Annotated in this window: 58 protein-coding genes (2 of these 58 running past the window's edge); 23 read left to right on the top strand and 35 right to left on the bottom strand. The window is 60.1% G+C overall.

Going from position 1 to position 55157, the window contains the following annotated elements; all coding sequences use genetic code 11:
• The 7 genes from GKKCFE_RS19790 to GKKCFE_RS19760 all read right to left on the bottom strand — a co-directional run.
• On the bottom strand, positions 1 to 560 hold the 5' portion of the coding sequence (locus GKKCFE_RS19790) for an amino acid ABC transporter permease (RefSeq protein ID WP_047227035.1). The gene continues 112 nt to the left of window position 1, outside the view; only the first 560 of its 672 coding nucleotides appear in the window; it begins with the start codon at positions 558 to 560; its stop codon lies beyond the left edge, outside the window.
• On the bottom strand, positions 560 to 1306 hold the full coding sequence (locus GKKCFE_RS19785; RefSeq protein ID WP_047227034.1) for an amino acid ABC transporter permease: 747 nt from the start codon (positions 1304 to 1306) through the stop codon (positions 560 to 562). The genes GKKCFE_RS19790 and GKKCFE_RS19785 overlap by 1 nt, the downstream gene beginning before the upstream one ends.
• 193 nt (positions 1307 to 1499) lie before the next feature.
• The gene (locus GKKCFE_RS19780) at positions 1500 to 2414 is read right to left on the bottom strand and encodes a glutamate/aspartate ABC transporter substrate-binding protein (protein WP_047227033.1); all 915 of its coding nucleotides are present in this window, start codon (positions 2412 to 2414) and stop codon (positions 1500 to 1502) included.
• Between the two features lie 448 nt (positions 2415 to 2862).
• A complete protein-coding gene (gene glpD / locus GKKCFE_RS19775) occupies positions 2863 to 4401 on the bottom strand; it encodes a glycerol-3-phosphate dehydrogenase (protein ID WP_445577002.1) in 1539 nt (512 codons plus the stop codon).
• A gap of 329 nt (positions 4402 to 4730) precedes the next feature.
• Positions 4731 to 5486: a DeoR/GlpR family transcriptional regulator gene (locus GKKCFE_RS19770; protein WP_047227030.1), complete on the bottom strand. Its 756-nt coding sequence runs from the start codon at positions 5484 to 5486 to the stop codon at positions 4731 to 4733.
• A gap of 96 nt (positions 5487 to 5582) precedes the next feature.
• Positions 5583 to 7088 carry a glycerol kinase GlpK gene (gene glpK, locus GKKCFE_RS19765; protein ID WP_047227029.1) on the bottom strand — a complete coding sequence of 502 codons (1506 nt, stop codon included), beginning with the start codon at positions 7086 to 7088 and terminating at the stop codon, positions 5583 to 5585.
• Positions 7089 to 7163: 75 nt separating this feature from the next.
• Positions 7164 to 8015: an MIP/aquaporin family protein gene (locus GKKCFE_RS19760; protein ID WP_047227028.1), complete on the bottom strand. Its 852-nt coding sequence runs from the start codon at positions 8013 to 8015 to the stop codon at positions 7164 to 7166.
• Between the two features lie 320 nt (positions 8016 to 8335).
• Between GKKCFE_RS19760 and ybaK the strand changes: the two genes are divergently transcribed.
• The gene (gene ybaK / locus GKKCFE_RS19755) at positions 8336 to 8806 is read left to right on the top strand and encodes a Cys-tRNA(Pro) deacylase (protein ID WP_076383708.1); all 471 of its coding nucleotides are present in this window, start codon (positions 8336 to 8338) and stop codon (positions 8804 to 8806) included.
• Positions 8807 to 8977: 171 nt separating this feature from the next.
• Entirely contained in the window at positions 8978 to 9787 is an 810-nt protein-coding gene (locus tag GKKCFE_RS19750) for a PhzF family phenazine biosynthesis protein (protein ID WP_047227026.1), read from the top strand.
• Positions 9788 to 9892: 105 nt separating this feature from the next.
• Here the strand turns inward: GKKCFE_RS19750 and GKKCFE_RS19745 are convergent, their stop codons facing one another.
• Both GKKCFE_RS19745 and argF read right to left on the bottom strand, forming a co-directional pair.
• The gene (locus tag GKKCFE_RS19745; RefSeq protein WP_305466634.1) at positions 9893 to 11002 is read right to left on the bottom strand and encodes an ABC transporter ATP-binding protein; all 1110 of its coding nucleotides are present in this window, start codon (positions 11000 to 11002) and stop codon (positions 9893 to 9895) included.
• Complete coding sequence (gene argF, locus GKKCFE_RS19740; RefSeq protein WP_047227024.1) at positions 10999 to 11919, bottom strand: ornithine carbamoyltransferase; 921 nt, start codon at positions 11917 to 11919, stop codon at positions 10999 to 11001. Before argF ends, GKKCFE_RS19745 begins: the two co-directional genes overlap by 4 nt.
• 194 nt (positions 11920 to 12113) lie before the next feature.
• Between argF and GKKCFE_RS19735 the strand changes: the two genes are divergently transcribed.
• The 4 genes from GKKCFE_RS19735 (at position 12114) to grxD (ending at position 15255) form a co-directional block, all read left to right on the top strand.
• Positions 12114 to 12239: a hypothetical protein gene (locus GKKCFE_RS19735; protein ID WP_257220644.1), complete on the top strand. Its 126-nt coding sequence runs from the start codon at positions 12114 to 12116 to the stop codon at positions 12237 to 12239.
• A 47-nt stretch (positions 12240 to 12286) separates the two neighbouring features.
• On the top strand, positions 12287 to 12574 hold the full coding sequence (locus GKKCFE_RS19730) for a hypothetical protein (RefSeq protein WP_047227023.1): 288 nt from the start codon (positions 12287 to 12289) through the stop codon (positions 12572 to 12574).
• A gap of 131 nt (positions 12575 to 12705) precedes the next feature.
• Positions 12706 to 14814, top strand: a complete 2109-nt coding sequence (locus GKKCFE_RS19725; RefSeq protein WP_445577001.1) for a molybdopterin oxidoreductase family protein — start codon at positions 12706 to 12708, stop codon at positions 14812 to 14814.
• A 99-nt stretch (positions 14815 to 14913) separates the two neighbouring features.
• Entirely contained in the window at positions 14914 to 15255 is a 342-nt protein-coding gene (grxD, locus tag GKKCFE_RS19720) for a Grx4 family monothiol glutaredoxin (RefSeq protein WP_047227021.1), read from the top strand.
• Positions 15256 to 15451: 196 nt separating this feature from the next.
• Here grxD and bfr read toward each other — a convergent pair whose 3' ends face one another.
• Both bfr and GKKCFE_RS19710 read right to left on the bottom strand, forming a co-directional pair.
• Positions 15452 to 15925 carry a bacterioferritin gene (gene bfr / locus GKKCFE_RS19715; RefSeq protein WP_047227020.1) on the bottom strand — a complete coding sequence of 158 codons (474 nt, stop codon included), beginning with the start codon at positions 15923 to 15925 and terminating at the stop codon, positions 15452 to 15454.
• A 199-nt stretch (positions 15926 to 16124) separates the two neighbouring features.
• On the bottom strand, positions 16125 to 16343 hold the full coding sequence (locus GKKCFE_RS19710; protein ID WP_047227019.1) for a bacterioferritin-associated ferredoxin: 219 nt from the start codon (positions 16341 to 16343) through the stop codon (positions 16125 to 16127).
• A gap of 303 nt (positions 16344 to 16646) precedes the next feature.
• Between GKKCFE_RS19710 and GKKCFE_RS19705 the strand changes: the two genes are divergently transcribed.
• The gene (locus tag GKKCFE_RS19705) at positions 16647 to 17249 is read left to right on the top strand and encodes a peroxiredoxin (protein WP_047227018.1); all 603 of its coding nucleotides are present in this window, start codon (positions 16647 to 16649) and stop codon (positions 17247 to 17249) included.
• A gap of 202 nt (positions 17250 to 17451) precedes the next feature.
• Here GKKCFE_RS19705 and rnt read toward each other — a convergent pair whose 3' ends face one another.
• Positions 17452 to 18129 (bottom strand): ribonuclease T, encoded by a 678-nt coding sequence (rnt, locus tag GKKCFE_RS19700; protein ID WP_047227017.1) that lies wholly within the window; start codon positions 18127 to 18129, stop codon positions 17452 to 17454.
• Positions 18126 to 19172 (bottom strand): dihydroorotase, encoded by a 1047-nt coding sequence (gene pyrC / locus GKKCFE_RS19695; RefSeq protein WP_445577000.1) that lies wholly within the window; start codon positions 19170 to 19172, stop codon positions 18126 to 18128. The genes rnt and pyrC overlap by 4 nt, the downstream gene beginning before the upstream one ends.
• Before the next feature lie 191 nt (positions 19173 to 19363).
• On the opposite strand from pyrC, the gene GKKCFE_RS19690 reads away from it, so the two are divergent.
• Entirely contained in the window at positions 19364 to 20326 is a 963-nt protein-coding gene (locus GKKCFE_RS19690) for a flagellar protein MotY (protein WP_047227015.1), read from the top strand.
• 127 nt (positions 20327 to 20453) lie between these two features.
• On the top strand, positions 20454 to 21671 hold the full coding sequence (locus GKKCFE_RS19685) for an argininosuccinate synthase (RefSeq protein WP_024779511.1): 1218 nt from the start codon (positions 20454 to 20456) through the stop codon (positions 21669 to 21671).
• Here GKKCFE_RS19685 and GKKCFE_RS19680 read toward each other — a convergent pair.
• Entirely contained in the window at positions 21619 to 22173 is a 555-nt protein-coding gene (locus GKKCFE_RS19680; RefSeq protein ID WP_240539595.1) for a hypothetical protein, read from the bottom strand. The two genes, GKKCFE_RS19685 and GKKCFE_RS19680, sit on opposite strands and share 53 nt — an antisense overlap.
• Positions 22174 to 22642: 469 nt before the next feature.
• Here GKKCFE_RS19680 and GKKCFE_RS19675 point away from each other — a divergent pair, with 469 nt between their 5' ends.
• The gene (locus tag GKKCFE_RS19675; protein ID WP_047227014.1) at positions 22643 to 23269 is read left to right on the top strand and encodes a response regulator transcription factor; all 627 of its coding nucleotides are present in this window, start codon (positions 22643 to 22645) and stop codon (positions 23267 to 23269) included.
• A gap of 56 nt (positions 23270 to 23325) precedes the next feature.
• On the opposite strand, the gene GKKCFE_RS19670 is transcribed toward GKKCFE_RS19675, so the two are convergent.
• The 8 genes from GKKCFE_RS19670 to metG all read right to left on the bottom strand — a co-directional run bounded on the left by GKKCFE_RS19670 (position 23326) and on the right by metG (position 30109).
• Entirely contained in the window at positions 23326 to 23508 is a 183-nt protein-coding gene (locus GKKCFE_RS19670) for a PA3496 family putative envelope integrity protein (protein ID WP_047227013.1), read from the bottom strand.
• Between the two features lie 107 nt (positions 23509 to 23615).
• The gene (gene nth, locus GKKCFE_RS19665) at positions 23616 to 24254 is read right to left on the bottom strand and encodes an endonuclease III (RefSeq protein ID WP_139049309.1); all 639 of its coding nucleotides are present in this window, start codon (positions 24252 to 24254) and stop codon (positions 23616 to 23618) included.
• Entirely contained in the window at positions 24251 to 24784 is a 534-nt protein-coding gene (locus tag GKKCFE_RS19660) for an Rnf-Nqr domain containing protein (RefSeq protein WP_445576999.1), read from the bottom strand. The genes nth and GKKCFE_RS19660 overlap by 4 nt, the downstream gene beginning before the upstream one ends.
• The gene (locus GKKCFE_RS19655) at positions 24777 to 25388 is read right to left on the bottom strand and encodes an RnfABCDGE type electron transport complex subunit G (protein ID WP_160893230.1); all 612 of its coding nucleotides are present in this window, start codon (positions 25386 to 25388) and stop codon (positions 24777 to 24779) included. Before GKKCFE_RS19655 ends, GKKCFE_RS19660 begins: the two co-directional genes overlap by 8 nt.
• Entirely contained in the window at positions 25385 to 26371 is a 987-nt protein-coding gene (locus GKKCFE_RS19650) for an RnfABCDGE type electron transport complex subunit D (RefSeq protein ID WP_047227009.1), read from the bottom strand. The genes GKKCFE_RS19655 and GKKCFE_RS19650 overlap by 4 nt, the downstream gene beginning before the upstream one ends.
• Positions 26358 to 27365, bottom strand: a complete 1008-nt coding sequence (gene rsxB / locus GKKCFE_RS19645; protein WP_310663017.1) for an electron transport complex subunit RsxB — start codon at positions 27363 to 27365, stop codon at positions 26358 to 26360. Before rsxB ends, GKKCFE_RS19650 begins: the two co-directional genes overlap by 14 nt.
• Positions 27362 to 27934 (bottom strand): Rnf-Nqr domain containing protein, encoded by a 573-nt coding sequence (locus GKKCFE_RS19640; protein WP_139049319.1) that lies wholly within the window; start codon positions 27932 to 27934, stop codon positions 27362 to 27364. The genes rsxB and GKKCFE_RS19640 overlap by 4 nt, the downstream gene beginning before the upstream one ends.
• Positions 27935 to 28063: 129 nt before the next feature.
• Positions 28064 to 30109: a methionine--tRNA ligase gene (gene metG, locus GKKCFE_RS19635; RefSeq protein ID WP_445576998.1), complete on the bottom strand. Its 2046-nt coding sequence runs from the start codon at positions 30107 to 30109 to the stop codon at positions 28064 to 28066.
• A gap of 329 nt (positions 30110 to 30438) precedes the next feature.
• Between metG and apbC the strand changes: the two genes are divergently transcribed.
• Entirely contained in the window at positions 30439 to 31533 is a 1095-nt protein-coding gene (gene apbC / locus GKKCFE_RS19630; protein ID WP_439125193.1) for an iron-sulfur cluster carrier protein ApbC, read from the top strand.
• Between the two features lie 128 nt (positions 31534 to 31661).
• Here apbC and GKKCFE_RS19625 read toward each other — a convergent pair whose 3' ends face one another.
• On the bottom strand, positions 31662 to 32420 hold the full coding sequence (locus tag GKKCFE_RS19625; RefSeq protein ID WP_047227004.1) for an SDR family oxidoreductase: 759 nt from the start codon (positions 32418 to 32420) through the stop codon (positions 31662 to 31664).
• A 163-nt stretch (positions 32421 to 32583) separates the two neighbouring features.
• On the opposite strand from GKKCFE_RS19625, the gene GKKCFE_RS19620 reads away from it, so the two are divergent.
• From GKKCFE_RS19620 to groL, 4 genes are all read left to right on the top strand, one after another.
• Positions 32584 to 33315 carry a HugZ family pyridoxamine 5'-phosphate oxidase gene (locus GKKCFE_RS19620; RefSeq protein WP_076383714.1) on the top strand — a complete coding sequence of 244 codons (732 nt, stop codon included), beginning with the start codon at positions 32584 to 32586 and terminating at the stop codon, positions 33313 to 33315.
• A 66-nt stretch (positions 33316 to 33381) separates the two neighbouring features.
• Positions 33382 to 33858, top strand: coding sequence for an FxsA family protein (locus GKKCFE_RS19615; RefSeq protein ID WP_047227002.1), 477 nt, complete (start codon positions 33382 to 33384; stop codon positions 33856 to 33858).
• Positions 33859 to 34102: 244 nt separating this feature from the next.
• Positions 34103 to 34396, top strand: a complete 294-nt coding sequence (locus GKKCFE_RS19610; protein ID WP_047227001.1) for a co-chaperone GroES — start codon at positions 34103 to 34105, stop codon at positions 34394 to 34396.
• Between the two features lie 50 nt (positions 34397 to 34446).
• Positions 34447 to 36090, top strand: a complete 1644-nt coding sequence (groL, locus tag GKKCFE_RS19605) for a chaperonin GroEL (protein WP_047227000.1) — start codon at positions 34447 to 34449, stop codon at positions 36088 to 36090.
• A gap of 201 nt (positions 36091 to 36291) precedes the next feature.
• Here the strand turns inward: groL and GKKCFE_RS19600 are convergent, their stop codons facing one another.
• Positions 36292 to 37032, bottom strand: a complete 741-nt coding sequence (locus GKKCFE_RS19600; protein WP_445576997.1) for a phosphatase PAP2 family protein — start codon at positions 37030 to 37032, stop codon at positions 36292 to 36294.
• A gap of 239 nt (positions 37033 to 37271) precedes the next feature.
• Between GKKCFE_RS19600 and colR the strand changes: the two genes are divergently transcribed.
• From colR to GKKCFE_RS19575, 5 genes are all read left to right on the top strand, one after another.
• Positions 37272 to 37955, top strand: coding sequence for a two-component system response regulator ColR (colR, locus tag GKKCFE_RS19595; protein ID WP_047226998.1), 684 nt, complete (start codon positions 37272 to 37274; stop codon positions 37953 to 37955).
• Positions 37945 to 39222: a sensor histidine kinase gene (locus GKKCFE_RS19590; protein ID WP_139049325.1), complete on the top strand. Its 1278-nt coding sequence runs from the start codon at positions 37945 to 37947 to the stop codon at positions 39220 to 39222. The genes colR and GKKCFE_RS19590 overlap by 11 nt, the downstream gene beginning before the upstream one ends.
• Positions 39223 to 39363: 141 nt before the next feature.
• Entirely contained in the window at positions 39364 to 40032 is a 669-nt protein-coding gene (locus GKKCFE_RS19585; RefSeq protein ID WP_139049326.1) for a class I SAM-dependent methyltransferase, read from the top strand.
• A 4-nt stretch (positions 40033 to 40036) separates the two neighbouring features.
• Positions 40037 to 40741 carry a lipopolysaccharide kinase InaA family protein gene (locus GKKCFE_RS19580; RefSeq protein WP_188251993.1) on the top strand — a complete coding sequence of 235 codons (705 nt, stop codon included), beginning with the start codon at positions 40037 to 40039 and terminating at the stop codon, positions 40739 to 40741.
• A 2-nt stretch (positions 40742 to 40743) separates the two neighbouring features.
• Entirely contained in the window at positions 40744 to 40971 is a 228-nt protein-coding gene (locus GKKCFE_RS19575; RefSeq protein WP_076383717.1) for a hypothetical protein, read from the top strand.
• Positions 40972 to 41067: 96 nt separating this feature from the next.
• On the opposite strand, the gene GKKCFE_RS19570 is transcribed toward GKKCFE_RS19575, so the two are convergent.
• The 11 genes from GKKCFE_RS19570 to GKKCFE_RS19520 form a co-directional block, all read right to left on the bottom strand.
• Entirely contained in the window at positions 41068 to 44094 is a 3027-nt protein-coding gene (locus GKKCFE_RS19570; RefSeq protein ID WP_445576996.1) for a multidrug efflux RND transporter permease subunit, read from the bottom strand.
• A gap of 13 nt (positions 44095 to 44107) precedes the next feature.
• Entirely contained in the window at positions 44108 to 45256 is a 1149-nt protein-coding gene (locus GKKCFE_RS19565) for an efflux RND transporter periplasmic adaptor subunit (RefSeq protein ID WP_047226992.1), read from the bottom strand.
• A gap of 132 nt (positions 45257 to 45388) precedes the next feature.
• Positions 45389 to 46486, bottom strand: coding sequence for a DUF1513 domain-containing protein (locus GKKCFE_RS19560; RefSeq protein ID WP_445576995.1), 1098 nt, complete (start codon positions 46484 to 46486; stop codon positions 45389 to 45391).
• 2 nt (positions 46487 to 46488) lie between these two features.
• Positions 46489 to 47553: an imelysin family protein gene (locus GKKCFE_RS19555; protein WP_047226990.1), complete on the bottom strand. Its 1065-nt coding sequence runs from the start codon at positions 47551 to 47553 to the stop codon at positions 46489 to 46491.
• Positions 47554 to 47582: 29 nt separating this feature from the next.
• Entirely contained in the window at positions 47583 to 49010 is a 1428-nt protein-coding gene (locus GKKCFE_RS19550; protein ID WP_139049329.1) for a di-heme oxidoreductase family protein, read from the bottom strand.
• 202 nt (positions 49011 to 49212) lie between these two features.
• Positions 49213 to 50553 carry an ATP-binding protein gene (locus tag GKKCFE_RS19545; RefSeq protein WP_445576994.1) on the bottom strand — a complete coding sequence of 447 codons (1341 nt, stop codon included), beginning with the start codon at positions 50551 to 50553 and terminating at the stop codon, positions 49213 to 49215.
• Positions 50554 to 50619: 66 nt separating this feature from the next.
• Positions 50620 to 51066, bottom strand: coding sequence for a Spy/CpxP family protein refolding chaperone (locus GKKCFE_RS19540; protein WP_047226986.1), 447 nt, complete (start codon positions 51064 to 51066; stop codon positions 50620 to 50622).
• A gap of 253 nt (positions 51067 to 51319) precedes the next feature.
• Complete coding sequence (locus GKKCFE_RS19535) at positions 51320 to 51997, bottom strand: response regulator transcription factor (protein WP_047226985.1); 678 nt, start codon at positions 51995 to 51997, stop codon at positions 51320 to 51322.
• Positions 51998 to 52004: 7 nt separating this feature from the next.
• Positions 52005 to 52415 carry a translation initiation factor 2 gene (locus GKKCFE_RS19530; protein WP_047226984.1) on the bottom strand — a complete coding sequence of 137 codons (411 nt, stop codon included), beginning with the start codon at positions 52413 to 52415 and terminating at the stop codon, positions 52005 to 52007.
• Between the two features lie 107 nt (positions 52416 to 52522).
• Positions 52523 to 52822, bottom strand: a complete 300-nt coding sequence (locus GKKCFE_RS19525) for a YciI family protein (protein WP_092393095.1) — start codon at positions 52820 to 52822, stop codon at positions 52523 to 52525.
• A 1-nt stretch (position 52823) separates the two neighbouring features.
• Entirely contained in the window at positions 52824 to 53420 is a 597-nt protein-coding gene (locus tag GKKCFE_RS19520) for a septation protein A (RefSeq protein ID WP_047227122.1), read from the bottom strand.
• An 87-nt stretch (positions 53421 to 53507) separates the two neighbouring features.
• Here GKKCFE_RS19520 and GKKCFE_RS19515 point away from each other — a divergent pair, with 87 nt between their 5' ends.
• The 3 genes from GKKCFE_RS19515 to GKKCFE_RS19505 all read left to right on the top strand — a co-directional run.
• Positions 53508 to 54371, top strand: a complete 864-nt coding sequence (locus GKKCFE_RS19515; RefSeq protein ID WP_139049332.1) for a PHP domain-containing protein — start codon at positions 53508 to 53510, stop codon at positions 54369 to 54371.
• Between the two features lie 13 nt (positions 54372 to 54384).
• Complete coding sequence (locus tag GKKCFE_RS19510; RefSeq protein WP_047226981.1) at positions 54385 to 55014, top strand: L-threonylcarbamoyladenylate synthase; 630 nt, start codon at positions 54385 to 54387, stop codon at positions 55012 to 55014.
• 132 nt (positions 55015 to 55146) lie between these two features.
• Positions 55147 to 55157: the 5' portion of a segregation and condensation protein A gene (locus GKKCFE_RS19505; protein WP_160893268.1), read on the top strand. It continues 688 nt past the right edge of the window; the window shows 11 of its 699 coding nt (coding positions 1-11); it begins with the start codon at positions 55147 to 55149; its stop codon lies off the right edge, out of view.

Genomic DNA, 55157 nt, shown 5'->3' with positions numbered 1-55157 from the left:
TCGCCATTGGCCCGCGAAGCATTGAGGAAATCCACCAGACCGACGGTGTAGACCAGCGAGGTGTCCTGAAACAGGATGATGCTTTGTTGCAACAACAGCGGGGTCATCTTGCGAAACGCCTGGGGCAGGATGATCAGACGCATGGTCTGGCCATAATTCATGCCCAGCGCCTGGGCGGCGCCCATCTGACCCTTGGGGATCGACTGCACGCCGGCCCGCACGATTTCGCAGAAGTAGGCCGCCTCGAACATCATGAACGCCACGACGCAGGAGCCAAACGCACCGATAGGGGTGTCTTCGCCGGTGATCCAGCGCAGTACGAACGGCACCGCCAGGTAGAACCAGGTGATGACCAGCAGCAGCGGGATCGAGCGGAAATAGTTGACGTAGGCCCCGGCAATGCTGGAGATCAGCTTGTTGTGGGACAGGCGCATCAGCGCCAGGATGGTTCCCAGGATGATCCCGCCGACGACGCCCAGGGCCATCAGCTTGAGCGTCATCACCATGCCGTTCCACAAACCGGGAATGGCCGGGATGATGCCAGTGAAGTCGAGTTCCATTATTTACCCCCCACGGAAATCAGGCCGGGCACCGCGACTTTCTTCTCGACCATGCGCATGAGCAGCATCAGGCTCATGTTCAGGGTGAAGTAGATCAGTGTCGCCAGGGTGAAGGCTTCGAACAGGTTGGCGGAGAACTCGGCGGTCTGTTTGGTCTGTGCAAGCAATTCCATCAGGCCGATCAGCGAGGCCACGGAGGAGTTCTTGAAGACGTTCAAGAATTCCGAGGTAAGCGGCGGAATGATGATCCGGTAGGCCTGGGGCAGCAGCACGTTCCAGTAGATTTGCGGCAGCTTGAAGCCCATGGCCCGGGCGGCGGATTCCTGGCCGCGCGGCAGCGCCTGAATACCAGTGCGAACCTGTTCGCAGACCCGCGCGGCGGTAAACAGGCCCAGGCACACGACGACGCTCAGGTAGGCCGAGGTTGTGGGGTTCAGGTCCTGCTTGTACCACTCCTGCAGGTCCGCAGGCAGCAAGTCGGGCACCAGGAAGTACCAGATGAATAGCTGAACCAGCAGCGGTACGTTACGAAAGAGCTCCACGTAGCCGGTGGCGATACCCGACACCAGCCGGTTCGGCACGGTGCGCATCACGCCCAGGACCGAACCCAGCAGTAGGGCGATGATCCAGGCCGCGACGGCGATGGCGATGGTCCAGCCCAGGCCGGCCACGTACCAGTCGAGATAAATCTCGCTGCCGATGCCGGTGGACTTGAAGAACACGCCCCAGTCCCAGTTGTAATTCATTAGGGTCTCCCCTCAGATCGATCGATATGCAAATACCCGCCTGGGGAAGCTCCATTCCCACCTGACCCTTGAAGGGCAGGCACACACGATCGGCTCGACAGCCACCGGTTCGAGTGTTTCCAGATATGCCAGCAGGGAGTGACCATCCCCTGAAAGCGCAAAAGCACTTCCAGGGGACAAGGTTAGTCAGGAATCAGGATTTCTTTTCGTCGGCCGCTTTGTCGGTCGGTTCGGCGATCAGTTTCTTGAGCTCTTCGCTCATCGGGAAGTTCAGGTTCAGGCCTTTTGGCGGAATTGGCTGCATGAACCATTTTTCGTAAATCTTGTTGATTTCGCCAGAAGCGTAGGTGGCCTTGATGGCGTCATCGACGGCTTTTTTGAACGGCTCGTCGCCCTTGCGCATCATGCAACCGTAGATTTCGAAGGACTGCGGGGTGCCGGTCACGGCCCAGTCGCCTGGTTTCTTGGCCTTGGCCATTTCACCGGCCAGCAAGGCGTCGTCCATCATGAAGGCAACGGCACGGCCGCCTTCGAGCATGTTGAACGATTCGCCGTGGTCCTTGGCCGAGATCACGTTCATGCCCATTTGCTTGTCGGCGTTCATGGACTTGAGGATGCGCTCGGACGTGGTGCCGGCGGTGGTCACGACGTTCTTGCCCTTGAGGTCGTCGAAGTCCTTGTACTTGGAGTCCTTCTTGGACAGCAGCTTGGTGCCGATCTCGAAGATGCCAACGGAGAAATCAACCTGCTGTTGACGCTCGACGTTGTTGGTGGTGGAGCCGCATTCCAGGTCGACGGTGCCGTTTTGCACCAGTGGGATACGGGTTTGCGAGGTCACCAGGTTGTACTTGACCTGCAGGTTCGGCACGTCCAGTTCTTTTTTCAGGGCTTCGACGACTTTCAGCTGAATGTCGTGGGAATAGCCAACCGGTTTGCCGGAGGCGTCCGCGATATAGGAAAACGGAATGGAAGCGTCGCGATGCCCGAGCGTGATGACGCCGGACTCTTTGATCTTTTTCAGCGTACCGGTCAGTTCGGCAGCGAAAACCGGGGTGCTGATCAGAGCGGCAGCAATGGCTGCGCCCAGGAGATGGGGAACGATGCGCATCGATATTTCCTCGACATTGTTTTTCTTATTCAGCCGGTTCGTCGGCCCTGAGTGCTTCGAAGTACCTGGCAGCTCCTGTTGTGTTGGCATGCAGGCATTCGTCTCGAAGGAGTGTAGAGCATGAGTCGTGCCAGACCAGTCGGCTAACATTAACTGTTTGTTTTTAAACGTAATTAATCTTTTTTCTGATTTCTTTCACAGGCTGTTTATCCGGTTGGCCGAATTGACTGGTGAGTCTTGTTCGGAAAACCGAATGCACTTCGGCCTCTCCATGTCTCTTGAGAGAGCGAGCCTGCTCGCGATAGCGGTCTGCCTGGCGAGACTTATGTTGAAGTTGATGGCCTCATCGCGAGCAGGCTCGCTCCCACAGAGGGCGGCGGTGTATGCCAGATAGCAAAAAGCCCCTGAATCGCCAGATTCAGGGGCTTTCGTATAAGCGGTTAACCGATCAGGCCGCTTCGATCTTGCGACGGTTGTGCTCCACCTTGTCCAGGTATTGCTGCAGCTTCTGCTGTTCGGCCGCGGTGGTGAACAAGCCAAGTTTGCTGCGGCGCCACAGGATGTCGTGGGCATCGATGGCCCATTCATCGCTGCACAGGTAGTCGACTTCCCGGGTGTAGAGGCCCGCGCCGATGTATTCGCCCATGTCACCGAGGTTGTGCACGCCTTCAAGCATGCGCCAGGTGCGGCTGCCATAGGTGGTGGCCCAGCGACGGGCAAGCTCGGTCGGCACCCAGTCGAATTTGTCGCGAATCGCCGAGCACAGCGCTTGCGGGGTGGTCATGTTTTCGCCGCCGGGAAGGGTGGCTACGGCAGTCCAGCTAGGGCGCATCTGGGTAAAATACGGGGCCAACTGCGCCATGGCCGATTCGGCCAGTTTGCGGTAGGTGGTCAGCTTGCCGCCGAACACCGACAGCAGCGGGGCTTCGTCAACACTGCCCGACAGCGCCAGGGTGTAGTCCCGGGTGACGGCCGACGGGTTGTCGGATTCATCGTTGCACAACGGCCGAACACCGGAATAACTGTGCAGGATATCGTCGCGGCTGATCTGCTTCTTGAAGTGCGCGTTGACCACTTTGAGCAAATAATCGGTTTCGCCCTCGGTGATCGCCACTTTGGCCGGGTCGCCGGTGTATTCGCGGTCGGTCGTGCCGATCAAGGTGAACCGGTTCAGATACGGAATGGTGAAGACGATGCGCTGGTCTTCGTTCTGAAGAATGTGCGCGTGCTCGCCTTCGTAGAGTTTCGGCACGATCAGGTGGCTGCCCTGGATCAGACGAATGCCGTAAGGCGACTCCAGCTTCAGGTCGTCGCGAATGAACTTGGCAACCCAAGGACCGGCCGCGTTGACCAGCGCCTTGGCGCGGATCGAAAACAGGCTGCCGTCGGCGCGTTCCAGATGCAAATGCCACAAACCTTTACTGCGACGGGCGTTCACGCAACGTGTGCGAGTGTGGACATGGGCGCCTTTTTCCCGGGCGGTCATGGCGTTGAGTACCACCAGGCGCGCATCGTCGACCCAGCAGTCGGAGTATTCAAAGCCTTTGGTGATCTCGCTTTTCAGCGCGCTGTCGACGCCGAATTTCAGGCTTTTGGAACCGGCAAGTTGTTCGCGCTTGCCCAGGTGATCGTAGAGGAACAGGCCGGCGCGAATCATCCAGGCGGGGCGCAAGTGCGGGCGGTGGGGCAAGACGAAGCGCATCTGCTTGACGATGTGCGGAGCCTTGGTCAACAGCACTTCGCGCTCGGCCAGCGCTTCGCGCACCAGACGGAATTCGTAATGTTCGAGGTAGCGCAGGCCGCCATGGATCAGCTTGCTGCTGGCCGAGGAGGTGTGGCTGGCCAGGTCGTCCTTTTCGCAAAGGAACACCGAGAGGCCGCGACCCGCTGCGTCTGCGGCAATCCCCACGCCGTTGATCCCGCCGCCAATGACGGCGACATCGTAAACCTCAGCGAGAGGGGGCGTAGGCAAGGTAGAAGTGGGCATCGGCTGGCCTCGGGCTCTTTTTCGAAATATTTGAATTCGAACATTAATGTTCATTTGCGAAAATACTAGCCCATAAACTCGGCAACAGCCAGCAGACTTCGATTGAAAATACTGATCAAAGGAAGCTGAAAGGAAAATTTTCGAACATGAAGCGGGTCGCTGATATGGTCGGAGATGCTTTTGTGGCGAGGGGATTTATCCCCGCAGGGCTGCGCAGCAGCCCTAAACCAGGCGACTCGGTATATGAGGCAAATTGAGATGACTGTATTGGGGCTGCTGCGCAGCCCAAGCGGGGATAAATCCCCTCGCCACAGGGTTTCGGGGGGAGCTCAGACCACTTCCAACCGAATCTTGTGCTGGCTCAGCAATTGCGCCAGGGCCGGCACGGGTTGCTGATCGGTCACCAGGCAATCGATCAGGCTGATCGGTCCCAGCCTGACCATGGCATTGCGCCCGAATTTGCTGGAGTCCGCCGCCAGCAGCACCTGCCGGGCGTTAGCGATGATCGCCTGGGAGACCCGCACTTCCTGGTAGTCAAAATCCAGCAGGCTGCCGTCTTCATCGATCCCGCTGATGCCCACCAGGGCGAAGTCGACCTTGAACTGGTTGATGAAGTCGACGCTGGCCTGGCCTACCACGCCTCCGTCGCGTCTGACATTTCCACCTGCGATCAGGACTTCGAAGTCGTCCTTGGCGCTGAGGATCGAAGCTACGTGCAGATTGTTGGTGATGACCTTCAGGTGGTTGTGATTGAGCAGCGCCCGGGCGATGGATTCGGTGGTGGTGCCGATGTTGATGAACAGCGAGGCATGGTCAGGGATCTGGGCGGCAATGGCTTCGGCGATGCGTTGCTTCTCGTCGCGCATCTGATCGGCGCGCATGGCGTAGGCGGTGTTCTCAACGCTCGAATCATAGGCCGCGCCGCCGTGGTAGCGACGCAGCAGGTTCAGTTCCGCCAATTGATTGATGTCGCGGCGGATGGTCTGCGGGGTGACAACGAATAGCTGCGCCATTTCCTCGATGCTGACGTAGCCGCGTTCGCGGACCAGTTCGAGGATTTGCTGCTGACGGGGAGGCAGATTCATGGGGCTTCCTTTGGGCTGCCATACAAAATTTGCCCATGATGCCGCAGGAATCCCCTCCCGACCAGTTTCACGACCCTCGTCGTACCCAGCTTCGGCTTATTCAGCGTCTTCGTGAGGTTCCCAGTCGCGGGTGCGGCTGACCGCTTTCTGCCAGCCGGCGTAGAGTTTTTCCTTGGCCTGCTCGTCCAGTTGCGGTTCGAATTCGCGCTCGATCACGGCCTTGCCGCGCAGTTCTTCCAGGCTGCCCCAGAAACCACACGCCAGGCCGGCCAGATAGGCGGCGCCCAAAGCCGTGGTTTCCCGCATTTTAGGACGTTCGACCCGGGTGCCGAGAATGTCCGCCTGGAACTGCATCAGGAAGTTGTTCGCTACCGCGCCGCCGTCCACGCGCAGGGCCTTGAGGCGTTCGCCCGAATCCTGTTGCATGGCGTCGAGTACGTCGCGGGTCTGGTAGGCAATCGACTCCAGCGCTGCACGAATGATGTGGTCGACCCGCACGCCGCGGGTCAGGCCGAACAGCGCGCCACGGGCATAGGGGTCCCAGTAGGGGGCGCCCAGGCCGGTGAAGGCCGGTACCAGGTACACGCCGTTGCTGTCCTTGACCTTGTTGGCGAAGTATTCGGTGTCGAGGGCGTCATTGATGATTTTCAACTCATCGCGCAGCCACTGCACGGTGGAGCCGCCGTTGAATACCGCGCCTTCCAGGGCATAGGCCACTTCGCCGCGAGGACCGCAGGCGATGGTGGTGAGCATGCCATGATTGGATTTGACGGCTTTGTCGCCGGTGTTCATCAACAGGAAGCAGCCGGTGCCATAGGTGTTTTTCGCCTGGCCTGGCTCCACGCACATCTGGCCGAACAGGGCGGCCTGCTGGTCGCCGGCGATGCCACCGATGGCGATGCCGCTCTTGGTGCGGCCATAGACTTCCGAGGACGACTTCACTTGCGGCAACATTTCGCGAGGGATGTCGAGAATCTCGAGCATCTTCGCGTCCCACTCCAGCGAGTGAATATTGAAGAGCATGGTGCGCGAGGCGTTGGTGTAATCGGTGACGTGGACTTTGCCGCCGGTAAATTTCCAGATCAGCCAACTGTCCACGGTGCCAAACAGCAGTTCGCCGTTACGTGCGCGTTCGCGGCTGCCCTCGACGTTGTCCAGGATCCACTTGAGCTTGGTGCCGGAGAAATACGGGTCGGTGACCAGGCCGGTGGTTTCGCTGATGTACGGTTCGTGGCCGTCACGCTTGAGTTGCTGGCAGATCTCGGTGCTACGTCGGCACTGCCAGACAATGGCGTTATAGATCGGCCGGCCGGTGGTCTTGTCCCAGACCACGGTGGTTTCGCGCTGGTTGGTGATGCCGATCGCGGCGACCTGGTCATGATGCAGACCAGCCTGGGCCAAGGCTTCGACCATCACCGCGCTCTGGGTGGCGAAGATTTCCATCGGGTCGTGTTCGACCCAGCCGGCCTGGGGGTAATGCTGGGCGAATTCGCGCTGGGCGGTGCAGACCACGTTGGCGTCGCGGTCGAAAATGATCGCCCGCGAGCTGGTCGTACCCTGGTCGAGGGCAATGATGTAGTTCTTGTTCTGAATGTCGGTCATGTCGATTGCCTTGGGACGTGAATAAGGGGTGAGGCCTGGCGCACGCTTGAGCGGGCAGAGTGTGCGCCGATTGTTTCAGGATGTTCTGGGTTTGCCGTCAATGGCCGGTTTTGCATCCTTTGTAACAGCCACGGCGCTGGGCAGATGGCGGGCAATCAACCCGCGATAGGCCGCAGCGCCCAGGCATGCACCCACGATCGGTGCAAAAATCGGAACCAGGAAGTACGGGATGTCGCGTCCACCCGTGAGGGAAATTTCACCCCACCCGGTGAAGAAAGTCATTAGTTTAGGGCCGAAGTCTCGCGCCGGATTCATCGCGAAGCCCGTCAGCGGTCCCATCGAGCTGCCAATTACCGCGATCAGCAGGCCGATTAGCAGTGGCGCCAGCGGGCCGCGGGGCAGGCCATTATTGTCATCGGTCAGGGACATGATCACGCCCATCAGAATGGCGGTGATGATCACCTCCACCAGAAAGGCCTGGCCAGTGGACAGCGCCGGGTGTGGATAAGTGGAAAACACCGAGGCCAGTTCAAGGCTGGCTTCTGAGCCACGAATCATTTGTCGGGACTGTTCGAAATCGAAGAATAGATTGCTGTACAGCGTGTAGACCAGCAGCGCGCCACAAAAGGCGCCGGCCACCTGGCAAATAATGTAGAAGGGCAACTTACGCTTTTCAAAGTCGGTGAAAATACACAGCGCGATGCTGACGGCGGGGTTCAGGTGTGCGCCGGAAACGCCGGCGCTGAGGTAGATCGCCATGCTGACACCGACACCCCAGATGATACTGATTTCCCACAGACCGAAACTCGCACCCGCGACCTTGAGCGCTGCAACGCAGCCAGTGCCGAAGAAAATCAGCAGGGCAGTCCCCAGGAATTCGGCCAGGCATTGGCTGGAAAGGGGTGGCTGTTGTAAAGCAATTGTCATTCAAACCTCGGTTTTTGTTGTTGTCTGGCGCGTCCGGTAAAGTCCGATCGCGCGTTCAGCGCCGAGGCAGGATCCTCATCCTGAACTCGGGGTGTTGGTTGAGACCTGCATTTCTGTTTTCAGTTTCGAAAAAATATAGACAAGAAACGCTGGTGTCAAAGGTCGAAAGTGAACCATTGGTCACATTTAAACTATTCGTGGTGTGAATGACTGTTTCGCTCACGCTAAGTCACTGGGGTTGGCAGCCCAGTTCCAGCGCCTTTTGGCCGACGATGACTTAGAATCCGGCCACGCTTATTCGAATTTCCTCAGGAGCGATCATGACCCCGGCATTGGATCTGCTTAAAAAGGTGCGCGCCGAGCATCGCATTCACAGTTATGAACACGATCCCAAGGCAGCCTCCTATGGTTTGGAAGCGGCAGAAAAGCTTGGACTGGATCCGGCGCAGGTCTTCAAGACGTTGTTGGCGGCCAGCGAAAAACACGAGTTGTTGGTGGCGGTGGTGCCCGTGGTCGGCAGCCTGGATTTGAAAGCCCTGGCCCATGCCGCCGGCGTAAAGAAAGTCGAGATGGCCGACCCCGCGGCCGCCCAGCGTTCGACCGGTTATCTGCTCGGTGGTATCAGTCCATTGGGGCAGAAAAAACGTCTTCGCACCTTTATCGACAGTTCTGCCCAGCCGTTCGCCAGCATCTTTGTCAGTGCCGGAAGGCGCGGGCTGGAGGTAGAGCTGGCGCCTGCGGTACTGGCCGAGCATACCGGGGCGGCGTTTGCGGATATCGGGCGTGCTTGAAACCGGCGCAGGGCGTGAGCAAGTACCTTTGTCATCATGGTGTCGGGCTTAGGCTTGGGTGGCTGCCGGGGCCTTCGTCCTGGGCTGTAGGGTGAAAATTCGTCGGATCTGTCACTGGAAAAGCAGTAGCTGGGCACTCATGCTCATGCATCAATAACAAGGAGAAGTGCCATGCAGCTTGCGTTTCATCAAGTCGATGCGTTCAGTGATCGGCCGTTTGGCGGCAATCCGGCGATGGTCTATCGGCTCGACGCCTGGCTGGCCGATGACTTGATGCAAAGGATCGCCGCCGAACATAACCTGGCTGAAACGGCCTTTCTGGTGCGTGAAGGCCAGCATTGGCATATCCGCTGGTTCACGCCCACCACCGAGGTACCGTTGTGCGGGCATGCCACCTTGGCCAGCGCCCATGTGCTGTTCGAGGTCTATCACGAAACCGTCGAGCGACTGGACTTCATCTGTCGATCCGGGGCGTTGAGCGTCACTCGCGAAGGTGATCGGCTATGGCTGGATTTTCCAGCCATCGTCCCCAGCGAGTTGGGTGCATCCCTGGTGGTCCAGGCTGCCCTGGGCGTGGAAGCGGTGGACGTGTTGAGCTCCAACGAACTGTTTGTCGTGCTGGAGTCGGAGCAGGCGGTGCTCGATTGCAAGCCGGACATGGCGGCCCTGGCGAAGCTGCCGTGGCCGGGCGCAATCGTGACTGCGCCGGGAAGCCGGCATGATTTTGTCTCGCGCTATTTCGCCCCGGCGATTGGCATCAATGAAGATCCGGTCACGGGCTCGACCCATTGCAGCCTGATTCCTTACTGGTCTCGGCGCTTGGGCAAACTGGGGCTTACGGCTTATCAGTGCTCGGCCAGGGGCGGCGAACTGTTCTGCCGACTTGAGGGGGAGCGGGTGAAGATTGGCGGGAATGCGACGTTGGTGGCCAGTGGGACGTTGATGTTGGGGGGAGCCGGTAACCTCATCTCAAATCTCTGAGGTCAAAATGTGGGAGCGAGCCTGCTCGCGATAGCGTTGGTTCAGCTTGCATCGATGCTGAATATGCCTACGCCATCGCGAGCAGGCTCGCTCCCACAATTGCTTCTAGCTGGCAGTACTGTAGCGCCGCACGCCGCTTTCCACGGGGGGTATATGGGCCGCCGTGCTCCCTGACGCCTGGAACAGCACCAAGTGTTCAGCCGCTACGCGGATGCCGACGTGGTCCCCCACCAGATGGTCGGCATGGCTCGGGAAAATGGATTCCAGCTGCGCTCCGGTCGGCAATTGCAGGCGATACAGGGTTGAAGCCCCCAGGAACGTCTTGCCGACAATCCTGCCTGTGAGCGGACTGTCCGGTGCGTAGACGATATCGTCCGGGCGCAGCAGCACATCCACCGCACCACCGATGGGCCAGGTGTAGGCCCGATTGCCGCGCAGGATACCCAGCTCGGTTTGCACCGATTCCGGGCTGTCGAGCTGGCCGCGAATGAAGTAACCCTGGCCAATGAAGCTGGCGACAAATGGCGTCAGCGGTTCATGGTACAGATTGTAGGGCGTATCCCACTGTTCCAGCCGACCCTCCTTGAATACCCCGACATGGTCGCTCACCGCGAAGGCTTCTTCCTGATCGTGGGTTACCAGAATCGCGCTGGTGCCGCGGACCTTGAGAATGTCCCGCACTTCATGGCTGAGCTTGCGTCTGAGCTCACCATCGAGATTGGAGAACGGTTCGTCGAGCAGCAGCAATTGCGGTTCCGGCGCCAGGGCGCGAGCCAGGGCCACACGTTGTTGCTGACCCCCGGACAGTTCATGGGGAAAGCGCTTGCCCAGGCTCTTCAGGTTGACCAGCTCCAGCAGTTCCTCGACCACGCGGTCCTTGTCCGGATGCTTGCGAATGCCAAACGCAATGTTCTCCGCCACGCTCAGGTGAGGGAACAGCGCATAGTCCTGAAATACCATGCCGATGCGGCGTTTTTCCGGGGCGAGGGTGAAGCCGGCGCGGGAGATGGTTTCCCCCGCCAGCTGGATCTCACCTTCCTGTACCGGTTCGAAACCGGCGATGGCTCGCAGCGTCGTGGTCTTGCCACACCCGGACGAGCCGAGCAGGCAACCGATATCCCCGGCATTGAGGTGCAGGTTGAGGTTCTGGACGACGCGCTGGTTTTGATAACCGCAAGTCAGGTTCTGCAGGTTCAGTAGCAGGGTATGGCTCATGCGTGGTGGTACGCCGGCTCGACCAGAAACTCGAGCAAGGCCTTTTGTGCGTGAAGGCGATTTTCTGCCTGATCCCATGCCACGGAGCGTGGATCGTCCAGCAGGTCGACGCTGATCTCCTCGCCGCGATGGGCCGGCAGGCAGTGCATGAACAGCACGTCAGCGTCCGCCAGGTCGAGCAGGGCGCGGTTGACCTGAAGTGGCGCGAACAGTTTCAGACGCTTGGCGGTTTCTTCTTCCTGGCCCATCGAGGTCCAGACATCAGTGCTCACCAGGTGCGCGCCGGCCACGGCCTGTTTCGGATCACGGACGATGGTCACCCGGCTCCCGGCCTTGGCCACCAGTTCGGCACTGGGGTCGTAGCCTTCCGGACAGGCGATGCGCAGCTGGAAGTCGAACTGGATCGCGGCTTCTATATAGCTGTTGCACATGTTGTTGCCATCGCCGACCCAGGCCACGGTCTTGCCCTGAATGGAGCCGCGGTGTTCGAGGAACGTCTGCATGTCGGCCAGCAACTGGCAGGGGTGCAAGTCATCGGACAGACCATTGATCACCGGTACGCGCGAGTGCGCCGCAAACTCAGTCAGCGTGCTGTGGGCGAAGGTACGGATCATCACCGCATCAAGCATGCTCGACATGACGATGGCGCAGTCGCCGATCGGTTCGCCACGGCCCAGCTGGGTGTCGCGGGGCGACAGGAAGATTGCCTGGCCGCCGAGCTGGATCATGCCGGCTTCGAAAGAAATACGGGTGCGGGTCGATGACTTCTCGAAGATCATCCCCAGCACACGGTTTTTCAGGGGCTCGAACAGTACGCCGCGATTACGCAGGTCCTTGAGCTCCACGCCTCGACGGATCACGCCGAGCAACTCGTCGGGCGTGAAATCCATCAGGGAGAGAAAGTGCCTTGCGCTCATGATTGACTACCTTTTGTCACTGATCGCAGATGCTCAAAGCCTTGTTTCATGAAAAAACGGGCGAGACCTGCGGCAAAAGCCGCACGGGGCGACGAAATAGGGGAAGGCGCGATCTTATAAGGAAATGTCGCGTCTTACCAATAGGGCTACAGTTTTAGGGGATTTCAGCGAGGTCATAGCAGGTTGGCGAAGACATGTATGAAGCCGGTTTCCTGACAGCAGCCACCCATTTGTACACCGGCCTTGCGCAGCTTGGCAATCAAACCGGGGCGTTATTGAATGATTTGGCCGGCCTGTTCCTGGGCGTGAATATTTCCTAATGCCAGGGCCTGGGTTATAAATGAACCTCAGACGCAGGAGCCCCGAAATGGATTCGAAAGAGCAACAATTGATGGAACTACTGGGGCTGACAGCGCGCTCCCTGACTCACCTGACCGCCTCGGTGACGTCCATGTCATTCGAGTTGCTGCGCAGCGATGACGAGGTGACCAAGGCAGCAGGTCGACGCATGATCGATCGCATGGCCACCATCAGCAGCGGGCTCGACGAGCATTGGCGATTGATCGGAGAGTTGACGGGCGTGCCCATTGCTCACGAGCAAGTGGAAACCATCGAGGAAATCCAGTTGCTGGCGCCGCCTTCCGAGCAGCCTTGAGCTCACTGCATCGGCGGGCCTGATGCACGGCAATTCACAGGACGAACGTCGCTGGCGCAGGGGGGGATCACGCGCCATAGTTTTGTTCCCGCGGCCGAAAGCGCCCGTTACGAATAAAATAGAGGCTGGCCATGACCAAGACTCTCCACCACCGTGCGTGCCATCTGTGCGAAGCCATCTGTGGCTTGACCCTTGAAACCACCGAGACCGAAGGCCAGGGCCTGGCGATCACCTCGATCAAGGGCGATCCACTGGACAGCTTCAGTCGCGGCCACATCTGCCCCAAGGCGGTAGCGCTGCAGGATATCCAGAACGACCCGGATCGCCTGCGCCAGCCCATGCGCCGGGTCGGTAGCGAGTGGCAGCCTATTGCCTGGGACGATGCCTTCGCGCTGGTGGCCGAACGTCTGGCGGGCATCCAGGAACGCCACGGTCAGAACGCGGTAGCGGTCTACCAGGGCAATCCCAGTGTGCATAACTATGGGCTGATGACCCACAGCAACTATTTTTTGGGCCTGCTGAAGACGCGCAGCCGGTTTTCGGCGACTTCGGTGGACCAACTGCCTCACCACCTGACCAGCCACCTGATGTACGGTCACGGCCTGTTGTTGCCGATACCGGACATCGATCACACCGACTTCATGTTGATCCTGGGCGGCAACCCGCTGGCCTCCAATGGCAGCATCATGACCGTGCCGGACGTGGAAAAGCGCCTCAAGGCGATCCAGGCCCGTGGCGGTAAAGTGGTGGTGGTCGATCCCCGTCGCAGCGAAACGGCGGCTATTGCCGACCAGCATGTGTTCGTGCGCCCGGGTGGCGATGCCGCTTTGCTGTCTGGTGTGCTCAATACCCTGTTCAGCGAGGGCTTGACCCGTGACAGCCACCTGCCGGTGGATGGCCTGGAAGACGTGCGCCAGGCCGTCGCGACCTTCACGGCTGAAGCGATGAGCCCGCTCTGTGCTGTGTCGGCTACGCAGATCCGGCAGTTGGCCCGGGACTTCGCTGCCGCGCCTTCAGCGGTCTGTTATGGACGGATGGGCGTCTCAACCCAGGCGTTCGGCACGCTGTGTCACTGGCTGATTCAACTGATCAACCTGGTGACCGGCAATCTTGACCGGGTCGGTGGGGCCCTGTGTACCGAGCCTGCGGTGGACCTGGTTGCGACCACCTCGGGAGGGCATTTCAATCGCTGGCAAAGCCGGGTATCCGGGCGTCCCGAGTACGCGGGCGAGTTGCCGGTTTCGGCTCTGGCCGAGGAAATGCTCACCGAGGGCGAAGGCCAGATTCGTGCGCTGGTCACCGTGGCGGGCAACCCGGTGCTGTCCACTCCCAACGGACGGCAACTGGAGCAGGCGCTGGACGGGTTGGAGTTCATGGTCAGCGTCGATCTGTACATCAACGAAACCACGCGCTACGCCGACCTGATCCTGCCATCCACCTCGGCCCTGGAAAACGACCATTACGACACCACGTTCAATCTGTTCGCGGTGCGCAACGTGACCCGTTTCAACCGGGCGATCCTGCCCAAGCCCGAAGGGGCGCTGCACGACTGGGAAATTTTCGTCGGACTGGCCAAGGCTTTCGCTGCCAGAACCGGCAAGGAACTCAAGCCGACCATGCCGCCGGCGCAAATGATCGATTTCGGCCTTCGTGCCGGCGCCTATGGCGACGCCTCGCCGCATAAGCTGTCCCTGGCGACCTTGTTCGACCATCCCCATGGCATCGACCTGGGCGCCCTCAAGCCCAACCTGGCGCCACGCTTGAAAACCGAAAACCAGCGAGTGCAGGCTGCACCGGCGGTCATTCTTGCCGACCTCGCGCGCTTTGCCGGGTTGCAGGCACCACAGGCGGATGAGTTGCTGATGATTGGCCGACGTCACGTGCGCAGCAATAACTCCTGGATGCACAATTTCCACCGCCTGGTGAAGGGCAAGCCGCGTCATCAATTGCTGATGCACCCGGAGGATCTGAGCAGTCGCGGGTTGAGCGACGGGCAGCGGGTGAAAGTCAGTTCGCGGGTGGGTATGCTTGAAGTCGAGGTGCAGGGTAGCCTGGACATGATGAAAGGCGTGGTCAGCCTGCCCCACGGTTGGGGCCATGCCCGGCCGGGCGTGCAGATGGCCATTGCCAGCGCCCAGCCCGGTTCGAGCGCCAATGACCTGACCGATGACTGTCAGCTGGATGAGTTGTCTGGCAATGCAGCGCTCAATGGGGTTCCGGTGAAGGTGGTGGCTGCGTGAATTTGTCTCTCGGGGAGACCGAGCAGCGTGCTCGGCTTTCCGTTACAATGCGCCACCGTGTCGACAACTGAAGTCGCAAAGTTTAAGCCGAGGTGCTCCGTGGATATCATCGAAACGATTAAAGACCAGATTGCCAACAACACCATCCTGCTTTACATGAAAGGCTCGCCGAATGCGCCACAGTGCGGCTTCTCGGCCAAGGCTGCTCAGGCTGTGATGGCGTGTGGCGAGAAGTTTGCCTACGTGGACATCCTGCAGAACCCGGAAATCCGCGCCAACCTGCCCAAGTACGCCAACTGGCCAACTTTCCCGCAACTGTGGGTGGCCGGTGAGCTGATCGGCGGTAGCGATATCATGACCGAGATGGCGGCCGACGGCTCTTTGCAGGCCACGATCAAGGCTGCTGCCGAAAAAGCGGCTGCGAACAAGACAGAAGCCTGATTCACGGACAAACAATGTGGGAGCGAGCCTGCTCGCGATGAGGGCGTGTCAGTCAACGTGTTGTGACTGATAGACCGCTATCGCGAGCAGGCTCGCTCCCACAAAGGTTTTGCGCTGTGGCCTGGAAATCCAGGCAATAAAAAGCCCCGCCTCTGGAAAGAGGGCGGGGCTTTTTATTGGCTTGCTTTTGGGGAAGTTACTCTTCGCCCATCTGCGATTGCAGGTAGTTCTCAAGACCCACTTTGTCGATCAGGCCCAGTTGGGTTTCCAGCCAGTCGATGTGTTCTTCCTCGGACTCGAGGATGTCTTCAAGCAGTTCGCGGCTGCCGAAGTCGCCAACGCTCTCGCAATGGGCGATGGCGACTTTCAGGTCGGCGTGGCCGGCACGCTCGATCGTCAGATCGCACTTGAGCATTTCCTGAGTGTGTTCGCCGATGTGCAGCTTGCCCAGGTCCTGGACGTTCGGTAGACCTTCGAGGAACAGGATGCGCTTGATCAGCTTGTCCGCGTGTTTCATCTCGTCGATGGACTCGTGGTACTCGTGCTTGCCCAGCTTGTTCAGGCCCCAATCCTCATACATGCGCGCATGCAGGAAGTATTGGTTGATCGCGACCAGCTCATTGGCGAGGATCTTGTTGAGATGCTGGATGACTGTAACGTCGCCTTTCATGGTGAGGGCCTGCCCTGTAATAGCTGTGTATAGGGCTGAGTTTGAGCCGCACACTGACGAGTGTCAAACCTAAGTTATTGAATAATAAATGAAAATTAATCGGAATAAGAATGTTTGTGTTCCGCGTCTAGAGGCTAAGCGCTTGATTTAAAGGCATAAAAAAACCGGACATTGAGCCCGGTTCTTCAAGAAGCTGGATTTAAGCGGCAGTAAATTCTACCGGATAGGGAATCGAGGCCTGGGCCGTTTGCATTTTGGCAAGGGTTTCGCGAACCACTTCCTTGGCCAGGCACGCACATTTGCCGCATTGGCTGGCTACGCCGGTGGCCTGGCGGACTTCGCGGTAGCTGCAGCAGCCTTCATAGATCGCTTCGCGGATTTGTCCGTCGGTGACGCCAGTGCAGAGGCAAACATACATAAGTAAGAACCGTCGCTGGTTGTGACTCAATTGAGACGGATCTTAATGTTAACGAGAATGATTGTCAAAGTGGTTTCTGAAACCCTTGGGCCAGAGCTGACGAACGGTTTTTTATCCAGGGCCAATGAGGGGGCATGCCAAGGGAAAGGATTTTTGGACTCGCCGAAAAACCGTTGAAGACAGTCCAAATTCGCGGTGTATGATGATCGGCCCTTGCAAGCGGGTTCGTGTCACAGGGCTGTCGCCTGAGGGTGGCAGGCTGGCCCGGACCTTGTTTTCACGTTATTCACCAGGAGATATCCAATGAGCGTACTCGTAGGCAAACAAGCCCCTGACTTCACCGTCCCGGCCGTGCTCGGCAACGGCGAAATCGTCGACAGCTTCACCCTGTCCTCGGCCATCAAAGGCAAATACGGCCTGGTGTTCTTCTACCCGCTGGACTTCACCTTCGTCTGCCCATCCGAGCTGATCGCGCTGGATCACCGCATGGACGACTTCAAGGCCCGCAACGTTGAAGTGGTTGCCGTTTCGATCGACTCGCACTTCACCCACAACGCCTGGCGCAACACGGCTATCAACGCTGGTGGTATCGGCCAGGTGAAATACACCATGGCTGCCGATATGAAGCACGAAATCGCCAAGGCCTATGACGTTGAGTCCGAAGGCGGCGTGGCCTTCCGTGGCGCGTTCCTGATCGACGACAAGGGCGTTGTCCGTTCGCAGATCATCAACGACCTGCCACTGGGCCGTAACATGGAAGAGCTGATCCGTCTGGTCGACGCGCTGCAATTCCACGAAGAGCACGGCGAAGTGTGCCCAGCCAACTGGAAAAAAGGCGACAAGGGCATGACCGCATCCCCTGAAGGCGTTGCCGCCTACCTGGGCGAGCACAGCGACAAGCTGTAAGCGCAACAGGCACAAAAAAACCGGCCCTCGATGGGCCGGTTTTTTTATGGGGAAGGATTTATCCCAATTGTTTAAAAACACCAGAAACAGCTGTGGGAGCAAAGCTTGCTCGCGATACAGGCGCCTCGGTATCTCTGGGATACCGTGTCGTTTTCATCGCGGGCAAGCCTTGCTCGCACCGTCCTGATGCTTACTCAGCACATCAGTCGTCGAAATCCTGCCAGCCACCCATTTCTTTCCAGCGATTGACGATGCCGCAGAACAGCTCGGCCGTCTTCTCGGTGTCGTAGCGGGCCGAGTGGGCTTCACGGCCATCAAAGTCGATGTCGGCCGCCTGGCAGGCCTTGGCCAACACGGTCTGGCCGTATGCCAGGCCGGCAAGGGTCGCGGTGTCGAAGCTGGAAAACGGATGGAACGGGTTGCGCTTCATGTCAAGGCGCGCCACGGCGGCATTGAGAAAGCCCAGGTCGAAGCTGCTGTTGTGGCCGACCAGGATCGCCCGTTTGCAGCCGTTGGCCTTCAGGGCTTTGCGCACGCCTCGGAAGATGTCGGTCAGGGCCGTCTCTTCACTCACCGCCATGCGCAATGGGTGATCAAGCTTGATCCCGGTGAACTCCAGGGCTGCCGCCTCAATGTTGGCGCCTTCGAACGGTTCGACGCGGAAGAAATAGGTGTGATCAGGGAACACAAAACCTTTTTCGTCCATGCCAATGGTGGTCGCAGCGATTTCCAGCAGCGCATCGGTGGCGGAGTTGAAACCGCCGGTTTCTACGTCGACCACGACCGGCAGGTAGCCCCGGAAGCGGGCTGCCATGGGGTGACGGGCAGCGCCCGAACCACCGTTGCCGTCCAGCTCGTCGTCGAAATGATCTTCACTCACACACTTTCCTCCAGCAGGCGCCAGCGCAGTTTTTCACCGGCGCGCAGCGGGATAACAGTCAGCTCGCCAAAAGGCAGGCTGGCGGGGGCGGTCCACTCGTCGCGAACCAGGGTAATACGATCAGTGTTCACCGGCAGGCCATAGAAGCGCGGGCCGTGGAGGCTGGCGAAGCCTTCGAGTTTGTCCAGCGCATTGCGCTGCTCGAACGCCTCGGCATACATCTCGATGGCGGCATAGGCGGTGTAGCAGCCAGCGCAACCGCAGGCCGCTTCCTTGGCGTGCCGGGCATGGGGCGCCGAGTCCGTGCCGAGGAAGAACTTGGCGCTGCCGCTGGTGGCAGCGTCGAGCAAGGCTTCTTGATGGGTGTTGCGCTTGAGGATCGGCAGGCAATAGAAGTGCGGCCGGATCCCGCCCACCAGCATATGGTTGCGGTTGTACAGCAGGTGATGTGCGGTAATGGTCGCGCCAACGTTCGCCGAGGCTTCGTTGACGAACTGCACGGCATCACCGGTGGTGATGTGTTCGAACACCACCTTGAGCGTCGGGAAGCGTTCCACGACGCGACGCATGTGCTCATCGATGAAGATTTTTTCGCGGTCGAACACGTCGACGTCGCCACGAGTGACTTCACCGTGGATCAGCAACGGCATCCCGACTTCGGCCATGGCCTCCAGCGCCGGGAAAATCTTGTCGATGCTGGTGACGCCGGAGTCCGAGTTGGTGGTGGCGCCGGCGGGGTACAGCTTGGCGGCATGGACGAAGCCGCTGGCCTTGGCCTCGCGTATTTCTTCGGGCTGCGTACGGTCGGTGAGGTAAAGCACCATCAGCGGTTCGAAACGGCTGCCGGCCGGGCGTGCGGCCAGGATTCGCTGGCGATAGCCGTCGGCCTCGATGGCGTTGCGCACTGGCGGAACCAGGTTCGGCATGATGATTGCGCGCCCGAAGGTGCGCGCGACATCGGCGACGGTATGGGTCAACACAGCACCATCGCGAAGATGAATATGCCAGTCGTCGGGACGCAGCAGGGTCAGGCGGTCGGACATTGGGGGGCTTCCAGGCGGGTCAAACTCTGGGGAATGCTACCGGAAAAGACCGATTCAGGCACCCGCTATCAAGTTCTGGCGCAAGTTACCGATAGCTCCTACAGGTGTGCCACGAATCCGTAAGGCGCCCCGGACAGGCGTCATACTCTCAACGTGTGTCGATCTTTGTATAAAAGCCATTGGAGCCGCCCGTGCGCCAGCGTTATTTAGCCTTGCTCAGTGTGTTTGCCAGCCTTCCCGCCATGGCGCTCACTTTCCAGACCCGTCTGGAGAGCATTGAGTGGACGGTCGAAGGCGACAAGTTCGAGTGCCGGCTGAGTCAGCCGGTCACCGATTTCGGCAGCGGCGAATTCGTGCGCCGGGCCGGCGAGCAGGCGATCTTCCGGCTCAAGTCCCATAACCCGATGCTCGGTGGTGGTTCGGCCATCCTGCTGGCGGCCGCCGCGCCTTGGCAGCCGGGACGGGGCGACATCAACCTGGGCTCGGTCAGGCTCGGCAGCGGCGATGTGCTCTTCAACAGCTCTCAGGTCCAGGCGGGCCGCTTGATCAGCGGGCTGATGGAAGGGCGCAGCCCAGTGGTACGGCGTAACACGGGGGACGGGCGGGTTTCGGAAGTCCGGCTGCTGCCCGTGCGCTTCAACAAGGCCTTCAGTGATTACCAGGGCTGCGTGGCAAAACTGTTGCCGAAGAATTTCGAGCAGGTGAAGCAATCCCAGATCGGCTTTCCCGGCGAAGGCGTTGAGCTCGATGCCCGGGCCAAGGCTCAGTTGCAGGTGATGATCGACTTCATCAAAGCCGACCCGACCGTCAACCATGTCGAACTCGACGGTCACTCCGACAATAGCGGCAATCGATTGACCAATCGTGAGCTGTCTCGTCGCCGTGCCCTGGCGGTCCAGGACTTCTTCAAGGCCAACGGCTTTCAAGAGTCGCAGATCACCGTGCGGTTCCACGGCGAACGTTACCCCCTGGTGCCCAACACCAGTGCCGCCAACCGCGCCAAGAACCGTCGTGTGGCCGTGCGCCTGGAGCGTGTGGCGGTGCCTGAAGCGCCGGCACCGCAGGCTACACCCGCCGCGCCCCCTGCCAAGGCTCCGACGCCGACCGCGACACCGGCCCAGCCCACTGCAGCCACCGCCGCGCGGACATCCTGACCCGTGAGGATCGTCGCGCGCTCGACATAATCTGTCGCTTCGTCGTCATAAGCTGTCGCGCCCCTGTAAATTATCCGCGCTGGACGTTAAACTTCTCGGCTTTCCGTACAACCCGTGGAGTGATGGCATGGCGGACGTAAACAAGGTCGTTCTGGCGTATTCCGGCGGCCTGGACACTTCGGTGATCCTCAAGTGGCTGCAGGACACTTATAACTGTGAAGTGGTGACCTTCACCGCTGACCTGGGGCAGGGCGAAGAAGTCGAGCCTGCACGCGCCAAGGCTCAGGCCATGGGCGTCAAAGAGATCTACATCGATGACCTGCGCGAAGAGTTCGTCCGTGACTTCGTGTTCCCGATGTTCCGCGCCAACACTGTTTACGAAGGCGAGTACCTGCTGGGTACCTCTATCGCCCGTCCGTTGATCGCCAAGCGCCTGATCGAAATCGCCAACGAAACCGGTGCCGACGCCATTTCCCACGGTGCCACCGGCAAGGGCAACGATCAGGTGCGTTTCGAACTCGGTGCCTATGCCCTCAAGCCCGGCGTGAAAGTCATCGCGCCGTGGCGCGAGTGGGACTTGCTGTCCCGTGAAAAGCTGATGGACTACGCCGAGAAGCACGCCATCCCGATCGAACGCCACGGCAAGAAGAAATCCCCGTACTCAATGGATGCCAACCTGCTGCACATCTCCTATGAAGGCGGCGTGCTGGAAGACACCTGGACCGAGCACGAAGAAGACATGTGGCGCTGGACCGTCTCCCCGGAGAAGGCTCCTGACACCCCGCAATACCTGGAGCTGACCTATCGCAACGGCGATATCGTCGCGCTGGACGGCGTGGAAATGAGCCCGGCCACCGTGCTGGCGACCCTGAACCGTATCGGTGGCGAACACGGCATCGGTCGTCTGGACATCGTCGAGAACCGTTATGTCGGCATGAAGTCCCGCGGCTGCTACGAGACCCCGGGCGGCACCATCATGCTGCGTGCTCACCGCGCGATCGAGTCGATCACCCTGGACCGCGAAGTGGCTCACCTCAAAGACGAGTTGATGCCCAAGTACGCCAGCCTGATCTACACCGGTTACTGGTGGAGTCCGGAGCGCCTGATGCTGCAACAGATGATCGATGCCTCCCAGGTCAACGTGAATGGCGTCGTGCGCCTGAAACTGTACAAGGGCAATGTCATCGTCACTGGGCGCAAGTCTGATGACTCCCTGTTCGATGCCAACATCGCGACTTTCGAAGAGGACGGTGGCGCTTACAACCAGGCCGACGCTGCTGGCTTCATCAAGCTCAACGCCCTGCGCATGCGCATCGCGGCGAACAAGGGTCGCAAGCTGTTCTGATCCTGGCTCCATGAAAACGGCCTGCCATGTGCAGGCCGTTTTTTTTGGGGGACCCTTTCCCCTGTGCTGCTCGTTCGTTGTGGCGCTGTTTTGCGCGTTTGGATCGATCGGCCTCGGCCAGGCCTTCCGGTGCCCGGGGGATAACCAAAATGAACAGTCGTCGCTGTTTTTTCTGTGGATGAACAGTGATCAGCCATCCTTTGCCCTTGGGCGCCCGGCGGGAAAACCGTGCGCGCCGACAGCTCGAATCATCCATGATTTTCATGAAGTGTTTGCTCTTGCGAAAATCCGAGGGCGAATATAACGAGCGATAGTTAAAGTTCAGGGTGATAAAAAAAAGAAATAATAGATAGAACGGAAAGCTGATCAGAAACCAAAGATAGTATTCACGGTCCTGATCGTCGAGGAAAGGCAGGGAGATGGCTGCCGAAGTCTCGGACAAAGTTGCGAATATAGCGATTAGCGTCATGGGGTTGGTGATGATTTTCGAAGGTTTGTTCATGGTGGATGCTCATAACATATTCAGGCTCGGTGATTGCATTAGGAAGGTGTGAGTAATTGATGAGTTCGCGGTTAAGGTATTGATCGTGGTGTTTCCTCATGGATAGGATTGAATAAATTTCGCTTATTCCTTATGTGAATTCAATTTTATTTAAATAAAACCTTTGTGGTTGTGTTGGTAAATAATTCAGTTACTTTTTATGAGGCGAGTGTTTTTTTGCTATTGGGGGACGGGGTGGATGCAGAAAAAAGCGCTTGTTTAGAGGGGCGCGGATCCCCTGATGCATCCATTTGCCTCTGTAAACAAATTTATGGCGCATTATTTCCAAGGGGATTTGTAGGATTTTTCTGTATCGCTTGTAGGTTGCGTCTCTCGGTGCGAGCGGTCAGGGGGGGCGGCATGCCAAGGTAGAATTGACTAGGCTATTGTGCGTGCTCTAAAAATTCGAACAGCGAAGTTGGATTTGCCCATGAATAAAGTGCTGATCGTGGATGATCATCCCGTCATTCGTCTTGCTGTACGTTTGCTAATGGAGCGTCATGGATATGAAGTTATTGCCGAAACCGATAATGGCGTCGATGCGTTGCAACTTTCCCGTGAACTTATGCCTGATATCGTTATTCTGGATATCGGCATTCCGAAACTGGATGGACTGGAGGTCATCGCACGCCTGACCGCCAACCCTTCACCTTTGAAAGTTCTGGTGCTGACTTCCCAGGCACCTGGGCATTTTTCGATGCGCTGCATGCAGACGGGGGCAGCCGGTTATGTGTGCAAGCAGCAGGACCTCACCGAGTTACTCAGTGCAATCAAGGCGGTGCTGTCGGGGTACAGTTATTTCCCCAATCAGGCGCTGCATACGGTGCGTTCGAGTCTGGGTAACGCAAGCGAGTCCGATATGGTCGATCGACTGTCCGGGCGAGAGATGATGGTCTTGCAGCAACTGGCTCGGGGAAAGACCAACAAGGAAATTGCCGATGGGATGTTCTTGAGCAACAAGACCGTCAGTACATACAAGACACGCTTGTTGTTGAAGCTCAATGCCCGCTCGCTGGTTGATCTGATCGAACTGGCGCAGCGTAACGGGTTAGTGTGAGTTTTTCCGGCCGCGCGTACTCAGTAAAAAGCCTCCATTCGGGAGGCTTTTACGTGTCAGAGGTCAAAGTCGTAATCGGCCAATTGTTTCTGCAAGCGGCGCTCTTCCAGCAGATTATCAATCGTGCGACGTTTGCTCAGATTGGTTTTCGCTGTTTCGACGACCACAGGTTCCACATCGTCGGCCTCAACGGCGATGAAATCGTCTTCTACATCCAGTTGTTCTTTGTCAGCACTCATGGGATCGACTCCAGGCTTAAACTGCCATTGGCGCTCCTTATATCGATAAACCACGGGCGGGTAAAAAAGATTTTTTCAATCGACAAATCAATAAAAGCAATAGCGCCTCAATCGTCGGAGGTCTTGTGCTTGTATTCGCATAAGTCCTCGATCCGGCAGCTGCCACAGCGGGGCTTGCGCGCCAGGCAGACGTAACGTCCGTGAAGGATGAGCCAGTGATGGGAATCGAGTAGAAATGCCTTGGGTACGAATTTCATCAGCTTTTTCTCCACCTCCACCACGTTTTTGCCCGGCGCCAGCCCGGTGCGGTTGCTGACGCGGAAAATGTGAGTGTCGACGGCCATGGTCAGTTGGCGAAATGCGGTGTTGAGCACCACATTGGCGGTTTTGCGACCGACCCCTGGAAGCGCTTCCAGCGCTTCGCGAGTCTGTGGGACTTCGCCGTTGTGGCGCTCGATCAGCAGGCGGCATGTCTCGATCACGTTTTTTGCCTTGCTGTTGAACAGGCCGATGGTCTTGATGTACTCGGACAGCCCTTCGACACCCAGCGCGTGAATCGCCTGCGGCGTGTTGGCCACCGGGAACAGCTTGGCCGTGGCCTTGTTGACGCCGACGTCGGTGGATTGGGCCGACAGAATCACCGCGATCAACAGTTCGAACGGCGAGCTGTAGGCCAGTTCGGTCTTCGGTTCCGGGTTGTCTTCGTGCAAGCGACGGAATATTTCCAGGCGTTTTGCGGCGTTCATGGGCGCGGCGTTTCCTCGATCGTTGAAGGGGGGCTGGCGCCCGTCCAGGCCTTGTGCGCTGCCAGCAACAGACCGAGCAGAATAAACCCGCCAGGGGCGAGCAAGGCCAGTGATATTGCGTTGCCAATCAGCTCGCGCAGGGCGCCCAAGCCGATCATCAGCAGGCCGAACACGCCTGCCAGCCTGAGATGTTCGGGCAGGCGTGAGCCGACGAAGATGTCGTCATGCTCCAGCGCCACACAGCTCAAAGCGATCCAGCCAATGTAAAGGCTCAGCGGCTGATACATTTCCAGCATCCAGGCCTGCGCCACCAGGCCTGCGCAAGCCGTCAGGGTGGCGGCCAGCACAATGGAAGCGAGCAGTCGCTGAGGCGCTGTCAGGTGGGACCGTACCAGCCCCATGGCCAAGCCATGGCCGGCACTGATCAGTACCCAGGCCAGCCATAAGCCCAGCGCGTTTGCCAGCGAATCGCTGGCGCCGACCAAGGGCACGAGCAGCAGGCCGCGGGTCAGGACCAATGGCTTATTCATCAATGATCACTCCGGTCAGTTGAGCCTGATGCTCGTCGAAGTAACGCAGTGCATCGTGAACAGCCTGCAGGACTGATCGGGAGGTGACGGTCGCGCCGGCCAGTTGATCGAACTGCCCCTGATCCTTTTTCAACGCCCAGCCGCTGTCGGTGGGCGCCTGGAGCGACTTACCGTTGAAGGATTGCAGCCAGGGGTTTGGCCAGTCAGCGATGGCCGCGCCCAGGCCGGGCGTTTCCGACTGGCGCAGGGTTTTCACGCCCAGCAACCGCCCTTGCGGGTCGATAGCGACCAGCAATTGGATGCTGCCTTCATAGCCCAGTACCTGACTGCGTAACAACACTGCGCTGGGCAGGCCGGCGCGAGTCGCCAGGTATCCGCCCAGCAGCGTGCTATGGGCCAAGGTCACGGGGGCCGTTACGACAGGTTGTGCCAATGGCTGATTGTCGTATCGGTCGGTCGGCAGCACGTCGAGCAAGGTTCGGTTCGCAAGGTCTTGTTGCTGACCCTTGATGCGCCCTGCGGTGCTGAGCTGAGTCAGGTAAGTGGCCCCAATGCCGAGACCGATCAGCAAAGCCAGGATGGCAACGCCACGGTAGTTTTTCATAGGGGCTGCGACCTGTGTCGCGCCTCGGCGAAGCGCTCCAGTGCGGGCACGCCGAGGTTCATCAGCAGCACCGCAAACGCCACGCCGTCCGGGTAACCACCCCAAGTCCGGATCAGGTAAGTCAGCAGTCCCACGCCTGCGCCAAACAGCAGGCGAGCGAGGGGCGCTTTGGCGCCCGAGACCGGTTCGGTCACGATAAAAAACGCACCGAGCAGCGTCGCGCCCGTGAGCAGATGAAACAACGGCGAGCCATTGGAGTCGGAGCCCGATCCGTTCCAGCACAACAAGCTGATGATGAACAGGCCGGCGAGCATGCCCACCGGCGCGTGCCAGCTGAACACTCGTTGGTGCAGCAGGAACAGTCCTCCGGCCAGAAACGCCAGGTTGACCCACTCGACGCCGCGCCCACCCCAGCGTCCGAACGCCGGGTTGGCGGCGAACAGCTCATCGATGGTCAGGCTTTTGTTGATTCGCAGGCTGTCCAGGGCCGTTGCTCCTGCCCACCCATCAGGCCCAGGGTGAACCGCGAACACCTGTTGCAGGCCGTCGGACAGGCTCATGCCGTGGAGCGCCGGCCATTGATTGAGTTGCTGGGGAAACGCGATCAACACCAGGGCGTAGCCGAGCATTGCCGGGTTGAACGGGTTATTGCCGACACCGCCCCACAGGTGCTTGCCGAACAGCAAGGCGCAAGCCGTGGCTGTGACGGTCAGCCACCAGGGGCAATACGCTGGCAAGGCCAGCGCCAACAGCGTGGCGCTCACCAGCGCGCTGCCATCGTTGAGTGCCGGTTTGAGCGGCCGACGCCGTAAGCGCAGCGCCAGTGCTTCGACGGCCAGTGCGCTAAGGCCCGCCAGCAACAGGTTGAATACCACGCCCCAGCCATAAAACCACGTCAACGCCAGAATGCCGGGCAGTGTCGCCAGTAGCACCCGCAGCATCGCCTGCCGCAGCCGTTCGTCCATGGGCTCAGGGAGCGACATGAGCATCCACCTGGCGTTCGGCGTCTTTCACCGCTTGCTCCAGGGGCTCTATTTGTTCATCCGACGCCCCTGCGGCCCTGGCCTTGCTGAGTTCGGCGCGACGCATGGCCAATTGGATCTTGGCCCGTTTCAGCTCGGCACTTTGAGTGGGGGCGGGGGTTGAAACAGTGGGCTGGACCGTCCCTTCCAATTGCGTCAAGGCTTGTTGCGCCGCTTCGAACTGGCGCTGTAGCACGATCAATTGCGACTGTTGTTCGAAGGTCGGCGGGTGGCCGAATGCTTTCAAGGATTTGTTCAACTGCGCCCGGCTCATGGCCAGGTCGACCTTGGCTTTTTTCAAGGCCGCATCGGCGTTGGCGGCTTTTTGCGCCCGTACCCGCTCCAGTGCCGCTTGCACGGGGTCGACGGACTGGGTTTGGGGCTGTGAGGCGCGCTGTGTACGGGCCAGACGCTCGGCGTGGCGCTGCTCCTCTTCGCGGCGCAGACGTGCGTTGCGCTGTTCGAAGCGCCGCCGGGCATGGTCGCGCTTGGCGGTGCGCGCTTGCTGCTCTTCGACGCTGAAGGCCAGGCCACCGACCACCGGCACCACGGTTGCCGTGGGCAATGGGTGCATTTCGATGCAGTCGACCGGGCAGGGCGCCACGCATAGATCGCAGCCTGTGCATTCGTCGACCAGGACGGTGTGCATCAACTTCGCCGCACCGACAATCGCGTCTACCGGGCAGGCCTGGATGCACTTGGTGCAGCCGATGCATTCGGCTTCGCGAATAAAGGCGATCTGCGCCGGGGCTGAACCACGGCTGGTATCGAGCTCAAGCACGGGCACTTTCATCAGCTCGGCCAGGGCGGCGATGGTTTCACGGCCACCGGGCGGACATTTGTTGATCGGTTCGCCCTGGGCGATGCCTTCGGCGTAGGGCTTGCACCCGGGGTGGCCGCACTTGCCGCATTGGGTCTGCGGCAGCAGGGCGTCGATACGTTGAATCAGACTCATGCTTTGACCAGCCCGCGCAATCCAAGAAATGCCACCGCCATGAGCCCTGCGCCGATCAACTGGATCGGCAGGCCACGAAAGGGCCTGGGGATATCGTTATCGAAGGTGCGCTGACGCAAATCATCGAACAGGCTCAACACCAGCCAGAAACCCAGGCCGGCGCCCAGACTCGCAGCGACGGCGAGGCCCAGGCCGTGGTCATTCCGGCTGTTGATCAGCGTGATGCCCAGTATGCCGGCATTGCCCAGCAGCAGTGGCCACAAACCATCGAACGGCAGCGTCGGCAGCCAGCGCCCCAGCCAGTGCAGCAACGGTGCAATCAGCAACACACTCAAGGACAGCCATGCCAACAGGCGCAGCGAGGTCAGATTGGCCGGAACCAGCAGCCAGCGATCGATCAGATAACCCAAGGTGCCGACCATCAGCATCAGGCATGTCGTCGCCAGGCCCAGGGCGTGGACTTGCCTTCTTCCATTGGCCGCCAGCAGCGGATTGACGCCCAGCGGCCAATGCAACACAAGGTTGTTGATCAGGGCGGCGCTGAACAGTGTAAGAACGATTTCGGTCATGGGCGTGCTGGAACGAGAACCTGTCGTTAGAGGGTAGGCATTATCCGGCACACCGTCAGGGTGGGCCAGATATGAAAATCCCACAGTCGCCTGCCGGCGACTGTGGGATCGGTACCGCGCGTGGTCGCGTTATTTGATCCGCTGACCCGGCTTGGCGCCGCTATCGGGGCTCAGCAGGTAGATTTCTTCACCGCCGGGACCTGCCGCCATCACCATGCCTTCGGAGATGCCGAAACGCATTTTGCGTGGCTTGAGGTTGGCGATCATCATCGTCAGCCGGCCTTCGAGCTTGGCCGGGTCTGGATAGGCGCTCTTGATGCCGGAGAACACGTTGCGCTGCTCATCACCGATGTCCAGCGTCAGGCGCAGTAGCTTGTCGGCGCCTTCCACGGCTTCAGCCTTGACGATCAGGGCTACGCGCAGATCGATGGCGGCAAAGGCGTCGAAATCGATCTCCGGCGACAACGGGTCCTTGGTCAGCTCGCCATTGCCGACCGGGGCACCGGTGTCGGTCTGGCTGGCGGCCAGGTCTTCTTTCGAGGCGTCGGTCATGGCTTGCACCTTGGTGGCGTCGATGCGAGTCATCAGCGGCTTGAACTCGTTCAGTTGATGGTTGCTCAGCAGCGTCTGGTGATCGTCCCAGGTCAGCGGTGCGACGTTCAGGAAAGCTTCGGCATCGGCGGCCAGCAACGGCAGCACCGGCTTGAGGAAGATCACCAGTTGGCGGAACAGATTGATACCCAGGGCGCAGATCGCCTGGACTTCGTCCTGCTTGCCTTCCTGTTTGTTCAGTGACCACGGCGCCTTGTCGGCGATCCAGGCATTGGCGCGGTCGGCCAGGGCCATGATCTCGCGCATCGCCCGAGCAAAGTCACGGGCCTCGTAGGCTTCGGCGATGCTCGGGGCCGCCGCCAGAAAGGCCTCGGTCAGTTCCGGCGCGGCGTTACCGGCCACCAGTACACCGGCGTTGCCTTTGTGGATGAAGCCGGCGCAACGGCTGGCGATGTTGACTACCTTGCCCACCAGGTCGGAGTTGACCTTCTGCACGAAGTCTTCAAGGTTCAGGTCCAGGTCGTCCACGCCACGGCCGAGCTTGGCCGCGTAGTAGTAGCGCAGGTATTCCGGCGACAGATGGTCCAGGTAGGTCCGGGCCTTGATGAAGGTGCCGCGGGACTTGGACATTTTCTGGCCGTTGACGGTCAGGTAGCCGTGGACGTTGATACCGGTCGGTTTACGGAAACCGGCGCCTTCGAGCATGGCGGGCCAGAACAGCGCGTGGAAGTTCACGATGTCCTTGCCGATGAAGTGATACACCTCGGCCGTGGAGTCCTTGCCCCAGAACGCGTCGAAGTCCAGCTCCGGCGTACGGTCGCAAAGGTTCTTGAAGCTCGCCATGTAGCCGATGGGCGCGTCCAGCCATACGTAGAAATACTTGCCGGGCTCGCCGGGGATTTCGAAGCCGAAGTACGGCGCATCGCGGGAAATGTCCCACTCTTGCAGGCCGGAGTCGAGCCATTCGGCGAGCTTATTGGCCACCGCGTCGTGCAACGTGCCGCTGCGGGTCCAGGTTTGCAGCATCTCTTGGAAGTCCGGCAGCTTGAAGAAGAAGTGCTGGGAGTCCTTGAGCACTGGCGTCGCCCCGGAAATCGCCGATTTCGGGTCCTTCAGGTCGGTCGGTGCGTAGGTGGCGCCGCATTTTTCGCAGTTATCGCCGTACTGGTCCTCGGTGCCACATTTCGGGCAAGTGCCTTTGATGAAGCGGTCGGCCAGGAACATTTTCTTTTCCGGGTCGAAATACTGGGTGATCGAACGGGTCGCGATGTGCCCGGCGTCACGCAGCTTCAGGTAGATCTGGCTCGACAGCTCACGGTTTTCTTCGGCGTGAGTGGAGTGGAAGTTGTCGAAGTCCACCAGGAAATCGGCAAAGTCGGCGCTGTGTTCGGCCTGGACGTTGGCGATCAGTTGCTCCGGGGTGATGCCTTCCTTTTCCGCGCGCAGCATGATGGCCGAACCGTGGGCGTCGTCGGCGCAGACATAGATGCACTGGTTGCCGCGATGTTTCTGGAAGCGCGTCCACATATCGGTCTGGATGTATTCCAGCATATGGCCGAGGTGAATCGAACCATTGGCATAGGGCAGGGCGCTGGTGACGAGGATCTTGCGTGGCTCGGACATGGGGCTCGGCTACTTGATGAAACGGAGGTCGGCCACTATAAAGCGCTGGGAAATATATTTCACCCCACTGGCCTGTTTCCGGATGCATTGCTGGGGGCGGTATGGACACAACCTGTGGCGAGGGGATTTATCCCCGCTGGACTGCGCAGCAGTCCAAAATAGAGCACTCTGACACACTGTAGCAGCAGGTTTTAGGGCCGCTGCGCGCCCCAACGGGGATAAATCCCCTCGCCACAAAGGTGTTCGCGCGACAGTAATCAAGTCGCCACGCGGCAGCGTGGGGCGTAGGATAGCGGCCTGTTTTTCAAGTCTTGCTATCGGAGTTGCCCATGAGCGCCGTCAATCGCGCAGCGGTGGAAGCCGTTCTTCGCCAGTACACCGACCCTTACCTGAACCAGGACCCGGTCAGCGCCGGATGCGTGCGCGCCATCGACATCCAGGGTGATCGCGTCAGCGTCCAGCTGGAAATCGGCTACGCCGCCGATCTGTTCAAGAACGGTTGGGCGCAGATGCTGCAAATGGCGATCGAGTCCCTGGACGATGTAGCCAGCGCCAAAGTCGACGTCACCAGCGTGATCGCTGCCCACAAGGCCCAGGCGCAAGTGCCGGGGCTGGCGAACGTCAAGAACGTGATCGCCGTGGCCTCGGGCAAGGGCGGCGTGGGTAAGTCCACCACCGCCGCCAACCTGGCCCTGGCCCTGGCCCGTGAAGGCGCGAAGGTCGGGATTCTCGACGCGGACATATACGGCCCGAGTCAGGGCATCATGTTCGGCGTTGCCGAGGGCACCCGGCCGCAGGTCAAGGACCAGAAATGGTTCGTTCCGATCCAGTCCCATGGCGTGGAAGTCATGTCCATGGCCTTCCTGACCGATGACAACACGCCGATGGTCTGGCGCGGGCCGATGGTTTCCGGCGCCTTGCTGCAGCTGGTGACGCAGACCGCCTGGGGCGATCTGGATTACCTGGTGATCGACATGCCACCAGGCACCGGGGATATCCAACTGACCCTGGCGCAGAAAGTCCCGGTGGCCGGTGCGGTGATCGTCACCACGCCGCAGGATCTGGCCCTGCTGGACGCCCGCAAGGGTGTGGAGATGTTCCGCAAAGTGAACATCCCGGTACTGGGTGTGGTGGAAAACATGGCCGTGCACATCTGCTCGAACTGCGGACATGCCGAGCATCTGTTCGGTGAAGGCGGCGGAGAAAAACTGGCGAGCCAGTACGGCGTCGAACTGCTGGCCTCGCTGCCGCTGTCGATGCTGATTCGCGAGCAGGCCGACGGCGGCAAACCCACGGTCATTGCCGAGCCGGATAGCCAGATCGCCATGGTCTATCAGGAACTGGCCCGCCACGTCGGCGCGCGGATCGTGCTGCAAGAGGCTGCGTCACCGGCGATGCCGAACATCACCATGAGCGACGATTGAATAAGCCGTAACACAATCCATTGTGGGAGCGAGCCTGCTCGCGATAGCGGTGTATCAGTCACATCAAAGTTGACTGACCCGGCGCCATCGTGAGCAGGCTCGCTCCCACAGTGGTTGTGTGTCGGTTTTTAGATCCGCAACCCGCCATCCATCTCCAGGATCCGACCGGTGTAATAGTCGTTCTCGAAGATGTACGCCGCCGAATGGGCGATCTCCTCGGGTTTGCCCATGCGCTTGAGCGGGATGCCAGAGGTCATTTTTTCCAGGGCTTCGGGTTTCATGCCCAGGGTCATTTCGGTTTCGATGAAGCCCGGCGCGATGCCGGCGACACGGATGCCGTAGCGTGCCAGTTCCTTGGCCCAGGTCACGGTGGCGGCCGCCACGCCGGCCTTGGCCGCCGAATAGTTCGTCTGGCCGACGTTGCCGGCGCGCGAGATCGACGAAATGTTGATGATCGCGCCGCTGTTCTTCAGCTCGACCATTTTCGCTGCCACTTCGCGGGTACACAGGAAGACACCCGTGAGGTTGACGTCAATCACCGCCTGCCACTGGGCCAGGCTCATTTTGCTCATTTCGCCGTCCTTGACCTTGAGCAGCAAGCCGTCGCGCAGGATCCCGGCGTTGTTGATCAAGCCGTGGATCGCGCCGAAGTCCTCGGCGACCCGGGCGACCATGTCGCTCACTTGCTCCTCATTGGCGACGTTGCACAGATAAGCCCGGGCCTCGACACCCTTGGCCACGCAGGCGGCAACCGCCTGGTCGAGTTTTTCCTGATTGAGGTCCACCAGGGCGAGCTTGGCGCCTTTGCCGGCGAAATACTCGGCCATGGAGCGGCCCAGACCCTGGCAACCGCCGGTGATAATGATTACTTTGTCGGTGAGTTGCATTGGCATGTCCAGATTGCAGAGCGGTTGGAGGATGTCCTTTTACTGGCCTCTCGATCTGCGACGGCGTAGCCCGGTTGCACACGAGAACTGCCTAAAGGCGCGCTGGTACTTTGCTCCAGTCGCCTGACCGTTTCCAGACGGATTTGATCAAAGGAGTCATAAATTGAGCGTTGAAGCTGCCAAGCATGCACGAGAATTGCTGCTCAAGGAATACCGTGGAGTGCTCTCCACCCATTCCAAATCCATGCCCGGTTTCCCGTTCGGCTCCGTGGTGCCCTATTGCCTGGACGACCAAGGCCGTCCACTGATCCTGATCAGCCGTATCGCCCAACACACCCACAACCTGCAAAAAGACCCCAAGTGTTCAATGCTCGTAGGTGAGCGGGGGGCCGAGGATGTGCAGGCCGTAGGGCGCCTGACTTATCTGGCCGAGGCGCGCAAGCTGGAAGACAACCTCGCCATCGACGCCGCCGCTGAGCGTTACTACCGTTATTTCCCGGAGTCGCAGAACTACCACAAAGCCCATGACTTCGATTTTTGGGTGCTCAACCCGGTGCGTCATCGTTACATCGGTGGCTTTGGGGCCATTCACTGGATCGACCAGATCACCCTGGCCAACCCCTTCGCCGGCAAGGCCGAAGCCAGCATGATCGACCACATGAATGCCGACCATGCCAAGGCCATCGCGCATTACGTCGAGCTGGCCGGTCTGCCCGCCACCGAACCTGCGCAACTGGCCGGTATCGACAGCGAAGGCATGCACTTGCGGATCGGTCAGGCCCTGTACTGGCTGGCGTTTCCAGCGCCTTGCAATACGCCGACACAAGTGCGCGAAGCCTTGGTTTATCTGGCTCACGCCGAGCAATGGCCAAAAAATGCTGAGGCTGACGCTTGAATTCACGAAAGGGCGACGTCATTTAGGGTTTGATAGCAAGGCATTCTTGCGTTGAGGAACCTTTTGATGCGCCCTTTTTTGTTGCTCTTTCTGCTGTTCCCGGTGTTGGAGCTGTTCGTATTCGTCAAGGTCAGCGGGGCGATCGGGTTTTTCCCGGCGCTGCTGCTGGTCATTCTCGGCTCGATGCTCGGCGTGTTCGTGCTGCGCATCGCCGGCCTCGCCACGGCTCTGCGTGCCCGTGAAAGCCTGAACCGTGGCGAGCTGCCTGCCCAGACCATGCTCGAAGGCCTGATGCTGGCCTTGGGTGGCGGTCTGTTGATCCTGCCTGGCTTCATCAGCGATGTGCTGGGCCTGGTCATGCTGCTGCCGTTCACCCGTCGGTTGCTGGCCAATAAAATGCGCCAGCGTGCCGAAGAACAGGCGATTCGCCAGCGAGCCTTCGCCGACGACCTTCAGCCCCGTGGCGGGCCGCCTCCACGAGAACCTGTGGGCCGCGAACCGGATGTGATCGAAGGCGAGTTCGAGCACCGCGATACCAAGTAAAACCAGCGACACGGCACCTTCGGGTGCCGTGTTCGTTTTCGGCTTCGTGAAGTAAAAAATTTTCTACCCGACCCTTGAAATCGGCTTGTACGCCCTTATGTATGGGTCACCGCAAGGTTTCCGGTGGCGACACTGGACAGACTTCCGCGGTTCGCTTGACGAACCGCATCCGGCTCCGCCGGCTTTTGTTAAACCCGCCGGGACTACACCGGCCGATGAAAACCAAAATTAGGAGAGATCGACAATGAAGCTTCGTCCTCTGCATGACCGCGTCGTCATCCGTCGCAGCGAAGAAGAGAAGAAAACCGCTGGCGGTATCGTCCTGCCAGGTTCGGCTGCTGAAAAAGCCAACCACGGTGAAGTTCTCGCTGTAGGCCCAGGCAAGGCTCTGGAAAACGGTGAAGTACGTGCGCTGGCCGTGAAAGTGGGTGACAAGGTTGTGTTCGGCCCTTACTCCGGCAGCAACACAGTGAAAGTCGACGGCGAAGACCTGCTGGTGATGAGCGAGAACGAAATCCTCGCTGTCCTGGAAGACTGATTCCCCCGCTCATTTTCCCGTTACTACAAAGTATTTAAGGAATATCGATCATGGCTGCTAAAGAAGTTAAATTCGGCGATTCCGCCCGCAAGAAAATGCTCGCCGGTGTCAACGTCCTGGCTGACGCAGTAAAAGCGACCCTGGGCCCTAAAGGCCGTAACGTGATCATCGAGAAGAGCTTCGGCGCTCCGACCATCACCAAGGACGGCGTTTCCGTAGCCAAGGAAATCGAGCTCAAAGACCGCTTTGAAAACATGGGCGCGCAACTGGTCAAAGACGTTGCCTCCCGTGCCAACGATGATGCTGGTGACGGCACCACCACCGCGACCGTACTGGCTCAATCGATCGTCAACGAAGGCCTCAAGGCTGTCGCTGCCGGCATGAACCCGATGGACCTCAAGCGCGGCATCGACAAGGCGACCATCGCCATCGTCAAAGAGCTTAAAGCCCTGTCCAAGCCATGCGCTGACACCAAGGCTATCGCTCAGGTCGGCACCATCTCGGCCAACTCCGACAACTCCATCGGCGACATCATTGCCGAAGCCATGGAAAAAGTCGGTAAAGAAGGCGTGATCACCGTTGAAGAAGGCTCGGGCCTGGAAAACGAACTGTCGGTTGTTGAAGGCATGCAGTTCGACCGTGGCTACCTGTCGCCGTACTTCGTCAACAAGCCGGACACCATGGTTGCCGAGCTTGAGAGCCCGCTGATCCTGCTGGTCGACAAGAAAATCTCCAACATCCGCGAAATGCTGCCAGTGCTGGAAGCCGTTGCCAAAGCCGGCCGCCCACTGCTGATCGTGGCTGAAGACGTTGAAGGCGAAGCCCTGGCGACTCTGGTTGTGAACAACATGCGCGGTATCGTTAAAGTCGCTGCCGTCAAGGCACCTGGCTTCGGCGACCGTCGCAAGGCCATGCTGCAGGACATCGCCGTACTGACCGGCGGTACCGTTATCTCCGAAGAGATCGGCCTGAGCCTGGAAAGCACCACCCTGGAGCACCTGGGTAACGCCAAGCGCGTGATCCTGTCCAAGGAAAACACCACCGTGATTGACGGTGCTGGCGTAGAGGCTGATATCCAGGCTCGCGTTACTCAGATCCGCGCACAGGTGGCCGACACTTCGTCCGACTACGACCGTGAAAAACTGCAAGAGCGTCTGGCCAAGCTGTCGGGCGGCGTTGCAGTGATCAAGGTTGGCGCCGGTTCCGAAGTTGAAATGAAAGAGAAGAAAGCCCGCGTTGAAGACGCCCTGCACGCAACCCGCGCAGCCGTCGAAGAAGGCGTGGTACCTGGCGGCGGCGTGGCACTGGTTCGTGCCCTGCAGGCCATCAGCGAGCTCAAAGGCGACAACGATGACCAGAACGTGGGCATCCAGTTGCTGCGTCGCGCTGTTGAAGCACCGCTGCGCCAGATCGTTGCCAACTCCGGCGACGAGCCAAGCGTTGTGGTCGACAAGGTCAAGCAGGGTTCGGGTAACTACGGTTACAACGCTGCGACCGGCGAATACGGCGACATGATCGAAATGGGTATCCTGGACCCAGCCAAAGTGACTCGTTCGGCTCTGCAAGCGGCTTCGTCGATTGCCAGCCTGATGATCACCACCGAGGCGATGATCGCTGAAATCAAGGAAGACGCTCCAGCTGGCGGCGGTATGCCAGACATGGGCGGCATGGGTGGCATGGGCGGCATGATGTAAGCCAGCCTTACCCCTGTACTGAAAAACCCCGTCTGCGAAAGCAGGCGGGGTTTTTTAATGCCTCGGGTTTACCCCGCTCATTGAATTTGCACCAATCCCTGTGGGAGCGAGCCTGCTCGCGATAGCGGTGTAACAGTCACCCTCAATGTTGCTGATCCGACGCTATCGCGAGCAGGCTCGCTCCCACATTCAGATTGGTGTTCAAGCATTGACGGGTTGTGTTGTCGCCGCTCGCTTCGCTGTAGAGGCCGGCCGGTACAGCACGTAGTAATAACACCCCAGGCAAATCAGCCAACAGAACACCGCTGTCCACGCATTGTGGGAAAAGAAATGCGCCCCTTGCATCATGCGGCTCACGGAGAACAGCGTTCCCAGGGAGGCAGCGAATATGAAGGCCAGGCGGGCCAGGCGAGGGCGGCGGTCGCGCAGTACGAAGAACAACGCGAACAGCGTAAACCCGGTGGCAGCGTGACCGCCGGGCCAGCATCGGCCGGGTTTGTCAGTTGCCGGGCGCGGGCTCAGCAGTTCGCTGTAGGTTTGCTTGCCTCCGAACTCCTTCAGGCTCCAGGGGCATTGCACTGCCGTTACGGCTTTCATCGGCGTGACGAAAGAAGTAGCCAGCGCCAGGGAGAGCACCAGGCAGCCCAGTTCGCGTTTGAACGGTTTGAGTCGGGTGAGGAAGAACGTGCAGATGAACCCGAGAATCGACAGCACAGAAAACGCGATGACCACCTGTTTGGCCCGGTCATGCAGAATGTCTTCCAGAAAAAAACTGTGCCGACCGATGAACCCGTCGACTGGGTCGTAGAACAGCCTGGCCAGATCCATGTCCAGCGTGGTCAGTTCCAACAGCACCAGGATCACCGCGATTGCAGCGGGCAGGCCCAGGGCGACCCGGAAATTCAGCGACCTGGAGACGGGACGGGTGGTGGTGGAAACCATGGCAGTACCTTTGGTGAAGTGTTCTTGAGCAGCGCGTTGCGCGCAGTCTGGTCCGGGCACCGTGGGCGAGGCGTGAATGCCGGGTGAAAAACTCGTCAATGTCCAGGCAACCCACGCGCGACCCTTGCGGGGAGTGGGCTTGCTCGCTACGACCGCCGATACAACCCTAGCCGTGATTCACACTTGGCCTTAAGCTGCGCGGGCCACGATGACCGTCCACGTGCGCAGAGGAGATGCCCATGCGAATTCTGTTGGTTGAAGACAACCGTGACATCCTGGCCAATCTGGCCGATTACCTGGGGCTCAAAGGCTATACCGTCGATTGTGCCCAGGATGGTTTGTCGGGGTTACACCTGGCCGCGACCGAGCACTATGACCTGATCGTGCTCGACATCATGCTGCCGGGCATCGACGGCTACACCTTGTGCAAGCGCCTGCGCGAGGACGCCCGACGTGATACACCGGTGATCATGCTCACCGCCCGGGATCAACTGGACGATCGCCTGCAAGGGTTCAAGTCCGGCGCCGATGATTACCTGGTCAAACCTTTTGCCTTGTCGGAGCTGGCGGCGCGGATCGAAGCGGTCATGCGTCGGGCCCAGGGCGGCGGGCGGCGCGCTTTGCAGGTCGGTGACCTGAGTTACGACCTCGATACCCTGGAAGTCACCCGCGAAGGCAAACTGCTGAAGCTCAACCCTGTAGGCCTGAAGCTGCTGGCGGTCTTGATGCAGAAAAGCCCCCACGTGCTGCGCCGGGAAATCCTCGAAGAAGCCTTGTGGGGCGATGATTGCCCGGACAGCGACAGTCTGCGCAGCCATGTTCACCAATTACGTCAGGTGATCGACAAACCGTTCGACAAACCGCTGTTGCACACCGTGCATGGCGTGGGTTATCGCCTGGCCGAGGGCCGAGATGGAGTTTAAGCAGAGCCTTGCCCAACGGATCATCATCGCCTTTGCGCTGATGAGCGCGTTGGTCGCCGGGGCATTCGCCATGGGCATCGTGGCGACGGTTCACTTGGTGGAAGAAAGGCTGATTTCCGCCGGGCTTGGGGGTGACCTGCAACGCCTGCTGCTGATGGACAGCGTTTCGGACTGGAGTCATCGTCCGGAACCCGACCAGTTGTTCTATTTCAGTGGCGGCCCGGGTGACTTCGATTTGCCCAAGGATCTGCGTCACCTGGATCGCGGTTTCCACGAGGTCTTTCGCGCGCAATTGTCGTATCACGCCATGGTCGAGATTGTTGACGGTCGACACTACGTGCTACTGCAGGACCAGAGCGATTTTGAAGAGCGCGAACGGGTGCTGTTCGCCGTGGTGCTGGTGGGTTTCGTGCTCAGCCTGGCGCTGGCGGTGTTCCTGGGTTGGGTCCTGGCTCGCCGGGTGATGGCGCCGGTCGTACGTCTGGCCCGGCAAGTGCGCCATCGCGACCAGCTCCTCGGGCTGGCCCCGCCGCTGGCCCCTGACTATGCCGCCGATGAAGTGGGAGAACTGGCCGTGGCGTTCGACGCTACGCTGGGGCGACTGCGCCAGGCCCTGACGCGTGAACGGTTGTTCACCAGCGACGTAAGCCATGAGCTACGCACGCCGTTGATGGTCCTGGCCAGCTCCTGTGAGCTGTTGCTGGAGAACCCGGCCCTGGATCAGCGCGGTCGCAAACAGGTCGAGCGGATCAGTCGGGCCAGTGAAGAAATGCGCGAGCTGGTGCAAACCTTCCTGATGCTCGCCAGGACCCAGCGCGAAGACAGCGGCATGTCGCCCCGGTTGACGCTAGGGCAGGTGGCCGAGGACCTCGTTGGGCTGTGGCGTGCGCCGATCGAAGCCAAGGGCCTGACCCTGATCTTCGAGCCGGGGCAAACCGCCGACACCCCGTATAACGCCACGTTCCTGACCGCCGTCATGGGCAACTTGCTGCGCAACGCCTTGCACTACACCGATCAGGGCTTCATTCGCCTCACGCTGTCCCCGACCGGCTTCGTGGTCGAGGACAGTGGCGTGGGCATTCCCGAAGAAAAACGCGAGGCGATGTTCGAACCGTTCGTGCGAGGTAACGAAAAGCGCGGCGAAGGGCTTGGGTTGGGGCTTTCATTGGTCCAGCGGATTTGCGAGAACCAGGGCTGGACCGTGAGCCTCAGCACCATGGAGCCCAATGGCTGTCATTTTGAGGTTGAGTTGCATCCTCGCAACTGAGCACGGCGCTAAGGCCTGCATGTTGGACATATCCTGAAAACCCTCGAGTGCCTGCATGATGAAGTTTTCACAAAGGGATGACTTGGCGTGCACATGTCCATCCCTAACGTGGGAGCCATTACCTCATGGAGGCTCCCGTCAATGTCCAACCCTATCAAGCTCGACTTTTCCGAAAAATATGACGAAAAGCACGCCCACCAATACCTGCATAAACACCAGGCCGGTCTGAGCCGGCGTCTTTCCCACCGCCGTGATGAACAACTGGCACGCATGGCTTTGGCGTTGGCAGGTGACCCTGGCCTGGTGCTGGACTTGCCGTGTGGTGCCGGGCGTTTATGGCCTGTGCTGGCCGAAAAACCGAACCGGGTGATCATCGGTGCGGACAATTCCACAGCCATGCTCAAGACTGCGTTGAACGCTCAACCCGCCGATGTCGTAAAACGGGTACAACCCTTGCACGCTTCTGCGTTCGACATTGCCTTGCCTGATAACGCCGTCGACAGCATTTTTTGCATGCGCCTGCTCCACCACATCGGTGAACCTGCGCATCGACTGGCGATTCTGCGGGAATTCGAACGTGTCACTCGTGATAGCGTGATCGTTTCATTGTGGGTCGATGGAAATTTCAAGGCCTGGAGACGTAAGCGTCTGGAGCACACGCGTGGGCAGAAAGGCTACCAGAATCGATTTGTGTTACCGGCCGCTACAGTCGAGGGTGAATTTCGACAGGCTGGTTTCCGCATTCAGGAACGACTGGACTTCCTGCCGCTCTATGCCATGTGGCGAGTTTATGTATTACGCAAGAGGTAACAGCATGGTTGTGGCAGTAGAGACAACTGCGGTCCCCCGCTGCGGCTTCGAACACTTCTGGAATCAGCAGGGTGAATGGGTGGAACAACCCAATGTGCGTCGTGGTGGTGAAAGCGGAGTGCAGCGGATCAACAACGGCGGCGATCTGCTCTATGCCAAGCGTCAGACAGGGCATATTTACCGTAGCTGGTTGCATCCGTTTGGCCGCCCAACCGTGTTACGTGAGCAAGATGCCCTGCTGGCATTGAGCCGACTCGACGTCAGCGTTCCAAAGGTCATCTTCTGTGGCGCACAGCGGGACCCGATTCACAAGTGGCGTGCGCTGCTTGTGACTCATGCGCTGGACGGTTTCGTGGAGTTGGATCACTGGTATGCCGCAGGCGGGCGCGAGCGTCATGGCGAAGCGGGGCATGACCGAATTCTCCAGGCATTGGCAGAGAACCTGGCTCGCATGCATAAGGGGCGTTGGCAGCATGGCTGCCTCTATATCAAGCATGTATTTGTGCGCGTGACTGGAGAGGGTGAGTCCGCTCGAGCCGAAGTGGCCCTGCTGGATTTGGAAAAGTCCCGTCAACGCCTGACTTCCTGGACCGCAGCGTCCCATGACATGAAACAACTGCGACGCCATTCGTCGTTCAGCGATTCAGAATGGGAAAAACTCGTCTACTTTTACAAAGCGGCGTTTGGCAGCGCTATCAAAGGTTTATAGCGATGAAATTAGAAATTGCTAGAGGTTTATTTCTCGTAGGAGCCCTGGCAGTTACCTCTATGGCGGTGGCGGTATGGGAGCAGCCCCGTTCGCAGATCCTCAGTGCTTCCCACCCGGACGCGCATTGCCCTTTGCCACGTGTGGCCAAGGCCAGCGAGGCGATCCGGCCGGACGACGATCTGTTGCTGTTCATGTTCAGTCTTTCCCAAGGCATGAGGCCCCAGAGTTGATGGACAGAGAGCCCAAACAAAGGCCTCGCATATGCGAGGCCTTTGTTTTTGGCGATTGCAGCCTTCGGCAGCGCCTACAGGGCCAGTGGTCGCGCGTTAGGTTTTGTCCGGCTTGGCCAGCAACGTATACACGCAGGGCAATACGAACAGTGTGAACAACGTGCCAATCGACATCCCGGTGGCGATCACCAAGCCGATGTCGAAGCGGCTCACCGCCCCGGCCCCGGTAGCGAGGATCAATGGCACCATGCCAAATACCGTCGCCGCGGTGGTCATCAGTACGGGACGCAAGCGAATCGATGCGGCTTGCTCCACGGCCTCCCGTGGGGTTAGCCCCTGTTCCCTGCGCAGCTGATTGGTGAACTCAACGATCAGGATCCCGTGCTTGCTGATCAGGCCGATCAGCGTCACCAGTCCTACCTGGGTGTAAATGTTCATGCTCGACCAGCCGAGGAACAGCGGAATCAAGGCGCCGCAAATCGACAGCGGTACCGTCACCAGAATCACCAGCGGGTCCCGGAAGCTTTCGAACTGGGCGGCCAACACCAGGAAGATGATCGCCAGCGCCAGGGCAAAGGTGACCCACAGCGCGCTGCCTTCCTGAACGAACTGTCGCGACGCCCCTGCGTAGTCGAAAGCGAACCCTACCGGAGCCTCTTCTTGGGCAATCTGGCGGACCGTCTCGATGGCCTCGCCCATACTCACGATGGGAAAACCCGAGATCGTCACCGCGTTGAGTTGCTGGAACTGATTCAACTGCCGTGGTCGCGCCCGATCGCTGACTTTGATCAGCGTCGACAGCGGCAGCAATTCACCCTGGGTATTTTTTACGTAGTAGTTGTTCAACCAGTCCGGATTGTCCCGGAACGGCCGTTCGACCTGGGCGATGACCTTGTAGCTGCGCCCTTCGATGGTAAAACGGTTGATCTCGGCTTCACCCAGCAGGGTGGCGAGTGTGCCGCCCAGGTCTTGCATCGAGACGCCCATCTGGGCGGCCTTGGCACGATCGATGTCCACGACGACTTCGGGTTTGTCGAAAGCCAGGTCAACGTCCATGAAAGCGAACTTGCCGGATTCCAGTGCGCGCTTTTTGACCCGCTCGGCAATCTGCAACAGCGTTGCGTAATCCTTGGGCGAGTTGATGACGAACGCAAATGGCAAGCCTTCGCCGGTGCCAGGCAGGGAGGGCAGGTTGAAGCCGAATATTTGCAGGCCGGGGATGTTCTCCAGCTTGGCCTGGACTTCAGGCAGGATTTCCATCTGGGTGCGGCTGCGTTCGTTCCAGGGTTTGAGCAGGAAGCCGCCGATGCCCGATTGCACGCCGTTGTATCCGTTGATCTGGAACGAGGAGTAGTACTCCGGGAACTCCTTGAAGATGGTGATGAAATGATCGGTGTAGGTGTTCAGGTAGTCGAGGTTGGTCGGCTGCGGGGCATTAGCCATCATGAAGATGATGCCCTGGTCTTCATCGGGAGCCAGCTCGGACTTGGTGAACATGATCAGCACCGGAATCAGCAGCAGCACGATCACCGCGAACACCAACACCACAGGCCGGGTATTGAGCATGCCGTGAAGCATGCGCTGGTAGCGGTTTTTAAGACGTTCGAAAACCACGTCCAGTTTATGCGCCAGTCCCGAGGGGTTCTCTTCGTGACGCAGCAGCATGGCGCACATCATGGGCGAGAGGGTCAGTGCGACGATCCCGGAAATGACCACCGCGCCGGCGAGCGTCAGCGCGAACTCCTTGAACAGCGCCCCCGTGAGCCCCTCCAACAGACCGATCGGCGCGTACACCGCCGCCAGCGTGATGGTCATCGAGATCACCGGCATAGCGATCTCCCGGGCACCTTCAATTGCAGCGTCGAATGGGCTTTTGCCTTCCTCGATGTGCCGGTGGATGTTTTCCACCACCACGATCGCGTCGTCCACCACTAGACCAATTGCCAGCACCATGGCGAGCAGGGTCAGCAGATTCATCGAGTAGCCCATCAACTGCATGAAGAACATCACGCCAATCATCGACAGCGGGATGGTCACCACCGGGATGGCCACCGAACGCAGGGCGCCCAAGAACAGGAACACCACGACGATGACAATCAGCACCGCCTCGAAGAGGGTTTTGACCACCTCGTCGATGGAAGCCTGGATGAACAGGGTGGCGTCGTAGGCGATCTCGGCCTTGAGGTTGGCCGGCAGTTGGGCCTCCAGATCCGGCATGATCCTGCGCACTTCCTTGATCACGTCCAGCGGGTTCGCGCCGGGGGTGGCCTTGATGCCGATGTACACCGAGGGCGTGCCACCGAAGGAACTGATGGTGTCGTAGTTCTCGGCGCCCATCTCCACCCGGGCCACATCGCGCAACAGCACGCGGCTGTCGCCATCGGTCTTGAGCGGAATCGCCGCGAAGGCCTCGGCGGACTTGAGTTCGGTGTTGGCGTTGATACTGGTGACCACGTATTCGCCTTTCACCTCACCGGCGGCCGAGAGGAAGTTGTACTGGCGCACGGCATCGGTCACGTCGGCGGCGGTGAGGCCGAAACCGGCAAGCTTGACCGGATCCAGCCACAGGCGCATGGCGAAGACCTGGTTGCCGAGGATCTCCGCTTCGGCCATGCCCGGCAATGTCGCCAGCTTGGGCTGGACCACCCGTGACAGGTAGTCGGTGATCTGCGGGTTGTTCAGTTCCTTACTGAAAAAACTGATGTACATCAGTGCCGAGGCATCGGCGGCCTCGCGGCTGAGCACCGGGTCTTCAGCATCTTGGGGTAGCTGGTTTTTGACTTCGTTGGCCTTGGCCAGCAGCTCGGTAAAAAGTCGGTCACTGTTGGAGCCGATGCGGGCGTAGACCGATATCACCGAGAAATTCTGACGGCTGACCGAGGTCATGTAGTCGATGCCCTCGGCGCTGGCCAGACTCTGTTGCATCGGCTGGGTGATATAGCCCTGGATGGTCTCGGCGTTGGCCCCGGGGTAGGCGGTGGTCACCGTGATCAGGGCGTTCTCCATCTGCGGGTACTGGCGCAGGGGCAGCTTGCTCCAGGCCTGGAAACCCAGCAGCACGATCAACAGGCTGACCACGGTGGCGAGCACCGGACGGCGGATGAACGGATCAGTAAAAGCCATGAGGGTTCCTTGATCAGTCCGCAGGGGGCGGGCTGTTCTGTTCGGTCAGGGTCTTGTCGTCGCTGATGGCGATGGGCGTGCCGTTATCCAGTTTGATCTGGCCGGCGATCACGACCTGTTCGCCGCTCTGCACGCCTTTGGAAACCAGCACGAGCCCGTCGCGTCGCTCACCGGTTTCGACGAATCGCCGTTCGGCGATCAGGATCGGCTGGCCCTTGTCATCTTTCTCGACGGTGCCGTCGTCGGCTTTCTTCTGCGTCACGACGTACATGGAGTTGCCGTAGAGGGTGTAGGTCACGGCGCTTTCCGGCACGACGATAGCGTTGGCCTTGTCCGGCAAGATCACCTGCAGGCTGGCGAACATGCCGGGCAACAGCCTGCCGTCGGGGTTGCCCAGGGTAGCGCGTACCAGCACGTTGCGAGTGCTGTCTTCGATCTTGGGGTTGATCGCGCTGATGGCGCCGACGAAGGTCTGGCCGGGATAGGCCGAGACACTGACGTTGACTGCCTGGCCGACCGCGAGCTTGGGTACCGCTTGCTCGGGGAGGTAGAAATCCACATACAGGCTGCTCAGGTCCTGCAGGGTGGCGATCACCGTGCCGCTGGCCAGATAGTCGCCGACGTCCACCTGGCGAATGCCGATGGTGCCGCTGAACGGCGCAACGATGTGTTTCTTGGCCAGCGAAGCCTTGAGCTGGTTGACTGTGGCCTGGTTCTTTTTCAACTGCGCCGCGAGCCGGTCGAATTCGCCCTTGGAGATCGCCTGGCTGCCCACCAGTTGCCGACCCCGGCCAAAATCCAGTTGCGACAGGTTAAGGTCGGCCACGGCGGTTTCCAGCAGCGCGCTTTCGACGTCACTGTCCAGTTGCACCAGTGGCTGGCCGGCCTTGACCTTTTGCCCCGACTGGAACTGCACCTTCTGCACCGTCCCGGCAATTTCCAGGCTCAGGTCTACGCCTTGCAGTGCGGTGAGGCTGCCGACGGTGGGCAGGCGGGTTTGCCAAGGCTGCTCGACAGCCGTGGCCACGGCGACACTGACCGGCGGTTTGGGGGCAGAAAACATCTGGATCTGCTGGTAAACGGAGAAACCCTTGTAGCCGGCCAGTAGCAATACCACCAGCAGGACAACACCCAACATGATCAGCATGCGGCGTCGCAGCATGTTCCACTTCCTTGGAAATAAGCCGAGAGAAAATACAGACAGGCGGGCACATTACTCCGAGTACGCGACCGATTCAAAACGATGTTCATCGGTAATGTGTAAGGATTTTTCCTGAAGGCCGCCGCCCGCTTGTCAGATTAAATGCAAATGGTTGTCCCAGAGCCCTGCGGGCAGATCCAGTGGTTTTGCAACCAGTTGTGCCTGCCGGCAATCGTAAAAGCGGCAACGGCCCTGACCCGATGTCACGACGAAACCGTCGGCCACCGCACCCACACCGGCGCAGTCTGGCAGAGGCGCGTCCAGGCGTACTTCGCCGCTGTCCAGGTCCCAGATATAAAAGCGGTTGCCACGGGGCGCTGTCAGGGCCACCAGGCGCAGGTCGCTGTGTACGGCAACGCTGGCGGTGTAATGACCCATGGCCTGCAATTGATGCTCGGCCACCGGGAATGCCTGGAACGGCTGGCCCGGACGCTTGATTGCCAGCAGCTCGGAGGATTCGTGGGCATCGCCCATGAATTGCTGGCCGCAAACGATGGTGCCGTCGCTGGCGATGCCCATGTGGCGCACGCTGTTCATCGATTGGGCGAGGGTTTCCTTGCTCAGCAGTGTGCCATCGCGCTGCATCAGTACCAGGCTCGGCTCCATGGCATTGAGGTTCATCTCGACGCGGCTTTCGGCCTCGGTGCGGATGCCGCCGTTGGCGACCACCAGCGTTTCGCCGTCGGGCATCCATGACACTTGATGAGGGCCGATGCCGTGAGTCGACAGTTCGCCGCTGTGCACCAACCGTTCGCCTTCAAAACGGTACACGCCCAGCAGGCCGCGGCCTGGATCGGTCGTGTCGTTCTCGGTGGCGTACAGCCATTCGCCGCTTTTATGAATCACCGCGTGCCCATAAAAATGCCGGTTCGGCAACGAGGTGAGGGTCTGCAGCAGCGAACCGTCGCGCAGGTCGATCAGGTAGCTTTCGGTGCCTGGGCGACGAGCGACGAACAGCGCAATCGGTTTTGTCGGATGGTCAATGATGTCGTGGCAGCGCTGCTTGACCTGGGTGGCGAACACCCGGCTGCCGTCCAGTCGATAGCCCACGGCGTAGTGCTTGCCGTCGCTATCGTCCCGTGCCGAAAGCAGGAGCGGATGCTTGTCCTGTTGTTTGAACAGCGTCCAGCCGCCCAGGGTAACGGCGCCGAGCAGCAGGCTGCCCAGTGCCAGAGCCTGACGTCGAAACATGATCAGTCACCGTCGTTGGCATTGAAGCCCAATTGAATGCCCAGCGCCTTGGCCAATTCGCCTTCGTGCAGGCGATGGACAACGTTGAGGCTGTCGTACAGTTCGTTGAGTTGCTGGCGTCCGGCGTCGTCAGCGAGCATTTCGACCAGCGAGCGCTGGCTGTCGGCGAACAGTTTCAACGAGGTGTCGTAGGCCGCGTCGATCTTGTCGGCCAAGGGTTTCTGTTCGCTTGGCAACAGGCTGCGCAGGCCCTTGTTATCCACGCCGACCCAGACGGTCCTGGCCGCGCTCAGGCTGGCTTGCAGGCCTTGCAGCGACGACTGGCTGCGCCAGGCATCGGCCTGGAACGGTTGTGGTACGCCCTTGCTCTGGCGGCCCATCGGCGTGCCAAGTTTCTTCTTCAAGGTGTCCAGGGCAGTGACCTGGACCCGCAGCAAATCGGCGATCGCTTCGTGGGAATCGGCGTAGCGCTCGTTCGGAAACTTGCTCATCTGGGCGAGCATGCCGTCGTTGGTATTCCAGCGCGACAGGATATCTTCGGCCAATTGCTTCTGACGTTCGCCAATGGCGATCAGCAGCGGGCAGTACTTGGCTTTTTGCGCGCTGTCGGCCATGTCGATCCTGGCGTCGAACAGCAGGTACTCGTAGGCGGAGAGGCCCTGGACCACAACGCTGGACTTGGCCAGACCGGCAACGTCGATCTGCGGCTGGTTATTGACCAGTTGCTCGACCTGACGGCCCACCAGGTTTTTCTTGTCCGGCCAGAACTGCACCTGCCAGGCGCGATTGCCCTCGGCCAACGGGCCGATCAGCAGTGGTTGCAACTCGGCCCAGGCTTTTTGTGCCTTGAGAAAGTCGGCGCGGGCGGTCTCCAGGTTTTCCTTGCCCTGGCAGAAGGCCAGGGCGCTGGTTGCCAGTTGCCGATCAGCTTCGACCCAGCGGCTGTAGGTGGGCAGGATCACTTGCTTGGCGATGGCCGCTGAGGTGACCGCTTGCGGATCCTGGGGCGAGCACGCGCCGAGGACGATGGCGGCGAGGCTGGTAAACAACAACTTGGGACGGAACATGTCGGGCTCCCGTTTTTCGGAGAATGCGATTAAAGGGAATTCAGGAACGCCAGCAACGCAGCGCGTTGCTCGGCATTGAACGCTAGAACCTGTCGTTGCGCCGCTTGCGCTTCGCCGCCATGCCATAGCACGGCTTCGAGCAGGTTGCGCGCGCGACCGTCGTGCAAGAACTGGGTGTGACCACCGACGGCTTCTGTCAGGCCGATGCCCCACAGCGGTGGGGTCCGCCAGTCACGGCCGCTGGCCTTGAATTCGCTGCGGTTGTCGGCCAGGCCTTCGCCCATGTCGTGCAACAGCAGATCGGTGTAGGGGCGAATGACCTGATTCGCCAGTTCCGGTTCGGCAGCGTTGGCGGACGTGGTGTACTTCGGGGTGTGGCACGACTGGCAGCCGGCCTGGAAAAACAGATTCTTGCCGGCCAGCACCTGGGGCGAGTTCACCTCGCGCCGGGCCGGTACGGCGAGGTTGCGGCTGTAGAACAGCACCAGGCGCAGAATGTTGTCGCTGACTTCCGGCTCGCCATCGGCGCCGTTGCCGTTCGGGGCGCGCTTGCAGTCGACCTGGGCCTGGGTGCAATCGTCGAAGGGGCGCAGGCTTGTCGTCAGGCCCATGTCACCGGAAAAGGCGTGGACGTTCTGCTGATTGAGGTTCGGCTGGCCGGCCTTCCATCCGAAACGCCCCAATACGGTCTTTTGCTGGACATCGTCCCAGACCTGGTTCGGCCGGCCGACGATACCGTTGTTCTCCCGTGCTTGGGCTTGGGCGTTGGCCAGGATAGCTTCATCGGGAATGGCTTCGAGCAGCCCCAGGCCGATCATCGGCGGTGCGACGCGGGCCGAAAAGCGCGTGTCGGGGTGCATCGGGCCGTAGCCTAGTTGGGTGATCTGCAGTTGCGGCTTGCGCAATTCTACAACGGTGCCGTCGTCGAAGCGCACCGGGACCGGCGTGTAATCGACCCGCACCTTGCCTTCGGGGACAACGCCGGGCACGGACATGTCCTGCAATTGCCCGCCATAGGTCGGCTCCGGCACCACCCCCAGTTGTTCAATGACCTTGGCGTAGGCCGGGGCATCGGGGATCGACAGGCGCACCAGCATCGACACCGCGCTGGCCGCGTCCGGTGCCGGCGGATGGCCGCGACCGTCCTTGACGTGACAGTTCTGGCAGGCGTTGGTATTGAACAATGGCCCCAGACCGTCCCGTGCGGTGGTGGTCGAGGGCGCGATCACCCAGGGGCTGCGGAAAAAACTGTTGCCCACGGCGAAGTCCACGCGCCGCGAAGGTGGCAGGTTGGCCGAGGGCAGGGAAAAGGCGTTCTGATCACTCTTGCGTACCGTCGCAGCGCCACCGGACCGGGCTTCGCCGGGTTCGGCCTGGGTAAAACGCGGGGCGTCATCGCAGGCACTCAGGCCCAGGGCCATGAACAGAGCGCATAAGCGAAGAGGCAACGACGGCATCGGACTTCCTGGAAGAGGAGTGAAACGAGGGCGCAAAGTCTAACAGGGCGCAGGGGTTTGAATAAGAGGAATTATCGTTTGGTTTGATGCGGGGGCAGTTCGGTCTGTGGGAGCAAAGCTTGCTTGCGATAGAGGCGCGTCGATTTCTGAAACATCGCGTCGCGTCCATCGCGGGCAAGCCTTGCTCCCACAATGCGCAGGCTTAGGGCTGAACGACCGCCCCCGGCACCAACGGCAGTTCCAGACTCGCGATGAACCCGCCCTCGGGGTGATTGGCCAACACCAGCGCGCCGCCATGACGCTCGGCGGCGCGGCGGGCGATGGCCAGGCCCAGGCCATGACCTGCAGTGGTCTGGCCGGGGGCGCGGTAGAACGGTTCGCCCAATTGTCCCAGGTGTTCGTCCTCTACGCCTGGCCCGTGGTCGCGCACGCTGATCAGGATCCGCTCGCCCTGGCGCAGCGCGCGCATCTCGATTGGTTGCCCGGTGGGATTGAAGCGCTGGGCGTTGCGCAACAGGTTGTCCACCGCTCGCTCGATCATGGTCGGCCAGCCTTTGAGGGTCAGGTTCGCTTCAGCGTCCAATTGCACGCTTTGTTCCGGTGAAGCCAGTTGCGCATCTTTTTGCAGGGTGACCAACAAGCTGTTGAGATCTACCTCTTCAGCGCTGGCGTTGTCGGCATCGACCCGGGCCAACACCAGAATTTCGCTGATCAGCGCCTCCAGGCGATCACATTCGCGGGTCAGGCGCGGCCAGAGTTTTTCCCGCTCTTCGGGGCTGGCCCGTTCCGCCAGCGCCAGGGCAATGCGCAGTCGGGCCAGGGGCGAGCGCAGTTCGTGGGACACATCCCGCAGTAATTGGCGCTGGCTGGCGATCAGGCTTTGCAGGCGCGCGCCCATGCGATTGAAATCGGTGGCCAGCACACCAAATTCATCCCGGCGATTGGCCAGTTTGGCGAGGCTGTTTTGCTGGTAGGTGGTCTGCCCCAAATCATGCACTGCACCGCGCAGGCGGCTCAACGGACGGGTAATGGACAGGGTCACCAACAGGCTGAACAACGTCAGCACCACCAACGCGATCCCCAGCGCACTCAGAGGCCAGAGCAGGCTGCCGCGGTGCCAGGCGTCCAGTTCGGGGTGGGGTATGCGGTAGATGAACAGGTAAGTGTCGCCGGTTTTGGCGCTGGTGAACTCGTCGGTCAAGCGCCGCCAGGGCAGGCGTCGGTCGTTGTCGTTCTGTCGCGCCTCGAAGGCCTGTGCTCGACGCGGGAAAGTGCCACGTACCACTGGGGCACCGCTCTCGTTAAGCACCTGGACGTTGATGTGATACTGATGCTTGCGTTGTTGCAGGATCTGCTCGGCGGCGTCTTCGCCCTGGCTTTCGAAGGTTTGTGTCCACTCTTCGGCCAGGGTGTTGAGGCCCGGATGGCGGCTGAGGATCCAGGCGTCCTGGTTCAGCATGTGGCCCAGCAGAATCGAAAGCCCTGCAACCAGGGCGATGGCCAGCCAGAAACTGGCCAGGATGCGCCAAAACAGTGAACGCACGATCAATCCTCGAAAACAAAGAAAGCCCAACGGCGATTGGCCGTTGGGCTGGGGTGCTTCAGCGCATTATTGCGCCTTTTGCGGTTGTTGCGCTTTCCAGGCCTTGAACTCGGCCCACTCGGCCCGACGCTCGGCCTGCTTCTTCTGAATGGCGTCAAACTCTTTTTGCTGCTCAGGCTTCAACAACCCACGGATCTGGGCGTCGACTTTTTCGTGCCGGGCCGCCATTTCATCTTTCATGGCTTTCTGATCGGCTGGCGACAGTTTGGCCAGGTACTTTTCTACCAGTTCGCGGCGCTCGTGGCGCTGTTCGCCCATGATCTTGCGGATCTGCTGGCGTTGTTCGCGGCTCAGGTCCAATTGGCTGTACGGACCTTTGTCGTGCATCTGGCCGCCATGACGCGGGCCATCCATCGGGCCCATTGGTCCCATCGGGCCGGCGCCTTCAGGCATGGCCATCGCGACGGTAGGCAGGGCAGCAGCGAACATCAGAGCGATGAGGGTCTTGCGCATGGTGTATCTCCTTGTCTCGTTCCCGGTCAGTTCCGGATGAGTTCAGGTTACGCAGATCAAGGTCAGCGGCGGTCAGGGGTGGGTAAAGCTTGGGTAAAGACGTTTTGATGCAGGCCTGACAAATCTGCAGGACCGAGCGCAAAGCCCTGTGGGGGCAAGGCTTGCCCGCCATGAAGATAACGCGGTCTCTAAGGGAACCGAGGCGCCTGCATCGCGAGCGATGCTTTGCGCCCACAGCCCAGCGGCGCAGCGCTTAAAGGCTGTAGTAATAACCCCGGCTACGCAGAGCCACGATGCGTGGGCGACCGTCGGCGTGCGGGCCGATTTTCTTGCGCAGGTTGCTTACGTGCATATCGAGGCTACGGTCGTACAGGGTCAGCTTGCGTCCCAGGGCGATCTGCGCCAGTTCCTGCTTGTCCAGTGGCTCGCCCGGCTGCTTGAGCAGCGCTTCGAGCAGGCGGCTTTCGGAAACAGTGAGGGTCTGCTCCTGCTCATCGATGCTGACCACGCCTCGCACCGGGCTGAAGGTCAGGTCGCCCAGTTCGATCTGGCTGGACACCGCCGTCGGATGACTGCGGCGCAAGACCGCGCGCAGGCGGGCGGTCAGTTCCCGTGGATCGCAGGGTTTTGCCAGGTAATCGTCGGCCCCCAGTTCCAGGCCCAGGATGCGATCCAGCGGTTCGCCACGGGCCGAGAGCATCAGCACCGGCAGCTCCGGATGATCGTTGCGCAACTGCTTGAGCAGTTCCAGGCCGCTGCCGTCGGGCAGCATCACATCCAGCACCACCGCCGCCGGGGCGGTTTCGGCCAAGGCCTTGCGGGCGCTATGGCCATCGTGACAGGCCCGGACCAGAAAACCTTCCTGACCCAGCCAACTGCCGAGGAGCTCACACAGCTCCTGGTCATCATCAATCAGTAACAGCTCGCTCATGACTCACTCAATTTAGCCATTGCCGACGTTGTCTACGTCCACCGCTGGCAAAGATACCGCAGAGCAGGGCCAATAGCGCTACCCCGGCACCAATGACGAACCACTGCTGCTGATCGGTCAGCAGGCGTGGCAGGGGGCTGGCCTGGGCTTCCTTGAGTTGCAGCTTCAGACGCTGGTTCTCCTGGCGCAATCGACTCACCAGCGCGCTCTCGCGTTCGCTGTTGGCGTTTTGCAGTTGCTGGGTCAGTTCCTCGCGCATGCGTTCGCTGTTTTTCAAGCGTTGCTGCAATTCGGTGATCTGACTGCCTGCGCTCAAGGACAAGGGCGTCGAATGACTGCCGTCGGTGCTTTCTTCCCCATGGGCGGGAGCCCCGATCACCAACATGACCCCTAACAGGCACAGCGGACCTTTGCGCATTGCAACTCCTGAATTCCAATCGAGATTAGACAGGTTGTCGGCAGGTAAACGAGAACAATGAGCGATTGAGCGCAATGAGCCGCGAAGGCTCATCACGCATCGGGATGTTAAGGCAGGACTTGCTTGAACGGCTTGACCACGACATTGGCGTAGACACCGGCGGCCACGAACGGATCGGCTTCGGCCCAGGCTTGCGCCGCGGCCAGGGAATCGAATTCGGCGACGATCAGGCTGCCGGAGAAACCCGCCGCGCCGGGGTCGTTGCTGTCCACCGCCGGGTGCGGGCCCGCCAGTACGACGCGGCCTTGGGCCTTGAGCTGTTGCAGGCGCTCAAGGTGTTCAGGGCGAGCGGCCAGGCGTTTTTCCAGGGAATTGGCGACGTCGGTGGCAATGATTGCGTAGAGCATGTCAGTCCTCGGTTTTTGGCGTGGTGGTATCGGCATCGTGCAGATGACGGGACAGGTAGATGCCCTGGCCAATCAGGAACAGCAGCGTCATGCCCAGGCTGCCGAAGACCTTGAAGTCGACCCAGTAGCTCTGGAAGGTGAACGCGACGAACAGGTTGGCGGCGCCGCAGAACAGGAAAAAGCCGATCCAGGCGATGTTGAGCCGGGTCCAGATGACGTCCGGCAGGTTCAAGGCGTGGCCCATGATGCGCTTGATCAGCAGGCGATCGCCGACGAAGTGACTGCCGATGAACGCCAGGGCGAACAGCCAGTTGACCACCGGGGCTTTCCACTTAAGGAAAGTTTCGCTGTGGAAGGCCAGGGTCAGGCTGCCGAAGACGAGGCAGGCGATCAGGGTCAGCCACTGGCTTTTCTCCAGCTTGCGTTGGGCCACGAACAGGGCGCCATAGACCACCAGCGAACTGATGATCAGCATCGCGGTGGCGCTGTAGATACCGCCTACAGTCAAGGAGTGACCGGCAATGTCGACGGTCCGTGGGTCAAGTTTGTAGACGATGAAAAACAGCAGAAGCGGGATGAAGTCGATGAATTGTTTCACAGTGGCAGCCAGAAGCAGGATGTGGCGGCATAATAACAAACATCCTTGGCCGCGATAGGGCCAGCTGATTTGAGGTAACAAACTCTCGTGAATGTTGATTTGCACTGCCATAGCACGGCCTCCGATGGCGCCCTGGCGCCTGCGGTTCTGGTGGCGCGGGCGTTCGAGCACGGCGTGCGAGTCCTGGCCCTGACCGATCATGACACCCTCGAAGGCCTGGACGAGGCCCGTAGCGCGGCGACGACGCTGGGCATGCAACTGGTCAACGGGGTCGAGTTGTCCTGCACCTGGGGCGGCGCGACTATTCACGTGCTGGGTTACGGTTTTGATGTAAATGCGCCGTCACTGGTCCAGGCCATTGCGCAACTGCACGACGGCCGCTGGCTGCGTGCCGAAGAGATCAGCCGCAAGCTTGCGCTAAAGGGCATGCCTGGTGCGCTTGAGGGCGCCCGGCAGATCCAGCAGGAACTGGGCGACAGTGGCAACGCCCCGGCCCGTCCGCACTTCGCGGACTGGATGGTGCGCGAAGGTTTCGTCAAGGACCGCGCCGAAGCGTTTCGCAAATGGCTGGGAGCCGGCAAGCTCGGGGACGTCAAGCAACACTGGCCGACCCTGGAAGAGACCGTCCAAACCCTGCGATCCGCCGGAGCCTGGGTCAGCCTGGCGCATCCGTGGCACTATGATTTCACCCGCAGCAAGCGCCGCCGCCTGGTGGCCGACTATATTCAAGCAGGGGGCCACGCCATCGAAGTGGTCAATGGCCATCAGCCTGCCGAGCAGGTCGGCAGCCTGGCGATTCTGGCCCGTGAGTTCGGCCTGCTGGTGACCGCCGGCAGTGATTTTCATGGCCCTGGAGGCTGGTCCGAGATAGGCGAATATCGCCCGTTGCCGGAAGATCTGCCACCACTATGGTGTAGATTCAAACATGATCCCGTTACCGCCACCGTCTGAACAGGTAGAACACGTGAGTCAATTTTTCCAGATTCATCCGGAAAACCCGCAAGCGCGCCTGATCAAACAGGCGGTGGAAATCATTCGGGGCGGTGGTGTGGTGGTCTATCCCACCGATTCCTCCTACGCCATCGGCTGTCAGATCGGCGACAAGAACGCTGTAGAGCGGGTAAGACGCCTGCGTCAGCTGGATGACAAGCACAACTTTGCGCTGATCTGCAGCGACCTGTCGCAGCTGGGCCTGTTCGCCAAGATCGACACCGGCACTTTCCGCCTGCTCAAAGCCCACCTTCCAGGGCCTTACACCTTTATTCTCAACGCCACCCGGGAAGTTCCGCGGCTGTTGCTGCACCCGAAAAAACGCACCATCGGCCTGCGGGTGCCCAGCCACCCCATTGCCCTGGCGTTGCTGGCCGAGCTGGGTGAACCGCTGATGAGCGTGACCTTGATCATGCCCGGCGAGACGGAGCCGATGAATGACCCTTACGAGATGCGCCAATTGCTCGAGCATCAGGTCGACCTGATCATCGACGGCGGTTTCGGCGGGATGAAGGCGTCCACGGTGATCAACCTGGCCGATGGCGAGCCGCAAGTGGTGCGTATCGGTTGCGGCGATCCAGCCCCGTTCCTGGTCGAGGCCTGAGTGTCCGCAGTGGAAACCGCCGTTGAGAGTGCCGACAGCCAGGCCGGCGCTCAGCAAGAGCTGCCGTTCGCCATGGTCTATGGCCAGGCGGTCATGGAAATGCCCCTGGACCTGTACATTCCGCCGGATGCGCTGGAGGTATT

The organism is Pseudomonas sp. E141, from assembly GCF_052659885.1.
Note: the sequence above shows the minus strand (reverse complement) of the source record. Positions and strands in the feature narration are given on the sequence as shown.

What these genes read in the sequence shown, in the direction of transcription:
- GKKCFE_RS19785 (WP_047227034.1), bottom strand. Translation starts at nt 1,306, where the DNA reads ATGAATTACAACTGGGACTGGGGCGTGTTCTTCAAGTCCACCGGCATC.
- GKKCFE_RS19780 (WP_047227033.1), bottom strand. Translation starts at nt 2,414, where the DNA reads ATGCGCATCGTTCCCCATCTCCTGGGCGCAGCCATTGCTGCCGCTCTG.
- glpD (WP_445577002.1), bottom strand. Translation starts at nt 4,401, where the DNA reads ATGCCCACTTCTACCTTGCCTACGCCCCCTCTCGCTGAGGTTTACGAT.
- GKKCFE_RS19770 (WP_047227030.1), bottom strand. Translation starts at nt 5,486, where the DNA reads ATGAATCTGCCTCCCCGTCAGCAGCAAATCCTCGAACTGGTCCGCGAA.
- glpK (WP_047227029.1), bottom strand. Translation starts at nt 7,088, where the DNA reads ATGACCGACATTCAGAACAAGAACTACATCATTGCCCTCGACCAGGGT.
- GKKCFE_RS19760 (WP_047227028.1), bottom strand. Translation starts at nt 8,015, where the DNA reads ATGACAATTGCTTTACAACAGCCACCCCTTTCCAGCCAATGCCTGGCC.
- ybaK (WP_076383708.1), top strand. Translation starts at nt 8,336, where the DNA reads ATGACCCCGGCATTGGATCTGCTTAAAAAGGTGCGCGCCGAGCATCGC.
- GKKCFE_RS19750 (WP_047227026.1), top strand. Translation starts at nt 8,978, where the DNA reads ATGCAGCTTGCGTTTCATCAAGTCGATGCGTTCAGTGATCGGCCGTTT.
- GKKCFE_RS19745 (WP_305466634.1), bottom strand. Translation starts at nt 11,002, where the DNA reads ATGAGCCATACCCTGCTACTGAACCTGCAGAACCTGACTTGCGGTTAT.
- argF (WP_047227024.1), bottom strand. Translation starts at nt 11,919, where the DNA reads ATGAGCGCAAGGCACTTTCTCTCCCTGATGGATTTCACGCCCGACGAG.
- GKKCFE_RS19735 (WP_257220644.1), top strand. Translation starts at nt 12,114, where the DNA reads ATGTATGAAGCCGGTTTCCTGACAGCAGCCACCCATTTGTACACCGGC.
- GKKCFE_RS19730 (WP_047227023.1), top strand. Translation starts at nt 12,287, where the DNA reads ATGGATTCGAAAGAGCAACAATTGATGGAACTACTGGGGCTGACAGCG.
- GKKCFE_RS19725 (WP_445577001.1), top strand. Translation starts at nt 12,706, where the DNA reads ATGACCAAGACTCTCCACCACCGTGCGTGCCATCTGTGCGAAGCCATC.
- bfr (WP_047227020.1), bottom strand. Translation starts at nt 15,925, where the DNA reads ATGAAAGGCGACGTTACAGTCATCCAGCATCTCAACAAGATCCTCGCC.
- GKKCFE_RS19710 (WP_047227019.1), bottom strand. Translation starts at nt 16,343, where the DNA reads ATGTATGTTTGCCTCTGCACTGGCGTCACCGACGGACAAATCCGCGAA.
- GKKCFE_RS19705 (WP_047227018.1), top strand. Translation starts at nt 16,647, where the DNA reads ATGAGCGTACTCGTAGGCAAACAAGCCCCTGACTTCACCGTCCCGGCC.
- pyrC (WP_445577000.1), bottom strand. Translation starts at nt 19,172, where the DNA reads ATGTCCGACCGCCTGACCCTGCTGCGTCCCGACGACTGGCATATTCAT.
- GKKCFE_RS19685 (WP_024779511.1), top strand. Translation starts at nt 20,454, where the DNA reads ATGGCGGACGTAAACAAGGTCGTTCTGGCGTATTCCGGCGGCCTGGAC.
- GKKCFE_RS19680 (WP_240539595.1), bottom strand. Translation starts at nt 22,173, where the DNA reads ATGAACAAACCTTCGAAAATCATCACCAACCCCATGACGCTAATCGCT.
- GKKCFE_RS19675 (WP_047227014.1), top strand. Translation starts at nt 22,643, where the DNA reads ATGAATAAAGTGCTGATCGTGGATGATCATCCCGTCATTCGTCTTGCT.
- GKKCFE_RS19670 (WP_047227013.1), bottom strand. Translation starts at nt 23,508, where the DNA reads ATGAGTGCTGACAAAGAACAACTGGATGTAGAAGACGATTTCATCGCC.
- nth (WP_139049309.1), bottom strand. Translation starts at nt 24,254, where the DNA reads ATGAACGCCGCAAAACGCCTGGAAATATTCCGTCGCTTGCACGAAGAC.
- GKKCFE_RS19660 (WP_445576999.1), bottom strand. Translation starts at nt 24,784, where the DNA reads ATGAATAAGCCATTGGTCCTGACCCGCGGCCTGCTGCTCGTGCCCTTG.
- GKKCFE_RS19655 (WP_160893230.1), bottom strand. Translation starts at nt 25,388, where the DNA reads ATGAAAAACTACCGTGGCGTTGCCATCCTGGCTTTGCTGATCGGTCTC.
- GKKCFE_RS19650 (WP_047227009.1), bottom strand. Translation starts at nt 26,371, where the DNA reads ATGTCGCTCCCTGAGCCCATGGACGAACGGCTGCGGCAGGCGATGCTG.
- rsxB (WP_310663017.1), bottom strand. Translation starts at nt 27,365, where the DNA reads ATGAGTCTGATTCAACGTATCGACGCCCTGCTGCCGCAGACCCAATGC.
- GKKCFE_RS19640 (WP_139049319.1), bottom strand. Translation starts at nt 27,934, where the DNA reads ATGACCGAAATCGTTCTTACACTGTTCAGCGCCGCCCTGATCAACAAC.
- metG (WP_445576998.1), bottom strand. Translation starts at nt 30,109, where the DNA reads ATGTCCGAGCCACGCAAGATCCTCGTCACCAGCGCCCTGCCCTATGCC.
- apbC (WP_439125193.1), top strand. Translation starts at nt 30,439, where the DNA reads ATGAGCGCCGTCAATCGCGCAGCGGTGGAAGCCGTTCTTCGCCAGTAC.
- GKKCFE_RS19625 (WP_047227004.1), bottom strand. Translation starts at nt 32,420, where the DNA reads ATGCAACTCACCGACAAAGTAATCATTATCACCGGCGGTTGCCAGGGT.
- GKKCFE_RS19615 (WP_047227002.1), top strand. Translation starts at nt 33,382, where the DNA reads ATGCGCCCTTTTTTGTTGCTCTTTCTGCTGTTCCCGGTGTTGGAGCTG.
- GKKCFE_RS19610 (WP_047227001.1), top strand. Translation starts at nt 34,103, where the DNA reads ATGAAGCTTCGTCCTCTGCATGACCGCGTCGTCATCCGTCGCAGCGAA.
- groL (WP_047227000.1), top strand. Translation starts at nt 34,447, where the DNA reads ATGGCTGCTAAAGAAGTTAAATTCGGCGATTCCGCCCGCAAGAAAATG.
- GKKCFE_RS19600 (WP_445576997.1), bottom strand. Translation starts at nt 37,032, where the DNA reads ATGGTTTCCACCACCACCCGTCCCGTCTCCAGGTCGCTGAATTTCCGG.
- colR (WP_047226998.1), top strand. Translation starts at nt 37,272, where the DNA reads ATGCGAATTCTGTTGGTTGAAGACAACCGTGACATCCTGGCCAATCTG.
- GKKCFE_RS19590 (WP_139049325.1), top strand. Translation starts at nt 37,945, where the DNA reads ATGGAGTTTAAGCAGAGCCTTGCCCAACGGATCATCATCGCCTTTGCG.
- GKKCFE_RS19585 (WP_139049326.1), top strand. Translation starts at nt 39,364, where the DNA reads ATGTCCAACCCTATCAAGCTCGACTTTTCCGAAAAATATGACGAAAAG.
- GKKCFE_RS19580 (WP_188251993.1), top strand. Translation starts at nt 40,037, where the DNA reads ATGGTTGTGGCAGTAGAGACAACTGCGGTCCCCCGCTGCGGCTTCGAA.
- GKKCFE_RS19575 (WP_076383717.1), top strand. Translation starts at nt 40,744, where the DNA reads ATGAAATTAGAAATTGCTAGAGGTTTATTTCTCGTAGGAGCCCTGGCA.
- GKKCFE_RS19570 (WP_445576996.1), bottom strand. Translation starts at nt 44,094, where the DNA reads ATGGCTTTTACTGATCCGTTCATCCGCCGTCCGGTGCTCGCCACCGTG.
- GKKCFE_RS19565 (WP_047226992.1), bottom strand. Translation starts at nt 45,256, where the DNA reads ATGCTGCGACGCCGCATGCTGATCATGTTGGGTGTTGTCCTGCTGGTG.
- GKKCFE_RS19560 (WP_445576995.1), bottom strand. Translation starts at nt 46,486, where the DNA reads ATGTTTCGACGTCAGGCTCTGGCACTGGGCAGCCTGCTGCTCGGCGCC.
- GKKCFE_RS19555 (WP_047226990.1), bottom strand. Translation starts at nt 47,553, where the DNA reads ATGTTCCGTCCCAAGTTGTTGTTTACCAGCCTCGCCGCCATCGTCCTC.
- GKKCFE_RS19550 (WP_139049329.1), bottom strand. Translation starts at nt 49,010, where the DNA reads ATGCCGTCGTTGCCTCTTCGCTTATGCGCTCTGTTCATGGCCCTGGGC.
- GKKCFE_RS19540 (WP_047226986.1), bottom strand. Translation starts at nt 51,066, where the DNA reads ATGCGCAAGACCCTCATCGCTCTGATGTTCGCTGCTGCCCTGCCTACC.
- GKKCFE_RS19535 (WP_047226985.1), bottom strand. Translation starts at nt 51,997, where the DNA reads ATGAGCGAGCTGTTACTGATTGATGATGACCAGGAGCTGTGTGAGCTC.
- GKKCFE_RS19530 (WP_047226984.1), bottom strand. Translation starts at nt 52,415, where the DNA reads ATGCGCAAAGGTCCGCTGTGCCTGTTAGGGGTCATGTTGGTGATCGGG.
- GKKCFE_RS19525 (WP_092393095.1), bottom strand. Translation starts at nt 52,822, where the DNA reads ATGCTCTACGCAATCATTGCCACCGACGTCGCCAATTCCCTGGAAAAA.